The 57,671-nt window shown below is 66.5% G+C and carries 48 protein-coding genes (1 of these 48 running past the window's edge); 23 read left to right on the top strand and 25 right to left on the bottom strand.

Translation table 11 applies throughout. The features are described from left to right. Positions 1-317: 317 nt before the first annotated feature. Entirely contained in the window at positions 318-2,006 is a 1,689-nt protein-coding gene (locus LH400_RS00865; RefSeq protein WP_370638318.1) for an Ig-like domain-containing protein, read from the bottom strand. On the opposite strand from LH400_RS00865, the gene LH400_RS26220 reads away from it, so the two are divergent. Both LH400_RS26220 and pdeM read left to right on the top strand, forming a co-directional pair. Continuing rightward, positions 1,911-2,288: a hypothetical protein gene (locus LH400_RS26220; RefSeq protein WP_229150760.1), complete on the top strand. Its 378-nt coding sequence runs from the start codon at positions 1,911-1,913 to the stop codon at positions 2,286-2,288. The genes LH400_RS00865 and LH400_RS26220 overlap by 96 nt on opposite strands. A 355-nt stretch (positions 2,289-2,643) precedes the next feature. Further along, entirely contained in the window at positions 2,644-3,363 is a 720-nt protein-coding gene (pdeM, locus tag LH400_RS00875; protein WP_229150761.1) for a ligase-associated DNA damage response endonuclease PdeM, read from the top strand. 55 nt (positions 3,364-3,418) lie between these two features. On the opposite strand, the gene LH400_RS00880 is transcribed toward pdeM, so the two are convergent. From LH400_RS00880 to LH400_RS26225, 4 genes are all read right to left on the bottom strand, one after another. Further along, positions 3,419-3,940 (bottom strand): DUF3429 domain-containing protein, encoded by a 522-nt coding sequence (locus tag LH400_RS00880; RefSeq protein WP_229150762.1) that lies wholly within the window; start codon positions 3,938-3,940, stop codon positions 3,419-3,421. Between the two features lie 68 nt (positions 3,941-4,008). Continuing rightward, a complete protein-coding gene (locus LH400_RS00885) occupies positions 4,009-4,851 on the bottom strand; it encodes a TIGR02186 family protein (RefSeq protein ID WP_229150763.1) in 843 nt (280 codons plus the stop codon). Then, positions 4,848-5,777: a sulfite exporter TauE/SafE family protein gene (locus tag LH400_RS00890; RefSeq protein WP_229150764.1), complete on the bottom strand. Its 930-nt coding sequence runs from the start codon at positions 5,775-5,777 to the stop codon at positions 4,848-4,850. The genes LH400_RS00885 and LH400_RS00890 overlap by 4 nt, the downstream gene beginning before the upstream one ends. Positions 5,778-5,875: 98 nt before the next feature. Continuing rightward, the gene (locus LH400_RS26225; protein WP_229150765.1) at positions 5,876-9,538 is read right to left on the bottom strand and encodes a peptidoglycan-binding protein; all 3,663 of its coding nucleotides are present in this window, start codon (positions 9,536-9,538) and stop codon (positions 5,876-5,878) included. A 490-nt stretch (positions 9,539-10,028) separates the two neighbouring features. Here LH400_RS26225 and LH400_RS00900 point away from each other — a divergent pair, with 490 nt between their 5' ends. The 3 genes from LH400_RS00900 (at position 10,029) to LH400_RS00910 (ending at position 12,357) form a co-directional block, all read left to right on the top strand. After that, positions 10,029-10,499 (top strand): MerR family transcriptional regulator, encoded by a 471-nt coding sequence (locus tag LH400_RS00900; protein ID WP_229150766.1) that lies wholly within the window; start codon positions 10,029-10,031, stop codon positions 10,497-10,499. A 317-nt stretch (positions 10,500-10,816) separates the two neighbouring features. After that, the gene (locus LH400_RS00905) at positions 10,817-12,025 is read left to right on the top strand and encodes an acetyl-CoA C-acetyltransferase (protein ID WP_229150767.1); all 1,209 of its coding nucleotides are present in this window, start codon (positions 10,817-10,819) and stop codon (positions 12,023-12,025) included. 2 nt (positions 12,026-12,027) lie between these two features. After that, positions 12,028-12,357 (top strand): hypothetical protein, encoded by a 330-nt coding sequence (locus LH400_RS00910; RefSeq protein ID WP_229150768.1) that lies wholly within the window; start codon positions 12,028-12,030, stop codon positions 12,355-12,357. A 74-nt stretch (positions 12,358-12,431) separates the two neighbouring features. Here the strand turns inward: LH400_RS00910 and LH400_RS00915 are convergent, their stop codons facing one another. Continuing rightward, positions 12,432-13,193, bottom strand: coding sequence for an EAL domain-containing protein (locus LH400_RS00915; protein ID WP_229150769.1), 762 nt, complete (start codon positions 13,191-13,193; stop codon positions 12,432-12,434). A gap of 146 nt (positions 13,194-13,339) precedes the next feature. Here LH400_RS00915 and LH400_RS00920 point away from each other — a divergent pair, with 146 nt between their 5' ends. Both LH400_RS00920 and LH400_RS00925 read left to right on the top strand, forming a co-directional pair. Beyond that, positions 13,340-15,547 (top strand): FAD-dependent oxidoreductase, encoded by a 2,208-nt coding sequence (locus tag LH400_RS00920; RefSeq protein ID WP_229150770.1) that lies wholly within the window; start codon positions 13,340-13,342, stop codon positions 15,545-15,547. 225 nt (positions 15,548-15,772) lie between these two features. Further along, on the top strand, positions 15,773-16,927 hold the full coding sequence (locus tag LH400_RS00925) for an SH3 domain-containing protein (RefSeq protein WP_229150771.1): 1,155 nt from the start codon (positions 15,773-15,775) through the stop codon (positions 16,925-16,927). Between the two features lie 130 nt (positions 16,928-17,057). On the opposite strand, the gene LH400_RS00930 is transcribed toward LH400_RS00925, so the two are convergent. Together LH400_RS00930 and LH400_RS00935 are read right to left on the bottom strand one after the other, a co-directional pair. After that, entirely contained in the window at positions 17,058-18,437 is a 1,380-nt protein-coding gene (locus LH400_RS00930) for an L-serine ammonia-lyase (RefSeq protein WP_229150772.1), read from the bottom strand. A 194-nt stretch (positions 18,438-18,631) separates the two neighbouring features. Next, positions 18,632-19,630, bottom strand: coding sequence for a YihY/virulence factor BrkB family protein (locus LH400_RS00935; RefSeq protein ID WP_229150773.1), 999 nt, complete (start codon positions 19,628-19,630; stop codon positions 18,632-18,634). Positions 19,631-19,872: 242 nt separating this feature from the next. Here LH400_RS00935 and LH400_RS00940 point away from each other — a divergent pair, with 242 nt between their 5' ends. Together LH400_RS00940 and LH400_RS00945 are read left to right on the top strand one after the other, a co-directional pair. Further along, complete coding sequence (locus LH400_RS00940) at positions 19,873-20,526, top strand: helix-turn-helix transcriptional regulator (protein ID WP_229150774.1); 654 nt, start codon at positions 19,873-19,875, stop codon at positions 20,524-20,526. After that, the gene (locus LH400_RS00945) at positions 20,493-21,218 is read left to right on the top strand and encodes a thermonuclease family protein (RefSeq protein ID WP_229150775.1); all 726 of its coding nucleotides are present in this window, start codon (positions 20,493-20,495) and stop codon (positions 21,216-21,218) included. Before LH400_RS00940 ends, LH400_RS00945 begins: the two co-directional genes overlap by 34 nt. 99 nt (positions 21,219-21,317) lie before the next feature. Here LH400_RS00945 and LH400_RS00950 read toward each other — a convergent pair whose 3' ends face one another. The 3 genes from LH400_RS00950 to LH400_RS00960 all read right to left on the bottom strand — a co-directional run bounded on the left by LH400_RS00950 (position 21,318) and on the right by LH400_RS00960 (position 25,422). Next, positions 21,318-22,760 carry an alanine/glycine:cation symporter family protein gene (locus LH400_RS00950; protein ID WP_229150776.1) on the bottom strand — a complete coding sequence of 481 codons (1,443 nt, stop codon included), beginning with the start codon at positions 22,758-22,760 and terminating at the stop codon, positions 21,318-21,320. 107 nt (positions 22,761-22,867) lie between these two features. Continuing rightward, on the bottom strand, positions 22,868-24,679 hold the full coding sequence (locus tag LH400_RS00955; RefSeq protein WP_229150777.1) for a chloride channel protein: 1,812 nt from the start codon (positions 24,677-24,679) through the stop codon (positions 22,868-22,870). A gap of 242 nt (positions 24,680-24,921) precedes the next feature. After that, the gene (locus tag LH400_RS00960; protein WP_229150778.1) at positions 24,922-25,422 is read right to left on the bottom strand and encodes a cupin domain-containing protein; all 501 of its coding nucleotides are present in this window, start codon (positions 25,420-25,422) and stop codon (positions 24,922-24,924) included. Between the two features lie 209 nt (positions 25,423-25,631). On the opposite strand from LH400_RS00960, the gene LH400_RS00965 reads away from it, so the two are divergent. Beyond that, a complete protein-coding gene (locus LH400_RS00965; RefSeq protein WP_229150779.1) occupies positions 25,632-26,699 on the top strand; it encodes a serine/threonine protein kinase in 1,068 nt (355 codons plus the stop codon). Between the two features lie 25 nt (positions 26,700-26,724). Here the strand turns inward: LH400_RS00965 and LH400_RS00970 are convergent, their stop codons facing one another. From LH400_RS00970 to LH400_RS00985, 4 genes are read right to left on the bottom strand one after another with little or no spacing between them, the layout of a single operon-like run. After that, positions 26,725-28,284, bottom strand: coding sequence for a Ppx/GppA family phosphatase (locus tag LH400_RS00970; protein ID WP_229150780.1), 1,560 nt, complete (start codon positions 28,282-28,284; stop codon positions 26,725-26,727). Beyond that, the gene (locus LH400_RS00975) at positions 28,232-30,634 is read right to left on the bottom strand and encodes an RNA degradosome polyphosphate kinase (protein WP_229150781.1); all 2,403 of its coding nucleotides are present in this window, start codon (positions 30,632-30,634) and stop codon (positions 28,232-28,234) included. Before LH400_RS00975 ends, LH400_RS00970 begins: the two co-directional genes overlap by 53 nt. A 2-nt stretch (positions 30,635-30,636) precedes the next feature. Next, entirely contained in the window at positions 30,637-31,362 is a 726-nt protein-coding gene (locus tag LH400_RS00980; protein ID WP_229150782.1) for an HdaA/DnaA family protein, read from the bottom strand. Between the two features lie 9 nt (positions 31,363-31,371). Next, a complete protein-coding gene (locus LH400_RS00985; RefSeq protein ID WP_229150783.1) occupies positions 31,372-32,553 on the bottom strand; it encodes an AI-2E family transporter in 1,182 nt (393 codons plus the stop codon). Between the two features lie 226 nt (positions 32,554-32,779). Between LH400_RS00985 and LH400_RS00990 the strand changes: the two genes are divergently transcribed. Continuing rightward, positions 32,780-34,687, top strand: a complete 1,908-nt coding sequence (locus LH400_RS00990; protein WP_229150784.1) for an ABC-F family ATP-binding cassette domain-containing protein — start codon at positions 32,780-32,782, stop codon at positions 34,685-34,687. Between the two features lie 389 nt (positions 34,688-35,076). Next, the gene (locus LH400_RS00995; RefSeq protein ID WP_229150785.1) at positions 35,077-35,778 is read left to right on the top strand and encodes a hypothetical protein; all 702 of its coding nucleotides are present in this window, start codon (positions 35,077-35,079) and stop codon (positions 35,776-35,778) included. 124 nt (positions 35,779-35,902) lie between these two features. Here LH400_RS00995 and LH400_RS01000 read toward each other — a convergent pair whose 3' ends face one another. Together LH400_RS01000 and LH400_RS01005 are read right to left on the bottom strand one after the other, a co-directional pair. Continuing rightward, the gene (locus tag LH400_RS01000) at positions 35,903-36,355 is read right to left on the bottom strand and encodes a DNA polymerase III subunit chi (protein ID WP_229150786.1); all 453 of its coding nucleotides are present in this window, start codon (positions 36,353-36,355) and stop codon (positions 35,903-35,905) included. Positions 36,356-36,372: 17 nt separating this feature from the next. Further along, a complete protein-coding gene (locus LH400_RS01005) occupies positions 36,373-37,878 on the bottom strand; it encodes a leucyl aminopeptidase (protein WP_229150787.1) in 1,506 nt (501 codons plus the stop codon). 261 nt (positions 37,879-38,139) lie between these two features. Here LH400_RS01005 and LH400_RS01010 point away from each other — a divergent pair, with 261 nt between their 5' ends. The 6 genes from LH400_RS01010 (at position 38,140) to rsmA (ending at position 45,880) form a co-directional block, all read left to right on the top strand. Further along, complete coding sequence (locus tag LH400_RS01010; protein WP_229150788.1) at positions 38,140-39,333, top strand: LptF/LptG family permease; 1,194 nt, start codon at positions 38,140-38,142, stop codon at positions 39,331-39,333. Further along, on the top strand, positions 39,330-40,412 hold the full coding sequence (gene lptG / locus LH400_RS01015) for an LPS export ABC transporter permease LptG (RefSeq protein WP_229150789.1): 1,083 nt from the start codon (positions 39,330-39,332) through the stop codon (positions 40,410-40,412). Before LH400_RS01010 ends, lptG begins: the two co-directional genes overlap by 4 nt. Before the next feature lie 2 nt (positions 40,413-40,414). After that, positions 40,415-42,898 carry an LPS-assembly protein LptD gene (locus LH400_RS01020; RefSeq protein ID WP_229150790.1) on the top strand — a complete coding sequence of 828 codons (2,484 nt, stop codon included), beginning with the start codon at positions 40,415-40,417 and terminating at the stop codon, positions 42,896-42,898. 149 nt (positions 42,899-43,047) lie between these two features. Continuing rightward, a complete protein-coding gene (locus LH400_RS01025; protein WP_229150791.1) occupies positions 43,048-43,998 on the top strand; it encodes a peptidylprolyl isomerase in 951 nt (316 codons plus the stop codon). Beyond that, positions 43,998-45,056: a 4-hydroxythreonine-4-phosphate dehydrogenase PdxA gene (pdxA, locus tag LH400_RS01030; RefSeq protein WP_229150792.1), complete on the top strand. Its 1,059-nt coding sequence runs from the start codon at positions 43,998-44,000 to the stop codon at positions 45,054-45,056. Before LH400_RS01025 ends, pdxA begins: the two co-directional genes overlap by 1 nt. Then, positions 45,053-45,880 (top strand): 16S rRNA (adenine(1518)-N(6)/adenine(1519)-N(6))-dimethyltransferase RsmA, encoded by an 828-nt coding sequence (gene rsmA / locus LH400_RS01035; protein ID WP_229150793.1) that lies wholly within the window; start codon positions 45,053-45,055, stop codon positions 45,878-45,880. Before pdxA ends, rsmA begins: the two co-directional genes overlap by 4 nt. A gap of 35 nt (positions 45,881-45,915) precedes the next feature. Here rsmA and gmk read toward each other — a convergent pair whose 3' ends face one another. The 8 genes from gmk to fabD all read right to left on the bottom strand — a co-directional run bounded on the left by gmk (position 45,916) and on the right by fabD (position 53,133). After that, complete coding sequence (gmk, locus tag LH400_RS01040; RefSeq protein ID WP_229150794.1) at positions 45,916-46,581, bottom strand: guanylate kinase; 666 nt, start codon at positions 46,579-46,581, stop codon at positions 45,916-45,918. Further along, positions 46,578-47,465: a YicC/YloC family endoribonuclease gene (locus tag LH400_RS01045; RefSeq protein WP_229150795.1), complete on the bottom strand. Its 888-nt coding sequence runs from the start codon at positions 47,463-47,465 to the stop codon at positions 46,578-46,580. The genes gmk and LH400_RS01045 overlap by 4 nt, the downstream gene beginning before the upstream one ends. A 130-nt stretch (positions 47,466-47,595) precedes the next feature. Then, entirely contained in the window at positions 47,596-48,723 is a 1,128-nt protein-coding gene (gene mltG, locus LH400_RS01050) for an endolytic transglycosylase MltG (protein WP_229150796.1), read from the bottom strand. Positions 48,724-48,897: 174 nt separating this feature from the next. Beyond that, entirely contained in the window at positions 48,898-49,548 is a 651-nt protein-coding gene (locus tag LH400_RS01055; protein ID WP_229150797.1) for a glutathione S-transferase family protein, read from the bottom strand. 108 nt (positions 49,549-49,656) lie between these two features. Then, positions 49,657-50,922 carry a beta-ketoacyl-ACP synthase II gene (fabF, locus tag LH400_RS01060; protein WP_229150798.1) on the bottom strand — a complete coding sequence of 422 codons (1,266 nt, stop codon included), beginning with the start codon at positions 50,920-50,922 and terminating at the stop codon, positions 49,657-49,659. A 41-nt stretch (positions 50,923-50,963) separates the two neighbouring features. Then, positions 50,964-51,200 carry an acyl carrier protein gene (locus LH400_RS01065; RefSeq protein WP_026358398.1) on the bottom strand — a complete coding sequence of 79 codons (237 nt, stop codon included), beginning with the start codon at positions 51,198-51,200 and terminating at the stop codon, positions 50,964-50,966. 171 nt (positions 51,201-51,371) lie between these two features. Then, entirely contained in the window at positions 51,372-52,109 is a 738-nt protein-coding gene (gene fabG / locus LH400_RS01070) for a 3-oxoacyl-[acyl-carrier-protein] reductase (RefSeq protein WP_229150799.1), read from the bottom strand. 88 nt (positions 52,110-52,197) lie between these two features. Beyond that, positions 52,198-53,133: an ACP S-malonyltransferase gene (gene fabD / locus LH400_RS01075; protein ID WP_229150800.1), complete on the bottom strand. Its 936-nt coding sequence runs from the start codon at positions 53,131-53,133 to the stop codon at positions 52,198-52,200. Positions 53,134-53,329: 196 nt separating this feature from the next. Between fabD and LH400_RS01080 the strand changes: the two genes are divergently transcribed. From LH400_RS01080 to rplI, 5 genes are all read left to right on the top strand, one after another. Then, the gene (locus LH400_RS01080; protein WP_229150801.1) at positions 53,330-55,453 is read left to right on the top strand and encodes a putative bifunctional diguanylate cyclase/phosphodiesterase; all 2,124 of its coding nucleotides are present in this window, start codon (positions 53,330-53,332) and stop codon (positions 55,451-55,453) included. Positions 55,454-55,774: 321 nt separating this feature from the next. Then, entirely contained in the window at positions 55,775-56,245 is a 471-nt protein-coding gene (gene rpsF / locus LH400_RS01085) for a 30S ribosomal protein S6 (RefSeq protein WP_229150802.1), read from the top strand. Between the two features lie 6 nt (positions 56,246-56,251). Further along, the gene (gene rpsR, locus LH400_RS01090) at positions 56,252-56,500 is read left to right on the top strand and encodes a 30S ribosomal protein S18 (protein WP_229150803.1); all 249 of its coding nucleotides are present in this window, start codon (positions 56,252-56,254) and stop codon (positions 56,498-56,500) included. Positions 56,501-56,632: 132 nt separating this feature from the next. Continuing rightward, positions 56,633-57,616, top strand: coding sequence for a hypothetical protein (locus LH400_RS01095; RefSeq protein WP_229151226.1), 984 nt, complete (start codon positions 56,633-56,635; stop codon positions 57,614-57,616). A 51-nt stretch (positions 57,617-57,667) separates the two neighbouring features. Further along, positions 57,668-57,671: the 5' end (the start) of a 50S ribosomal protein L9 gene (gene rplI, locus LH400_RS01100; RefSeq protein WP_229150804.1), read on the top strand. It continues 608 nt past the right edge of the window; 4 of the gene's 612 nt are visible here — the first part of the coding sequence; the start codon lies at positions 57,668-57,670; its stop codon lies beyond the right edge, outside the window.

Raw genomic sequence — 57,671 nt, forward strand, 5'->3', positions numbered from 1 at the left:
CCCCATTCAGGTGCGCTACCAGGCTGCGCTACGCTCCGACGTGAGAAATCCCTAGAGAAGTCGGGCTTTCCATGCAAGCGCTTTGGTTGGGTCAAAGTTCACTATGACGAGCGAAGCTGGAATTGCGGGCCGTGGCGGGCGCAACCGCCCCGCGTGAACGCCCGCAATCCCGGCTTCAATGCGACGATCATGGTTCGCACCGGGGCTCGCACCCACCGCGTCTCATCAGGCGCGGCAGCCCCTCTTCCGGGGCCGCCAGAGGCACTGCCGCGCCGATTGGGCGCGGCAGTGCCTGTCTTGAGTTTCCTGCCTTGGTCTCAGAAAACGAAGTCGCCGCTGTCGACCGCGTTCTCGGAGACCCCGTAGAGGGTCAGGCTGCCGCCCTGCCCGAGCGAGATCACGGCATTGCCGTCGGCGTCTTCCCCGATGGTCAGGTCGGTGAAGCTCGCCACTCCGCTCGCCGAAAGATCGAGCTTGTCCACGCCATGCTCGAAGCCGAAGACAACGTCGCTCCCGTTGCTCGCCGAGGCGTGGTAGACGTCCGCGACGCCGTCAGGGGTACCGAGATAGATGACGTCGTTGCCGGACCCGCCGAAGATCGCGTCGGTGCCGGATCCCGCGAACACGGTGTCATCGCCGCCACCGGTGAAGACGGTGTCATCGCCGGCACCAGCGGCGATCTGGTCGGATCCCCCGCCGCCGCCCATCGCGTCGTCGCCGGAACCGGCGACGACCGTATCGGCGCCCTCGCCGCCCCAGATCTCGTCGTTGTCCTGACCGCCGAATGCGAGATCGTCGTCGTCTCCCGACACGATCGTGTCCGATCCTGCAGCGCCGAAGAGGCTGTCCATTCCCTGGTTGCCGGCGAGCGAATCATCTCCCAGCCCGCCCGCTATCGCATCATTGCCGGCATCGCCGGAAATCGTGTCGTTTCCGCTACCGCCGGCGATGACGTCGTTGTCGTCGCCGCCACCGATCGAATCGTTGCCGGAACCGCCGGTGATGGAGTCGTCGCCCGCGCCGCCGGAAACGCTGTCGTCGCTGTCGCCGGCATCCATCACATTGCCGAGCGAATTGCCGCTCAGGACGTCCTGCCCGCTATTACCGGGAATGCTGACCGGCGGCTGCGGCGTCGGGCTCGGCGGCGAGGCCACGGTAAAGTCGAGTTCGGTGGCGGTCGAGATGCCGGCGAAGTCGTTGCCGGCAAGATCCTCGATCGCGCCGGCGTCGACGGTGACGTGGTAGTGCGCGCCTGCCGTCAGATCGGCGGAGGGATCAATGGTGACGGTCTTTCCGGAGATGGTCACCTGCGCGTCGGTGACGGAAATCACCTTCTGGTCCGTCGGGTTGGCGTCGTTCGTGAGGGTGATGTTGCCCGTACCTGCCTGGACGTCCTTGTCGAAGGTCAGAACGACGTCGGCGTTCTTGGCAACACTCGATGCACCGTCCGTCGGAACCGCGGAAACAAGCACCGGCGGCGGCGAGGCTACGGTGAAGTCAAGTTCGGTGGTGGTCGAGATGCCGGCGAAGTCGTTGCCGGCAAGATCCTCGATCGCGCCGGCGTCGACGGTGACGTGGTAGTGCGCGCCGGCCGTCAGATCGGCGGAGGGATCAATGGTGACGGTCTTTCCGGAGATGGTCACCTGCGCGTCGGTGACGGAAATCACCTTCTGGTCCGTCGGGTTGGCGTCGTTCGTGAGGGTGATGTTGCCCGTGCCTGCCTTCACATCCTCGTCGAAGGTCAGGACGATGTCGGCATTCTTGGCCACGCTCGCCGCACCGTCTGCCGGGACCGCCGAAGTCAACGTCGGCGCGGTCGTATCCGCGCCGCCGACGGAGATGGCGCCAAAAACGTCCGCGTCGAAGTAGAAGGGACCGCCGGAATTGTTCAGATACTGAAGAACAATGCCGTGAACGCCCGTGAAGTTCAGAACGACATCCTGAGATGCAAAGGACTGTTCGACATCGACCTGCGATGTCCAGAATACAACCTGACTGGTCGTGATATTACCGTCTGCATCAAGTCCACACACACCGATCCCGTCCGACGCGCCCCCGGTATCGGCGACATGAAGGCTGGAAATGTCGAATGCAGAATTGTCGCTTGCCTTGATAACGACGTTGTAGCTATCGATGGCACTACGGAAAGCAGAAAAATACGTTCCAGAGAAACCAGACGCGGTATCATTGGTATCCGCCGAGCCACTGGGAAAAACGGTGATCGCTGCGTCGCCCGTGCTCTCGCCTTGGCTGCTCGGCACGACTTCAACGGTCACATTCGTTACTGAGGGTACCATGTCATGATTCCAGTTCGTGCGCGCGGCATGGTCGCCGCGTGCATCGCGTTGAAGAAGTTTTCAGTGAGTTCGAAAGGCCTTTGCTCACTCAGTAGACGGCGAGTCTTGCTGGAGGCTTAACGACCTGAAACGGAAGCGATTTCTGCTGTTGAAAAGCGAAGGTCGCAAGCGATTCAAGCGGGGAAGCGCTCTTCGACCTTGCGAGGTGAGGCCGGCGACCTCATGGGAACAGAATCGTCCCCTCCCAGCCGCAGGACGTTCCGTCGCGCTTCGTCAGGCTTGCATCCGGCCGCAAAGCTGATTCATTGAGAACGAAACGCGAATCAGCATCGGACGAACGGGTCGCATGAACGCTCTGGCGCGGCGGATGGAACGAAACGAGGCGCCGGCGCAGGAGACGGTGCTTGCCGGGATGCACGTCGTCTGTGACCCATCCGGAACCCTCTACGCCCCCTCGGACGATCTCCTGGTCGTCTCGGACCTGCATTTGGAGAAGGGTGCGGCCTTCGCGCGGCGGGGCATGCTGCTGCCGCCCTACGATACGGCGGCGACGCTCGCCCTTCTGGAGGCGGCGCTCGTCCGCTACCGGCCGCGGAGCGTCGTCTGCCTCGGCGATTCCTTCCACGACCGGACCGGCGCGGCGCTTATGCCGGCGATCTTTCGCGAGCCGCTACAGGCGATGATGCGCAGGCGCGACTGGATCTGGATTGCCGGCAACCACGATCCCGAGCCGCCGACAGGCCTCGGCGGCGAGACTCACGCCGAGATCGCCGTGGGAGCGCTGACCCTGCGGCACGAGCCGCGGCCGGGAGCGGTGTCGGGCGAGGTCGCCGGCCATCTCCACCCGGTGGCCAAGGTCTCCGGACGCGGCCGGTCGGTTCGCAGCGCCTGTTTCGCGACGGACGGGCGGCGGATGATTCTGCCGTCCTTCGGCGTGACGACCGGCGGCCTCAACGTGCTCGACAGGGCGTTTCACGGGCTGTTCGAAGTGGCACGCGCCAAGGCTTATGTGATCGGCCGGGCGCGAATCTATCCGATCCCCTTCGCGGGTCTGTGCGCCGGCTGAGGGCCGCTCGAGTCTTTCTCGGGCCGGCGATCCGGGCCAGGCAGAGGGGCAGCGCTCAGGCGTAGATCGCGGCGAAGGCGGCGAGCTGGCAGAGCACGACGACCACCGTCAGCACCAGCCGCAGCCGCCCGAACCAGCCCGGCAGATGGCCGCTTCGCGCGGAGGCGGCGTCCCACGCGCCCTGCAGGGCAAAGGCTGCGGCAAAGCCGGCGAACGCCCATGGGCTCGGCACGAAGAGCAGGATCCAGCCGGCGAGCGACGAGAGGACCGAGACGACCAGCACCCGTCGGCGCTGGTGCTGGGGCGACAGGGCGAAGCCCCAGCGTATTCCGCCGAGAAAGGAGAGGATGGCCGCCGAATAGCCGGAGAGGCCGAGGACGAGCTGGCCGAAGGCGATGAAGTCGCGGCCCGCCCAGGCGAGCACGGCCGCCATCAGCACGAAGGGTGTCAGCCCGGCGAGGCCGAGCGTCCATGCGGTCCGCGTCAGCGCGGCCCCGTGCGAGCTCCTCCGGCCCTGAGCGCTTGGCTCCACTTGCGGACCGGCGGTCTCCGACGATCTGTCTGCATCGATGGTCATGTGATCCGACATAGGTTTCGACGCCCCGATGGGGATGCGGCCGGCGGGGCACCTGCCCCGATCCGCGATCAATCCCGCTTGAAGACCAGCCGGCCGAACCAGCCGGTGAAAATCGCCAAAGCGACGGCGAACAGGCCGTAGAGGACGCCGTTGCGGGCCGCCGCGTCGCTGATGAAGCTCTCGAACCCGGTCTTCACCACGATCAGCGGCTCGGAATCCTCCCGGATGAACACCCCGTTCCGGAACAGGTAGGCGCGTGCCGTATGCCGGCCGACCGGCAGGTCCGCGGGAAGCTGCAGGTCCGCCCGGAAGAGCGTCGGGCTAACGAATTCGACCGTGCCGATCGTCTGGTTGTAGAGCCCGCTGGACTGACGTATGCGGCGGAGCGCGGTCGCGAACTCGTCCTGGTTGGCCCGCTGCGGCGACTGCGGAAGGTCCTTGCCGCCAGGACCCTTGGCGAAAGTGGACAGCTGCAGGTCGTCGATGCCGATCGACAGTCGCATGCGCAGGTCGTCGCGCGTGATGTCGCCGAGCGGCCGCGTCGCGGCGAGCGCATAGGAGGCAGGCGCCGCGTTGAAGCTCTCCGAACTGCGGTTGATCCAGATGCCGAGCGTGCGCTCCTTGCGGCGCACCACCACGGGCCGGCGCGGCCCCATCAGGACAACGACGATATCGTAACGCTGCTGCCTGAGGATCTGCGGATCGGCATTGTCCAGGGCGCCGAAGACGACGAGACGCGTGCCGCTGAAATCGGACGTGATGCCGATGCGATCGGTCGACAGCCCGATCTCGAAGGTCTCCTCCATCGCAGGCTGCGCGAAAGCCGAGAGCGCCGAGAGGACCAGAGCGAGACCTCCGGCGGCAATCCGTGCGGCGCCGGCGCCGCCCGCGCGCTTCCACCCCGCCCTCACCCGATCTCTCCGCTCGGCAGCGTGATCGAATAGGGCTCGTTCGGGGTGAGCACGAGTTCGACCCCCAGCCGGATGCCGACCGCCAGAACCAGGAGGGCGAGAAGCGCCCTCAGCTGGTCGCCGCGCAGCTTGCGCCCCGCCTCGGCCCCGAACTGCGCCCCGACGACGCCGCCGATCATCAGGAGGAAGGCGAGCACGACGTCGATCGTGCCGTTGGTCGCGGCCTGCAGGACCGTGGTCACCGCCGCTGTGAAGATGATCTGAAACAGCGAGGTCCCGATGACGACATTGGTCGGGACCCGCAGGAGATAGATCATCGCCGGGACCATGATGAAGCCGCCGCCGACGCCCATGATCGCGGCGAGGACGCCGATCAGGAGACCGAGGCCGAGGACCGGGATGACCGAAACGTACAGCTTGGAGCGCTGGAAGCGCATCTTCAGCGGAAGCCCGTGGACCCAGTTGTGCTGGCCCGAGCGGCGCACTTCACCGGATCCGCCGTCCGACCGCTTCAGCATCGACTGCAGGCTTTCCACCAGCATCAGTCCGCCGACGCCGCCGAGAAACAGGACGTAGAGCAGCGAGACGACGAGATCGAGCTGGCCCATCCGGCGCAGCGCCGTGAACAGGGCGACGCCGGCGACCGAGCCGACCGCGCCGCCGATCAGGAGGACCGTTCCGAGCTTGAGATCGACTGTGCCGCGCTTGTAGTGCGCGAGCGCTCCCGAGAAGGAGGCCGCGATCACCTGGTTGGCGCCGGTCGCGACCGCGACCGCAGGCGGTATGTTGTAGAAGATCAGGAGCGGCGTGATCAGGAAGCCGCCGCCGACCCCGAACAGGCCCGACAGGAATCCGACCGCGGCGCCCATGCCGATCAGCACGAAGACGTTGACCGAGATTTCCGCAATCGGGAGATAGAGGTTCACGTGCGGCCGGACTGCGGATTGGAGCGAGCGGGAACGAAAACGGGGTTCGAACCGTCTTGGCCCGAACCCCCGCCCCTGTCAAACGCGTTTGTCGCCGCTCAGCCGTCCTTGTGCGCCAGGAGGGCGCGGATCAGCGTCTCGTCGATCTTTCCGTCGGCGGCAAGGCCCTGGTCGGTCTGGAACTTCTTGATCGCCTCGGTGGTGTTCGTCCCGACCACGCCGTCGGGCGCACCGGGGTCGTAGCCGAGCTTGATCAGGATCGCCTGGATGTTGCGGATCGCCCGGGTCATGTCGACCGAGGAGGTCTTCACGGGTTCGGCGGGCGAGCCCTGCCACTCCTTGGGAATGTCGACCGTGTTAACCGCCTCGTCCCGGGCCTTCGGCTGGAAGGCCGCGACGTCGGCCTCGGCGGCCTTGAGCTGATCGGCGGTCAGACCCTTCTTGATCTCGTCGCGCTTGGATGCCGCATCCTTGTCGCCGGCCGCGGCGACGACCGAGAACCATTTGTAGGACTGGCCGAGATCCTGTTCGACGCCGGCTCCGCGCGCATAGAGGATGCCGAGATTGTACTGGCTGTCGGTCATGCCGTACTGGGCGGCCTGCTTGAACCAGTCGGCGGCCTTCTCCGGCTGGGACTTGCCGTCAACGCCCGTGGCATAGAGGACGGCGAGGTTGTGCATCGCGCGGACATTGCCCTGACTTGCAGCCGCGAGATAGTTGTCGCGCGCCTTGCTCGTGTCGCGTGCAACGCCGTTGCCCTTTTCGTAGAGCGTGCCGAGGCTGTATTCGGCGGGCGCGAAATCGCGCTGTGCGGCGAGCGTGAACCACCGCGCGGCCGCCTCGGCGTCCGGGGCGGCGCCATGGCCCTCCATCAGCCTCAGGCCGATCTCGAACAGGGCCTTGGGATCGCCGGCCTCGGCGGCATCGGCGAGCGCCTTCGAGGCGAGCCCCTCCGGCACCGACGGAATGCCGACGGCCGCAAGCGTCGGCGCATCGGACGCCTGGCCCGCGCGTTGGGCAGCCTCGCCCGCTTCCCGCACGCGCTCTGCCTCGCCGGCCGGCGCGGCGGATGCGACGTCGGACTGCATCTCGGTCGGGGCCGCCGGAACCTCGGTCGGGTCCGCCGGCATCGACTGCGGCATGGCAACGCCCGGAACCGCACTCGCGACTTCCGGCATCGGATCTGCCGGAGGCCCGGACTGGAGCGCAGCTGCAGGCATGGACGGCTCGGCGGCAACGCCCGTGGCAGACGGGTCGGCGGCATCCTGCGCGGCGGAGGTTTCGGCTCCCGCGATGCCCACGGGCTCGGTGGCGGCCGGCCCGCCATTCGCGGTCTCGACGCGCGGCGCGGAGGACTTCAGCGAAGCGCTCATCATCTGCGCGGCCGGGAGGGCGGCGAGCGCCAGGAGGACAGCGCCGATCGCCATCAGGATCGGCTTGCGACGCCGGGTAACGATGTCGAGCAGGCTCGCCTTGCCGTCTTCCTTGTCGGCCGCAGGCGCGTTTCGAAGAGAGTCGGCCTCGGCCGCCGCAGCCATCGCCGCGCGGCGGGCGGCGGCGATGAAATCGGCCTTGCCGGCATCCTGTTCGGCCTGGCTGCGTCCGGCCTGCTGGGCGCGCACCCGCTCGAGCAGGGAGGTGATGTCTGGCGCGCCGGAACCGATCGCCAGCGGCCGGTTGGCTTCACGCGTTTCGAGAACTTCGGCAGCGTCGAGGGCCGGGGTCTCGTCCTGGCCGAAGGCGGGATCCTCACCACGGGGGCGCTCCAGCGGCGGCTCGTCCCATCGGCTGGCCACACCCACACCCACACCCACACCCGCGGCGGCGGCGGCGGCCACGGGCTTCTGCTTGCGCGCCATGGTGCGCGAGAGGATGCCGCGCAGGCCCTTGCCGGCCGCGGCATCGGTGTCGTCGTCCGCCTCGACCGCGACGCTCGCCGCCGGACCGGATCTGGGCGCCTGCGGGTTGAAGAGATCGGTTTCGATCCGGCCGATGCGATCGACGAGCTGCAGCAGCGTCTTGTGGACGGTCTCGAAGAACTCCTGGCTCTGCTCGCCCTTTTCCCGCGACAGCGCCTCGAGCGCACGCAGGTCCTGCGACAGTTCCGCGACATGGCCGCCATAGCGCGTGTCGCCGCTCTCCAGCATCTGGCGAACCGCCTCGTCGGCGGCGGCGCGGGCGGAGGCGAGGATGGCGTCGCGCCCCTCGTCGAGACGCTGCTCGATCGATGCGAGGCGCCGTTCGACGTCGGGGTCGGTCGCGGCGGCCTGAAGGCCCCCTTCGCCGATCCGGTCCGACAGCCGCGAGATCTGCGCTTCCAGCGTCCGCACCAGGTCGTGGTCGACACGCGCGCCGGCGGTCTCCTCGATGCGCGCCGCCAGCGCCTGCAGCCGGCCTTCGATGGCCAGCGCCTCCGCGGAGGGCGCTTCGCCGAGGCTCATCAGCGAGTCGAGCTGCGTGGCAAATCCTTCCAGCCGCTCGTTCAGCGCCTGCGCGGCGGGATTGGCTGCCAGCGCTTCGATCCGGTCCGCAAGGTCGGCAATGCGCGCCGACATCGCCTCGCCGTCATCGCCCCGACCGATCTCGTCGACACGGGCGGACAGCGCCTGAAGCCGCGCCTCGACCCGTTCGACCGGGCTGAGATCGACGGCGGAGGCCGGCCGGTGGGCCGCCGCCACGATGGCGCGGGAGATCTCGTCGAGCCGCTCCTCCAGCAGCACGAAATGATCGACGTCATGATTTTCCTGCTGACGCCGGGCGAGTGCCTCGATCCCCACGGCGAGCGCATGGATGCGCTCCTCCAGCGGCTGGATGGCGAGCGTCTCGGGAAGGCGCGACAGGGACTGTTCGAGATTGGCCATGCGCGAGGCCATCGCCTCGATCTTGGTCTCGAGCTCGCGCGATGCGAAGCGTTCGTCGAGCGAGCCCCAGCGCTCCTCGACCGCGCGCACGGACTGCTCCGAGGCGAGCGTCTCGAGCTTTTCGCGCAGGCTGTTCATCTCAGACTTCAGGAGTTCGGAGAGCGGACCTTCCTCACCCTTGGGCGGCACGGCCATGTAGCGCGTCTCGAACTCGTCCCAGCGCCGCTCGACCGCCTTCACCTGCTCCTCGCTGGCAAGCGTTCCGAGGGAGGTCCGCAGGCGCTCGAGTTCGACCTTGATATCGCGCTTGACCTGGACGTCTTCCGCCTTCTGGCCGGAGATCTCGCTCTCGAAGGCGTCCCATCTGCGTCCGACCGCCTGCACGCTTTCCTCGCGCGCCATCTGGCCGACCAGATCGCGCATCGCCTCGAGTTCGTTGCGCAGGGTCTGCACGGTGGCCTGATCGGCGCCGCTGTCGACCATCCGGGCGAGTCCGTCGTCGACGCGCGCGATCTCGGCACCGATGCGCTCGCTGCTCGCCCGCTCGGCGATCATCCTGCGCAGGTCGTCGACCGCGGAGCGCATGTCGTCGAAGCGGGGCTGGATGCTCCGGGCCATGTCGGCGCGCAATTCCTCGCGCAGGCGCTCGAGCTGCCGGGTGATGTCGGGGATGCGCTCGCCGCCCTCCGCCCGTTCATCGGGCCCGACCACGCGGACCGGTGCCGCAGACCGATAGCGCCGCGGCTGCGCCGCGGGCCGCCCGCCGCCGCCTGCCGCCACGCGCATCTCGCCGACTTCCATTTCGGCGACCGATCCTTCGTCATAGTCGTTCAGGGCGCGCTGGCGCATGACGATCTGCGAGACCGCTTCCGAGAGCGACTGCCGGGCCGGCCGCTCCACGGTTTCGGCCTCCAGGGGAGACGCGGCCTTCGCGGCGAAACCCTGCCGGGCTTCGGGCGGTCGGCGCGCGGTCTTTGCTGCCGACGATCGCGCGGAGGTCATGCGAGAGAGCCGGGCTTCGAGCTCCTCCAACGTGCGGCTGAGCGTGTCCAGGGATGACGCTTCCTCGGCCCCATGACGGCTGCCCGGCTGTTTTTCGCTTTGATCGGCCATAGTCGTTTTCCCGGTCGGCTGGAGCCCGGCGAGCCCTGGTTCACTGCCCGTCCCACTCCATCTACCAATCCCGCAGTATGGTGAACGATTGGTTAATCGCGGTAACGGATCATTAGCGATTAGCTGTGCAAGCCGGCCCGAAGCTGGAGACACTCATGCCGTTGCGTCTTGTAAGAGCCGCAATTCGATCGATATTCCTGTGAGATAGCGGCCGGCGACTCGGCACCCGCTCAATCAAGATTTGCCCCTAGGTCGGGCAGATATGGAATCCAAACTGATGGCCAACGTGAAAATTGCAGACCAGACGGATGATGACTCGTCCGTAGACATCGACTTCCTTCTCGGACTGAACGGCGACGGACAGCCCGACAAGCAGACCTTCCGTATCGGAGATCTGGCCCAGGAATTCGGGGTTACGCTACGTACCCTGCGCTTCTACGAGGATCGCGGGCTGCTTTCCCCGGAGCGTCGCGGCACGACGCGTCTCTACAGCCGCCGCGACCGGACCCGGCTCCGGCTGATCCTACTCGCCAAGACCCTCGGCTTCTCGCTGACCGAAGCCAAACAGCTGATCGACGTGTACCATCAGCCGAACGGCAAGCGGAAGCAACTCGAAGTCGCTCTCGAGCGCTTTGAAGAGCAACTGGAAATCCTGCATGAGCAGAAGCGTGAGATCGAGCAGTCGATCCAGGCGATGGACGTGACGATCGACTTCGTACGCGGCCGGCTGAACGAGATGACCGACTGATCTCCTCTTCCCGTTCGCTGTGCCTCCAGCCTCGGGCGGTCGATAGAAGATGCTTCTCGGAACTGCGGGTGCCGAGAGAGGCCCCGATATAACGCTGATCCTTCGGAAGGTCCGTAGCCGGCAACAGAGCCGTCTCGCCGCTCATATGTTGACGTTTACGTCAGTGTCGTTCGCGGGTAGAAACGAGCCTCGCTCTCGCTTGCGAGGCCCGGGCGGCGGGTTGCCGCACAACGGGCTTCGCCATCCGGGCGCGCTTGGAGGGGCCGGATGGATCAATCGGAGAATGCCCGGTCACGGGACCTGCGGGAGGCAAGACGATGGCCGATGCGTTCATCTACGATCACGTCCGCACGCCGCGGGGACGGGGCAAAAAGGACGGCGCGCTGCATGAGGTGCCGGCGGTGCGGCTCGCAGCCCGCACTCTGGAAGCGATCCGCGATCGCAACGGCGTGGATACGGCGGGCGTCGACGACATCATCTTCGGCTGTGTCGATCCGGTGGGCGAAGCCGGCGCGGTGATCCCGCGTTCGGCAGCCTTCGAAGCCGGCTACGACTTCGCAGCCCCCGGCATGCAGATTTCGCGCTTCTGCGCCTCGGGTCTCGACGCGATCAATCTGGCGGCAGCCAAGGTCTCACAGGGCGCCGACGACATCGTGATCGCCGGCGGCGTCGAATCGATGTCTCGCGTCGGCATGGGCGCTGCCGGCGGCGCCTGGATGATGGACCCTTCGGTGGCCATCCCGGCCTTTTTCATGCCGCAGGGCGTCTCGGCCGATCTCATCGCCACCAAATACGGCTTCTCGCGCGACGATGTCGACGCCTATGCCGTGGAGAGCCAGAAGCGCGCGGGGCAGGCCTGGGCGGAGGGCCGTTTCGACCGGTCGGTGATCCCCGTGAAAGACCAGAACGGGCTGACCATCCTCGACCGTGACGAGCACATGCGGCCCTCGACCGACATGCAGTCGCTCGGCGGGCTGAACGCATCCTTCGCCGCCTATGGCGAGGCGGGCGGGTACGATGCCGTCGCCATCCAGGCCCATCCGGAGATCGAGAGGGTCGACCACGTCCATCATGCCGGCAATTCCTCCGGCATCGTCGACGGCGCGGCGGCCGTGCTCATCGGTTCGAAAGCCGGTGGCGAGACGCTCGCGCTGCGACCGCGGGCGCGGATCAAGGCCTTCTCCAATATCGGCTCCGACCCCGCGCTGATGCTGACGGGTCCGGTCGACGTGACCAAGAAGCTCCTGAAGCGCTCCGGCATGAGCCTTGCCGACATCGACCTCTTCGAATTGAACGAGGCCTTCGCCGCGGTCGTGCTGCGCTACATCCAGGCCTTCGACATCGACACCGCCAGGATCAACGTCAATGGCGGGGCGATCGCCATGGGCCATCCGCTGGGCGCGACCGGCGCCATGATCCTCGGCACGGTGCTCGACGAACTCGAGCGCCAGGACAAGCAGACCGCGCTCGTCACGCTCTGCATCGGCGCCGGCATGGGGACTGCGACGATCATCGAAAGGATCTAAGAATGTCTGTCGAAGACGTTATCGTGCGAGGTGGCGGACGCTTCATCCACAGCGTCAGCAGCGTTGAGCAGAACTGGGATACGGGCCACGGCCGTGTAACGTATGAGGTCGCGATCATCCACCCCAATAACGAGGACGGCAAGCCAGAAGATCGCCGCCTCGCCATGCGCTGGCATGGCTCAGGCCCTTCCGGCAGAGGATTTCCTAATACGTTCGGTAAACCCACTTGGTTCGAGGTCGATCCACAGCTTGAGATGGCTATCTTAAATAGCCTTTGCTTATCGGCAAAGCAGTATTCAGAAGCACTTACTCATCTCTCAAGAAAAAATTGAAGGACTCCAGCGAGAATTTTAATTCGGCTTGGCCCCTGAATACAATCGGCAGCGAAATTACGCTTCCCATTAAATCAAGCGGCCGCCAATACGCCAGCGCTCAGTCCAGGCAGACGCTCAAACTCGGGCTTGGCCAGGTAATAGCCCTGGAAGAGCTTGATGCCGGCGGCCTTCAGGTTGACGAACTCCGCCTCGGTCTCGACCCCCTCGGCCAGCACCTGGATGTTCAGCTCGCGCGCGACGTGGATGATCGCCGAGAGGATCGTCTGGCGCGCATGCGAGGTGTCAACGCCGCGCACGAGCTTCATGTCGAGCTTGATCAGGTCCGGCTGGAAATCGGCGAGGAGGCCGAGACCCGCATAGCCGGCGCCGAAGTCGTCGAGGGCCGTGATGAAGCCCTGGCGGCGATATTCCGTGATGATGTTCTGCAGGTGCGAAACGTCCGAGACCTCCTCGTTCTCGGTGAATTCGAACATGATCGCATCCTGCGGGAAATCGGACTTCCGCGCGGCGGCGAGTGTCGCCCTGAGGCAGGCGTAGGGCTCGTAGACGGCGTTCGGCAGGAAGTTGATCGACAGATGCAGGGCCTCGCCGCGCGGGAAGAGCTTCGAGGCGAGGCCGATCGCCTTGACGCGGCAGGCCTGGTCGAAGCGATAGCGCTGTTCGTCGCGGACCTTCGACAGGATGGCGTAGGCCCCCTCTCCCGCCACACCGCGCACGAGCGCCTCGTAGCCCCACACCCGCTCGGTCGTGATGTCGTAGATCGGCTGGAAGGCCATGGAGAAGTCGAAATCGAGGGGGCTTGCGGTTTGGCAGCCCGGGCAGACGGCGGACATTGTCGCTTCCTACTGAAGAACGATTTCAAGACATTACCCAAACATCCGTTTCCCGATTCTGAAGAGATCGATCGCGCCGTTTCAACAAAGACGACGATTCCCGCCATTTTTCTTAGTCGGCAACGCATGAACTCATGGAGATCTGCATGATTTCGGAGAACTTCACGGTCGAGATCGACGGCGACGGCATCGCGACGATCACCTGGGACATGCCGGGCCGCTCGATGAACGTCTTCACCGAAGCGGTGATGGACGAGTTCGATGTGCTTCTCGATGCTCTCGTGGCCGATGCGGCCGTCACCGGCGCCATCGTCTCCTCCGGCAAGCCCGGCTCCTTCACCGGCGGCGCCGACTTGAAGATGCTGTTGCGCCTGTTCGCCGACTTTTCCGAAACGAAGGACGCGGATCGCGAAGCCGCGATCGCCCGGCTCTTCGCCAAGTCAGGACGGATGTCGTGGCTCTGGCGCAAGGTCGAGACCTGCGGCAAGCCGTTCGTCGCGGCGATCAACGGCACCTGCATGGGCGGAGGGTTCGAACTCGCTCTCGCCTGCCATGGGCGTGTCGCGGCACGCGGCGCGGCCATGGGCCTGCCCGAGGTGAAGGTCGGGCTCTTCCCCGGTGCCGGCGGCACCCAGCGCGTGCCGCGGATGACCGACACGCAGTCCGCGCTTCAAATGCTGCTCAAGGGGACGACGCTGACGGCCGAGAAGGCGGAGGCGATGAAGCTCGTCGACCTTGTGGTCGAGCCGGACGCGCTCCTCTTGGAAGCCAAGGCGATGCTGAAGGCCGGCCTCTCCCCGGTCCGCCCCTGGGACGAGAAGGGCTTCAGGCTGCCGTCCGGTCCGGTCTATTCGGCCGGAGGCGCGCAGGTCTGGCCGGCGGTCGCCTCGCTCTACCGCAAGGAGACCAGGGACAATTATCCGGGCGCCCGTGCGATCGTGAAATGCGTCTACGAAGGCCTGCTCCTGCCGATCGATGCGGCGCTGCGGATCGAGCAGCGCTATTTCACGCAGGTGCTGCAGACGACCGAGGCGGCGATGATGGTGCGCTCGCTCTTCGTCTCGGCGCAAGCGCTCGCCAAGGGCGCCCGGCGCCCGGCGGGCGTGCCGGACACGCGGCTGAAGACGGTCGGCATCGTCGGCGCGGGCTTCATGGGCGCCGGGATCGCCTATGCCGCGGCGATGGCCGGGCTCGACGTCGTGCTGATCGACCGCGACCAGACGGCAGCCGACAAGGGCAAGGCGCATTCCAAGACGCTCGCCGCGGACCTCGTCGCCAAGGGCAAGATGAGCGAGGAGAAGGCGGAAGTTCTCCTGTCCCGGATCACGGCGACGCCCGACTACGAGGCGCTGCGCGGCGCCGGCCTCGTCATCGAGGCGGTGTTCGAGGATCGCGACGTCAAGGCGGCGGTGACCGCGAAGGTCGCTTCCGTGCTGCCGGAGACGGCGATCTACGCCTCCAACACCTCGACCATCCCGATCACCAGCCTCGCCGAGACCTTTGCCGACCCCGCCCGCTTCATCGGCATCCACTTCTTCTCGCCGGTCGAGAAGATGCCGCTGACCGAGATCATCCTCGGCGAGAAGACCGGCGAGCAGGCCCCAGCGAGGGCAATGGATTTCGTGCGGGCGATCCGGAAGACGCCGATCGTCGTCAACGACTCCCGCGGCTTTTTCGCGAACCGATGCGTCCTGCGCTACATGAACGAGGCCTTCGACATGGTCGTCGACGGCGTGCCGCCGGCGATGATCGAGAATGCGGCGAAGTTCGCCGGCATGCCGGTCGGTCCGCTCGCCCTGACCGACGAGACGGCCGTCGATCTCGCCCACAGGATCATGAAGGCGACGATGCGCGATCTCGGCGAGGACGCCGTCGATCCCCGTCACTTCCGGCTCGTCGAGACCCTCGTCAACGAAGGCCGCCACGGCCGAAAGGCCGGCAAGGGCTTCTACGACTACCCGGAAAAACCGGCGAAGAAGCATCTCTGGCCGGGGCTGAAGGCGATGTACCCCCAGAAGACACCGGACGAGGTCCCGTTCGAGGAGCTGAAGCAGCGCTTTCTCGTGACCATGGCGCTGGAGGCCGCGCGCACCATGGAAGAAGGCGTCGTCACCGATCCGCGCGAGGCCGATGTCGGCTCGATCTTCGGCTTCGGCTTCGCGCCGTTCACCGGCGGCACGATCAGCTATATCGACGGCATGGGCGCGAAGGCCTTCGTCGACCTGTGCGACCGCCTCGCCGACAGGCATGGCGACCGGTTCCGGCCGACGCCTCTCCTGCGGGAGATGGCCGAGAGGGGCGAGACCTTCTACGGCCGGTTCCTGCCGGTGGACCGAAAGGGCGAGGCCGCCTGAACACGCCGCAGCGCGAACGGGCCGCAGAACCGTTCGTTCGCCTCCCGAACCATGCGTGAGGCTTGCAATTTGTTTCAAAACGGGATGGCGACCTAGCTTCGCCACGATTACACAGTCCAAATCGAATGGAAGGGGTAAAGGCGGCGCGAGCGAGGGGACGGCGCGCCGCCGCAGACGATTCTGGCAGGCGGGTTCGCCCAGCCTCGGGTCGGCTAGGAGACATGCATGACGACGGGGGACTCGTCGCGTCGCCAAACCACGTCCGGCGATCGGGGACTGAGCAATGACGATCTGCGCCGGCGTCTGATCGACCGCCAGGACGCCCATCTGCGCTCGCAGGCCGAGGCAGGCCTCACCGGCCGGCTGACGCGCTGGCAGGAGGAGCGCAAGCGGCCGGTCACGCGGCTCTTCGTCCCACGGGGTGGAAGACCCGGGGGCTTTGCCGCCCTGCGCCAGCGGCCGGTCCTCGCCTATCTCGCTGCGATTATCCTGTCCGGCGTCATCGTCGCCGGCCTTGCGATGCTGCTCGCCGGCCGCGACGGCCATTCCCTCTCCGCCGGCCCCGGCGCCTCGGCAGATTCCGTCCTGACCGCGGCCGGCGGGCTGGATCGCCCTGTCGCCACGGCGTCTTCGGCGGGCGAGGGCGTGGCGCCGGAGGCTCCCCCGCTGCCTGCCAAAGCGCAGCAGCCGAAGCCCGCGGGCTTCGCCGGAGAGCAGCGGGCAACCGACGCAGGTCCCGTAAAGCCCTCAAGCGGGGAGGTCGGCGGAAGGCTGCGGCGAACGGCAACGGATCTGCCGGCAACGTCGGCGAGCGAAGCGCCAATCGATCCGGTGGCCGCCGCCCTCGCCCTCCGCCTGCCGGTCGACCTGACCGCGACCGGCTCGGTGCCCGGCGGAGCGTCTCCATCGGCGACGAGGACGGGCCTGCCGATACCGGTCGAGGGCGGCGGGGTCATCACCATTCCGCCCTCGGTCCTTCCGGCGGTCGGCCAGGTCGCCGAGCGGCCTGCCGAGCCGGAGGCCCCGGCCGTCGACGGCCTTCAGCCGGCCCTGCCGACCGCGGCACTGGGCGCCGGACTTTCGGCGGCGGACGAGGAGTCCGAAGCGCCGGAGGTCGCTGCGACCACTCCAGCGGCTCCCGCGGCCTCGCCGGGCGATGAGACGGAGCTTGCCGCTTCGACCGGGGGCTCGCAGAACGGCCGAATCAACACCGCGGTCAATCTGCGGGAATCACCTGAAGTCGCATCAAAGGTTCTGGCGATCCTGCCGAAGGGCGGCACTGTCGGCATCCTCTCCTGCAACGATTGGTGCGAGGTCGAGGCGTCGGGCAAGCGCGGCTTCGTCTTCAACAAATATGTCGACCGGGCGGAGGGCGGCTGAGCCGGCGCCTTGGACGGCTCCTGACCAGCACTCCACGTTGGCGTGGCCGCCTCCAAGCTTTGGGGGGCGCCTGACAGCACGACCGCCTGCGCCCTCGGCGCAGGCGACACTGCAACGTTATGCCGCCGCCTCAGCAGAGCGTGACGTTGACCGCCAAGCCGCCGAGCGCGGTCTCCTTGTATTTCTCGCTCATATCCTCGCCGGTCTGGCGCATGGTCTCGATGACGTTGTCGAGCGAGACGAAATGCGTGCCGTCTCCCCTCAGCGCTAGGCGCGCGGCGTTAATCGCTTTTACCGCCCCCATCGTGTTCCTCTCGATGCACGGGATCTGCACGAGGCCGCCGATCGGATCGCAGGTGAGGCCGAGATTGTGCTCCATGGCGATCTCGGCGGCGTTCTCGACCTGGCGCGGCGTGCCGCCGAGAACCGCGGCAAGACCGGCCGCCGCCATCGAACAGGCGACGCCCACCTCCCCCTGGCAGCCCATTTCGGCGGCCGAGATCGAGGCGTTCTGCTTGTAGAGCGCGCCGATCGCCGCCGTCGTCGCGAGGAAGGTCACCACCCCCTCGTCCGAGGCGCCGTGGACGAAGCGCTCGTAATAGGCAAGGACCGCCGGAATGACGCCAGCCGCGCCATTGGTCGGCGCGGTGACGACGCGGCCGCCGGCGGCGTTCTCCTCGTTGACGGCGAGCGCGTAGAGGTTGACCCAGTCGAGCGTCGTCAGGGGATCGCGCAGCGCGCTCTCCGGCCGCTTCAGGAGTTCGCCGCGCAACTGCTTCGCCCGCCTGCGGACCTTCAGGCCGCCGGGCAGGATCCCGTCCATCCGGCAGCCGCGCTCGATGGAATCCAGCATCGCGTCCCGGATCGCCAGAATGGAGCCGCGAACCTCCGCGGGCGAGCGCCAGGTCTCCTCATTGGCAAGCACGAGATCTGCGATCGAGAGCTTCTCGCGCTCGCAGATCTCCAGAAGCGCGTCGGCCGAGGCGAACTCATAGGGTGCGCGGGCATTCTTCAGGACCGGCGTCCTATCGGCCGCCTCCTCCGCCGAGACGACGAAACCGCCGCCGACCGAGTAATAGTCTGCCGTATCGAGTTCCGCGCCTTCAGCGTCGAAGGCTGTGAAGCGGATGCCGTTCGGGTGATGCGGCAGGCGCTCGCGCTTCAGCATGAAGAGTTCTTCGTCCATGCGGAAGGGAATGCGGCGGCCACGGTCGAGCTGCAATTCGCCCTTGTCGCGGATGTAGCCGTAGAGATCCTCGGCATCGTCGGGATCGAGCGTGTCGGGCTTCAGGCCGGCGAGCCCCAGCATGATGGCCTTGTCGGTGCCATGGCCCATCCCCGTCAGCGCCAGCGACGCGTAGAGATGGACGACCACCCGTGCGACGTCGGACTTGATGCCCTTGCCGTCGAGCCGGTCGAGATAGCGCCTCGCCGCCCACATCGGCCCGACGGTGTGGGACGAGGATGGCCCGATCCCGATCTTGAACAATTCGAATAGACTGACCGACATGCCTCGACCCTCGGCGCTTCGCCACCGGCGGTCAATAGCCGCAGACGGGCCGCCGCGTCAGTCTCTTTGCGACACGATCGCACTGGCAGCGGCATCGTCCTGGTGGGGAAGACGAAATTCGAAGCCGGCAGGGGCGTCGGCATCCCCTCGTCGCGGGGCCGACGCGGTCGGACGGCCACGACAGGCGACAACTGTCAGATGCGCTTTCCCAGCGTGTCGGCGACGCGCGCGCCGCGATGGCCGATCGGCTTGTCGGGCGCATCGGTCGTGTCCCGGGCGGTCTGGTGCTCCATCTCGGCGTTGATCTCGGCGCCGACGATGAAGATCAGCGAAGACACCCACACCCACATCATGAAGCCGACCACTGCGCCGAGCGATCCGTAGGTGGCGTTGTAGTTGGCGAAGTTCTGGAGATACCAGGAGAAGGTGATCGAGGCGATCAGCCAGACAATCGCGGTAAGGACGGCGCCGCCGACCACCCATTTCCACTGCGCCCGGTTCCGGCTGGGGCCAAAGCGATAGATCATCGCGATCGCCCCGACGATCAGCGCGAAGACCAGCGGCCAGCGGCCGACGCTGATCAGCGTCTCGGTCATCCCGCCGAGGCCGACGATCGACATGACCACCGGAATGACGCCGATGGCGGCGATCAGGACGATGCCAAGGAAGATCGCGCCGAGGGTGAAGCACAGCGCGACGAGGTTGAGCTTCACGAAGCTGCGCTGCTCGTTCTCGCCATAGGCGACGTTCATCGCCTCGAACAGCGTCTTGATGCCGTTATTGGCGCTCCACAACGCGAAGAGCAGAGAGGTGAGGAAGCCGATCGACAGCGAGGCCGGGTTCTGCTTGGTCAGGTTGTCGAGCTGGGCCTGCAGGAGTTCCGTGCCGGCCGCCGGCAGGAACTGGCCGACGAAGACGATGTGCTGGCTGATCGTCGCCGGATCGTTGACGATGCCGTAGAGCGAGACGAAGACCGCGAAGGCGGGAAATAGCGCGAGCAGAAGATAGAAGGTGGCGCCTGCCGCGATCAGCATCACCCGATCTTCGAAGAACGAATTGTAGATGCGGAGGAATATGTCCTTCCACCCGTTCCAGGGAATCTCGGTCGGCTCGCCCGCATCGCGGCCGCGACCAGGCTCGCTCGCCCGTCGCCGCGTCTCTTCGCTGGTATTGGCGGCGAACCGTCCTCCCATGAACTTTCCCGATCATCATCCCCGGATCGACCTGCGGTAAATCAAGTATGGCCGATCATGCAACGCAATACGCACCGCAATGCCGGGATGCGGCCTTGGTTCCCCCAAACTCTGGGGAAACCGCGCGCTGCGGCCCGTCCTCCGCCGGCCTCCTTTGCTTCGCTCTGGACAAGCCGTCTCGGCCGGATTAAGGAGGATTAAGGTATTTTTTCCTTCCCCGAGGATCAGAGGCGAATCCCGGCATGTTCTCGCACGATCGGATCTGGGCGGCGATCGACGCGCTGGCGGCGAAGAACCGCCTGTCCGCCTCGGGACTTGCCCGCCGAGCCGGCCTCGATCCGACGACATTCAACAAGTCGAAGCGCAGCGCCGGCGACGGACGCCCGCGCTGGCCGTCGACGGAATCGATCGCCAAGGTCATCCAGGCGACGGGGACGACCATCGAGGACTTCACCCGGCTGATGCGCGGCGATAAGCCGGAGGCCGTCGCGGCCGCTCCGCGCAGCCCGGGCGTCACCGTCCCGCTGCTCGGCTTCGCCGAGGCCGGCGGCGGCGGCTTCTTCGACGATGCCGGCTATCCCGTCGGCCAGGGCTGGGACGAGATCGTGCTGCCGGCGAATGTCGACGAGCCGATCTACGCGCTCGAAGTCTCCGGGCAGTCGATGATGCCGCTCTATCGCGACGGCGACGTGGTCATCGTCTCGCCCGGCTCGGCCGTCCGGCGCGGCGACCGCGTGGTGGTGCGCACCCGCGAGGGCGAGGTCATGGTCAAGATCCTGCAGCGCCGCACCGCCCGCACGATCGAGCTCGCCTCGGTCAATCCGGAGTTTCCGGACCGGCAGTTCGCCATCGACGAGATCGAATGGATGGCGCGGATCCTCTGGGCGAGCCAGTGAGGCTCGGGGGACCGGGCGGACAGGCGGCGATCCTCGCCGGCGTCGTCCTCCTGGCCGCGATCCTGCTCGCTCTCGCACCGGACCCGAATTCTCTCTCCGAAACCGAAACTGCGGCCCCGACCGGCGGGCCGGCCGGCGCGTCGACGTCTCGTCCAGGCACGAATGCGAGCGGCAACGAAAAATCGGATGCGGGCGTCCGCGACGTGACGCCAGACGACGTAACCCATCGCGGCGGAGCCGGAGCGGGCGACGAAGCGATGGTCCGGCTGCCCCCGCGCGAGCCCCTGTCGAAGCCGAAAGAGCTGAAGCCGGCGCCGCCGAAGGACCAGCTTTTGGCGCGGCCGATCGCGATCGACGCCGGCCGCATCGCCTACCGCCAGGGCGTGATCACCCTGCCCGGCGTCGAATCGCTGCCGCTGAAGGCCGAATGCGGTACGGGCGCCGCCGCCTGGCCCTGCGGCGTGCGCTCACGCACCGAATTGCGGCGCTTCCTGCACGGCCGCTCGATCCGCTGCGAGGTGCCGGCGGATTTTGGCGAAAGGCGGGGAACGGCGACGTCCGCCTGCACGGTCGGGTCGGACGATGTCGGCGGCTGGGTGGTGGCGAATGGCTGGGCGAAGGCCGCACCGGGCGGTCCCTATGCCCAGGCCGAGGAGGAGGCCAAGCGCGCCCGCCTCGGCATCTGGCGGTAGTGCCCGATCCTGTCGCGTCTCATGCAAGATCCGGGATGACTTCGATCCCGGATCTCGAGGATCCCGTGACGCGATCCGCCGGAGTGACCGGACCATGTGTCACTCCGCCGGGGTCTGCATCGGCCCGTGCTTGGTCCAGATCGTGCCGTCGATCTTGCCCTTGAGCTCCGGATATTCGTCATTGTCGAAGATCGGATTGCGACCGGCGGCGCGCTGGCGAAAGTAATCGCGGGTCAGCTTCACCACCGTGCCCGACAGGAGCAGGATCGCGATCAGGTTGACCGTCGCCATCAGCCCCATCGAGGCGTCGGCGAAATCGAACACCGTCTGCACCTTCACCGTCGCGCCCCAGATCACCATCGCCAGCACCGCGAGGCGCATCACGATGAGGCCGGGCTTGTTGGCGAGCTTCAGGAAGGTGAGCGCGTTTTCCGAATAGCTGTAATTGCCGATGATCGAGGTGAAGGCGAAGAAGAAGATCGCGATCGCAATGAAATAGGTGCCGGCGCCGCCGATATGGTTGGAGAGGGCGTTCTGCGTCAGCTCCGTCCCGGTGACGGTGCCGCCGACCGTTAGGGCACCCGACAGAAGGATCATGATCGCCGTCGCGGTACAGATCAGCAGCGTGTCGATGAAGACGCCGAGCGCCTGCACCATGCCCTGCGAGGAGGGGTGATGCGGATCGGGAGTCGCGACCGCCGCGATGTTCGGCGCCGAGCCCATGCCTGCCTCGTTCGAGAACAGGCCGCGCTTGACCCCGTTGAGCATCGCCGCGGCAACGCCTCCCGCGACCCCGCCGGCCGCCTCCTCCAATCCGAAGGCGCTCTTGACGATCAGCGCGAGGACGCCCGGCACCTCGGTGATGTGGACGGCCACCACATAGAGGGCGACGAGGAGATAGATGACCGCCATGAACGGCACCACGATTTCGGCGACGCGCGCGATCGAGCGGATGCCGCCGAAGATCACGATCGCGGTGATGGCGGCGACGCCGATTCCCACCCAGAGCTTGGAGATGCCGAAGGCGGCCTCCGTGGCATCGGCGATGGAATTCGCCTGGACCGCGTTGAAGATCAGGCCGAAGGACAGGATCAGGCAGACCGAGAAGACGCCGCCCATCCAGGGCGCCCTGAGGCCCCGCGCCATGTAGAAGGCCGGGCCGCCACGATAGTCCCCGTCCTCATTGCGGATCTTGTAGAGCTGGGCGAGCGTCGATTCGGCATAGGCGGTCGCCATGCCGAACAGCGCCACCATCCACATCCAGAAGATCGCGCCCGGACCGCCGAGCGTCAGCGCCACGGCAACGCCGGCAAGATTACCGGTCCCGACCCGTGAGGCCAGGCTGACGGTCAGCGCCTGCAGGGGCGTGATGCCGGCCTTGTCGCTCTCGCCGCTTCCGATCACGACGCGGAAGAACTCGGGAAAGTGCCGGATCTGAAGGAAGCCGAGACGCAGCGTGAAGAACACGCCGACCGCCAGCAGGCCATAGATCAGGACGTAGCCCCAGAAGATGTTGTTCAGGAAATCGATGATCGGCGCCATTGGCACCCCTCCCTGCCTGACCCGACGCTCGAGCGAGCGACATTACCGAAACGTAAGTTAGTCAGACACGGTTGTCTGTCGAACGATTTCCCGAACTCCTTGTGCGATCAGCCGTAGTGGTTCTGGACGACGGCGTTGGCGATCTCCTCGCGGCCGATAACGCCGACGATGTCCTCGGGCCGCGGCACGCCGCGCGGATTGTCGACGACGATCGCGGTGGAGCGGGAGCGCCGGCTCATCCGCGTCACCACGGTGTTGAGATTGTTCCCGGCGCTGGCGATGATGAATTCCGTCGACCCGATGTCTCTCAGCGTCTGCCGGGTGAAGCGATCGGCCTGGTAGGGAATCGTGCCGAAGCGGACATAGCCAGTAATGCGGTTGCCGTCGGTGATGATCACCCGCGTCGTGTCGATGTCAATGCGCTTCAGGGCCTCCGAGACGGTCATGTCTTCGGGCAGGACCGTGAAGTTCTTGACCATCACCTCCGTCACCGGCTGCACGAGATACATGTTGGTGGTGCGGTCGGTGGGGATCGGGCGGCCGCGGTCCCTGAGCTTGATCGTGTAGATGTCGGCGGTGACCAGGGCGCGCCGCACGCCGATGGCGATCGCGACCGCCAGCACCAGCGGCAGGATGATCTCGTAATCGCGGGTCATCTCGAAGATCATCACGATCGCCGTCATCGCGGCGCTCGTCGCGCCGCCGACCATGGCCCCCATGCCGATGATCGAGAAGGTCTCCACCGTCAGGTTGGAGTCTGGCAGCAGCTGGTTGCCGATGACGCCGACCGCACCGCCGAGCGCCGCGCCCATGAACAGGCTGGGCGAGAAGATGCCGCCCGAGGCGCCGGAGCCGAGGCTGAGGCAGGTCGCGACGAGCTTGCCGAAGAAGAGCAGGAGAAGCAGGATGGCGCTCGAATTGCCGCCGTCGATGATGTCCTGGATCGTCGAATAGCCGACGCTGTAGATGTGGTAGTGCCCCGTCCACGTCAGGAACAAATAGCCCATGACGCCGACGGCGGTCATGCCGATGACGTTCTGGACATAGGGGTTGAGACCGGAATCGTCGAAGACGTCCTCCGACCAGGCGAGCATCTTGACGAACAGCCAGGCGGCGACGCCCATCACTACGCCGAGGATCGCGGCGAGGATCAGTTCGGCGCCGTTGACGGCGCTCTGCGTCGGCAGTCCCCCAAGCGGCACGATGAAGGCCGACTCGATGCCCATGGCAAGCCGGTAGACATAGGTCGAAGTCGCCGTCGCCACGACCACCGGCAGGAAGGTCCGGGTCGAGATTTCCGGTAGCAGCACTTCGGACGCGAACAGCACGCCGCCGAGCGGCGTGTTGAAGGTCGCCGCAATGCCGGCGCCTGCGCCTGCCGACAGGAGCGTGATCTTCTGGTGGCGCACGAGGCGCAGCGCGCGGGCGAAGGTGGAGCCGAAGGAAGAGCCGATCTGGATGATTGGGCCCTCGCGGCCGACGGAGGCACCCGTGCCGATCGAGATCGCCGAGGCGAGCGACTTCACCACCGCGACGATGCCGCGCACGTTCCCGTTCTGGTGATAGATCGCATACATCACCTCCGGCACGCCGTGCCCCTTCGCCTCTGGCGCGAAGCTGCGAACCAGCCAGACGACGAAGAGACCGCCGATGACCGGGACGAGGATGATGCCGGCGCCCCAGGGGCTGGGCGGACCGTACTGGTTCGGATCGAGATGCGGCTGGAAGACGCCATAGAAGGCGAGATTGTAGATGATCGCGATCAGAAACTTGAAGACGATCGCCCCGAGCCCGGCGACGATCCCGACGATCAGCGCCAGGGCCAGCATCACCGGCAGCTTCATCTCCCGGTCCGGCGGCGCCTCCGCCTCCGTCGCGGATTTCGCAGCGGACGGGACGGACACGGATTCGACGGACATGGGACGCGACAGACGGTCTGGAGTTGCGGGGGCGGTGAAGTGGCTCTCCTATTTCATTGTCGGGAGACGATAGAAAGGGTAGCGATCGAAAAACCCGCCGCCGAAGGAACTTTTCACCGGTTTCGAGGGCTTCGCGCGCCTTTCGCACGAAATCCGGCAGATTTCGCCGACAGCCGGGCTCCGGGTTCGTCGCCTGCCGCGCCGGCTTCGCTACGGGTTTGATCAGGCCGATCGACCTCGTCTCAGTCCAGCCATTTGGCGACGGCCCCCGGCCTCTCGCCGGTCACCGGATCCGTCTCGGGCAGGGACAGCGCCGCGATCGCGCGGCGCGCGGCCTCAAGATCCATCTCGCCCGCGCGCGTGATCGCGCCGTTCTGGCCGGGGGGATAGGCGCCGACGACCTGGAATCCGGCGTCCGCGTCGAGACGCTTGTGGCCGACGCCGGCGGGAATGATCACGACGTCGCCCGGCTGCATCGCGATGCGGATGCCGCCCTCTCCGCCGAGGCCGACGGTCGCCGTGCCGGAGACGCAGCCGAGCACCTCGTGCCCCTCGATGTGGTAATGCCAGTAGTCGAAGACGGTATAAGTCCAGGTGCCCTGCCAGCCATTCCTCTCGAAGCGCGCGGTCATCGCCTGCGAAGTCGCCTCGCCGGACGGCACCGCCTCCGAGATCACGATCAGCGGCAGGTCGCTGTTCGGCATGTCGTGGTCGGGCTTCAGGAGTTCTGCTTCGATCTGCATGGGAAATGCCTTCCAGTCGGCCTGTCCTTATGGTCTCGACGATAGACGTTCACTTCCCCGCCGAGTTCCGCTAGAGCACGGATCGAGCAATGCGATGGCCGCAGGGCACACGCGGGGCCGCCTTGTCGGGGGGCTTCCGGTCAAGCCTCTTGCGGCAGGACCGCCGCGCCGGGTCCGGCTCGAGCGTCGCGCCCGGACAAATTGGCGACATGACAACAGACCAGCCGACCCTGCCCTCCCCCTTCGTCGCGAATACCGTCCTGAAGCGGGACATCTTCGGCGAGATCGCCTCCGGCCATCTCGAAGGCGCGCCCCAAGCCGTGGTAATCCGGCGGCGCGTGGCCGCTTCGGCGGGCTGGGTGCGTAGCTTTGCCTGGCATCTGGCCAATCGCGAGATCCGCGCGCTCGGCCGGCTGGAGGAAGTGGAGGGCGTGCCCCGGCTTCTCGGCGTCGACAATGAGGCGCTCTACCGTTCCTTCATCGAGGGCACGCCGCTGCATGTCGCCAAGCCGCATGGCAACGCCGCCTATTTCCGCGACGCCAAGCGGCTGCTCCACGCGCTGCATCGGGCCGGCGTCACTCATAACGACCTCGCCAAGCCGCAGAACTGGCTGATCACGCCGGACGGACGCGCTGCGCTGATCGACATGCAGCTCGCCACCGTCTTTCGCCGGCGCGGGCCGATGTTCCGGCTGATGGCGCGCGAGGACATCCGCCATCTGCTCAAGCAGAAGCGCAGTTTCTGCAAGGCCGATTTGACGCACACCGAGAGGAAAATCCTGGCGACCAAGAGCCTGCCGGCCCGCGTCTGGCTGAGAACCGGCAAGCCGGTCTACAACCTCGTCACGCGCGGCGTCTTCGGCTGGTCGGACGGTGAAGGTACAGGGGACCGCCTCGACACCGAGGGCAAGACGATCGCCGCACGGATCGAGGCCGACCCGGCCGTCAGCGCGCTCGCCCTGTCGCTGTTCCCCTATCCGAAGGCCAAGGGCGTCGGCATCTACGCCTTCGTGGAGATGCTGCCCGGCGCCAACGGACCCGATCTCGAGAAGCGGCTCGTCAGCGGCGGCGGACCGCGGCCGGACGTGATCCAGGCGGTCGACGAACTGCCGCGCGGCGAGGACGGGCGGGTGCGCGACGACCTCTTGCGCCTGATCGCGATCAACCAGATCGACCGGATCGACTCCATGCCCGGCGACAAGACTACGCTGGCGGTCGCGCACCGGATCGCCACCGATCGCCGCAATTTCACCGATCGGCGGCTGAAGGGCCGCTAGAGTTCCGCTCGCAGGCGCTCCGGCGCTAGCGCGCCTCGAGCCGCAAGGTCTTCTCGACGACCCGGGCGAATTGCTGCAGCCGTCCATCCGGCCGTTCGCCGACCAGCGCGCCCAGCGCGCCCGGAACGACGAGGGTGAAGCCGCCGCGGGGGTCCTGCGCCCACTTCAACTGGTCGAGCACGCCGGGCATCGACGCGGTCAGGAGATAGGTCATGCGGAACAGCGAGGCGAGGCTGCGTGCTCTCGTGAGCAGCCGTTCGTCGACGAGACGTTCCAGCTCCGGCATGTGGGTCTGCTCGAAACTGCCCTCGTGGCGGTAGAAATTGGTGAGGCCGAGAAAGGCCCGGCCGCGATGGTCGACCGCCGGAAAGGCGGCATGAGCGATGATCGACAGCGCCTGCTTGCCGCGATAGTCGGGATGGGCCCGCCAGCCGATGTCGGCAAGAAGGCAGGCGGCCTCGCGCAGGCGCTCCTCCTCCGGGGTCTCCTCGATCTGCAGCGCCTCGAAGGTCCGTCGGCTCCATTCCACCAGCTCCACCGCATGCGCCGGGCAGCGCGATCTCAGCACCGCCAGTTCCCCGGCGGCCGCGATCAGCGGATCCTTGGCCTTCTCCTCCTCCGGCAGGAGCGAATGCAGATAGCCCTCGCGCACGCCGAGCGCCGAAAGCACGATCTTCGAGGGCTTCAGATATTTGACGACGCTGCACATCGTCACAGCGCCATAGGCGAGCAGCGCGCGCCGCGACTTCGACACCGCCGCGATTCCCGGCAGCTTGTCCGGGTCGCTCTTGATCACGGCGTCGAGGAACGGCTCCAACCGGTCGGTCGCGATCTCGTAGCCATGCATGACGTGCAGCGGATAGTTTGCCTGCTCCATATGAAGCTTGGCGAGGTTCCGCCAGGTGCCGCCGACCGCATAGAAGGTCCGGCCGGCTGCCTGCGTGGTCAGCGTGGAGGCGGAGAGGTGGCTGTCGGCGATCGCCTGCGCCCGGGCGAGATCGCCGTCCGAGAGATCGCGCAGCCTCAGCCCGCCGAGCGGCATGGTCATGCCGCCCTCGGAGATCCCGTCATGGATATCCACGAGTTCCAGGCTGCCGCCGCCCAGATCGCCGGCAACGCCGTTCGCGGCGTGAAAGCCTGCGAGGACGCCCTCGGCCGCGTAGCGCGCCTCGTCACCGCCCGAAAGGATGCGGATCGGCTGGCCGATCGCCTCTTCTGCCGCTCTGATGAAGTCCGGCCCGTTCTGGGCCTCGCGCGCCGCCGCGGTCGCCAGCGGATAGAGGTTCTCGCATTCCGCCTGCTCGGCGAGCTTGCGGAAACGCCGGAGAGCGCCGAGAGCGCTGTCCATCGCCGCCGGATCGAGCCGGTTGGTCTGGGCGAGGCCATTGCCGAGACCGCTCAGGACCTTCTCGTTGAAGAGCTGCGTGAGGGCGCGGACATTGCCCTCGTAGATCACCAGCCGGATCGAGTTCGAGCCGATGTCGACGACCCCGACGGGGCGGCGATCCTGGAGCCGCCCCTGCGCCATGGCGTCAATCGAAGCGGGAATGATCTGCCCGTTGGCGGGCGATGAGTCTTGGCGCATCCGTCTTCAGTGCCTTCCCGCGTCCCGAAAGGCTCGGGTTCGTCATGAAGTAGCGTTGGGCGTTGAACGGCTGTTCGCCCGGCGAAGGCACGATATGGCGCGACGTGCCGTCCGCCGCCACCGACCAGCTCTGCTGATTGTCGAGAATGTTCCCGAGCATGATCTGGGACAGGACCTGGCTGTGGACCGTCGGGTTGGTGATCGGCACCAGTGTCTCGACCCTGCGGTCCAGGTTTCGCGGCATCATATCGGCCGAGCCGAGATAGACGATCGCGCTCTCGGATGGCAAGCCGTGACCATTGCCGAAGCAGAAGATGCGGCTGTGTTCGAGGAAGCGGCCGACGATCGACTTCACGCGGATGTTGTCGGAAAGCCCCGGCACGCGAGGCCTCAGGCAGCAGATGCCGCGCACCACGAGGTCGATCTCGACGCCGGCCTGGCTCGCCCGGTAGAGCGCGTCGATCACCGCGGCATCGACCAGTGAGTTCATCTTCATCCAGATCTGGCCAGGCCGCCCGGCCTTCACATGCGCGATCTCGTCCTGGATATGGCCGACGATTCGGCTGCGCATGGTCAGCGGCGAAACCGCGAGCTTCTTCACCTCCGCCGGCTCCGCATAGCCGGTGATGTAGTTGAAGACGAGGCTGACGTCGTGGGCGATCTCGGGGTCGGCCGTGAAGTAGGAGAGGTCCGTGTAGATCTTCGCGGTGATCGGATGGTAGTTGCCCGTGCCGATATGGACGAAGCTCATCAGCCGGCCCTCCTCGCGCCGGACGACCAGCGAGAGCTTGGCGTGGGTCTTCTTCTCGATGAAGCCGAACACGACCTGGACGCCGGCGCGCTCCATGTCGCGGGCCCAGCGGATATTGGCTTCCTCGTCGAAGCGCGCCTTCAGCTCGATCAGCGCCGTCACCGACTTGCCGGCCTCCGCCGCATCGACCAACGCCCGCACGATCGGCGAATCGTTGGAGGTGCGGTAGAGCGTCTGCTTGATGGCGATGACGTTCGGATCGGACGCCGCCTGCCGCACGAACTGCACGACGACGTCGAAGGATTCGTACGGGTGATGGACGATGATGTCCTTCTCCCGGATCGCTGCGAAGCAATCGCCATTGTGCTCGCGGATGCGCTCCGGAAAGCGCGGGATGTAAGGCTTGAACTTCAGATCGTCGCGCGGAAGCCGGCAGATCTGCGAGACCGAATCGAGCGCCAGCATCCCGTTCATGACGGAGATGCGGGAATCCGGTACGCCGAGTTCTCCGGCGACGAAGTTCCGGAGATCCTCCGGCATGACGGAATCGAACTCGATGCGGATCACCTGGCCGCGGCGCCGCCGCTTCAGGGCCGATTCGAACAGCCGCACGAGGTCTTCCGCCTCTTCCTCGACCTCGATGTCGGAATCGCGGATGATGCGGAACGTGCCGGACCCCCTCACCCGGTAGCCCGGGAAAAGCCGGCCGATGAACAGCGCCACGACGCTCTCCAGCGGCACGAAACGGGTGATGCCGTTGGCGCCGACCGGCAGTTCGATGAACCGCTGCAGGGCGACGGGCAGGCGCAACAGCGCGCTCATCTTCTCGGAGTCGCGTTCGCGCACCAAAGCGAGCGCGATCGAGAATCCGAGGTTGGGGATGAAGGGAAAGGGATGCGCCGGATCGATCGAGAGCGGCGTCAGCACCGGAAAGATCGTGTCGTCAAAATGGGTCTGCAGCCAGGCGCGATCCTGGCCCTTCAGGTCTCCCGCCCCGACGATCTGGATATTCTCGCTGCGAAGCGCCTTGACGAGTTCCGCGAGCGAGGCCTGCTGCTCGCCCTGAAGATGGCCGACCTCCTCGAGGATCTTGGTGAGCTGTTCCTGCGGCGTCAGGCCGTCGACGCTGCGCACCTCGATCTTCTCGCGCACTTGCCCGGCAAGCCCGGCGACGCGGACCATGAAGAACTCGTCGAGATTGTCGGCCGAGATCGACAGGAAGCGGACCCGCTCCAGGAGCGGGTGCTCGCTGTTCTGGGATTCCTCGAGGACGCGGCGGTTGAACTGCAGCCAGGAGAGCTCGCGGTTGATGAACCGGTCAGGCGGCAATTCGCCGTCGCCGATCGCCGGCGCCACGTCGGCATGCAATTTGTCGGGCAGGTGTTCCAGGATCAGCGCCGCCTCGGAAACCGCCGAGCCCGAAGCCTCGGCCTGGCCTTCGGACGTTGCGGTGCCCTCAGCAGTGGCGGCCGTCGCCTCCGGCTGCGCGGGCGCGGCAACCGACGACGGCTTGCTGGCCGATCCCGGCGTTTCGGCCGAGGCCCGCCGCGTTCGCGTGGCGGGGCTGCGGCGCGTGCGCTTCGGTGTGACGTCGTCCATGCTCAGTCGTCCTCCATCGTCCCGGTCGCATAGCGGTCCGGCGCAACCGCTTCATGACGCGGCTCGGCCGGCTCGGCCTGCGCCAAAAGCACCCGCTTCATCAGCGGCCGCGTGACCCGGCCCTTCGTCGCGAGCGCCTCCCGGTCGACCGCCGCCACCAACTGCCGGGCTCGGTCCAGAGACCGCTCCATCCGCTCCGCAAGATAGCGCACCGCCCCGGGCTCGACATCGAGCTGCCGGTCGGAGAACAGCTTGACCAGAACGCTCGTCAGAAGATCGTCGTCGGGTGCGCCGAGCTGCACCAGGGTCGCGGCGGAAAGACGGGAACGCAAGTCCTTCAGCGAGAAATCGAGCGCCGTCGGCAGGACGCGGGAGGTCGCGAGCACGCTGCCGCCGCCGAGCCTTGCGGCATTGAGAAGCGCGAAGAGTTCCTTCTCCGCAAAGCCCCCCCGGTCGAGATCGTCGAGAACGACGGCGAAGGGCGGGTGCGGAAGGATCGCATCGATCATTCCGGGACGCGCGACGACGGCTCCGGTCCGCTCGGCCCAGACATTCGCGAGATGGGTCTTGCCCGAGCCCGGCGGCCCGCAGACAACCAGCACCGGATGCGACCAGTCGGGCCATCGGTCGACGGCCTCGACCGGCAAGCGGTTCGAGGCCGAGACGACCAGGTCCTCCCGGGTCAGCGACGGTCGGTGCGGCAGATCGAGCGGAAGCTGCAGCGGCATTCTCTCGCCCTATCGAATGACTTCGTGGGTGCGGTCTTCGGCGACCGGCCGGACGCCCGGACCCGCCTCGACCGCTGGCCGCCGTTCGGCGGTCTCGATCGGCGCGGCTTGCACCTCGCGCCCGAAATACATCTCGCTCTGCAGATATTGCGACAGCGCGAAGCGGACGAGGACGCCGACCGCCGCCGCCGCGGGGACGGCGATCAACAGGCCGACGAAGCCGAACAGCGCGCCGAAGGCAAACAGCGCGAACATCAGCCAGACCGGATGAAGCCCGACCGAGGCGCCGACGAGCTTGGGCTGCAGGATGTTGCCTTCGATGAACTGACCGACGAGGAAGATCGCGAGGACGACGAGGACCCAGGGCCACTCCGGCCAGAACTGGAAGAAGGCGACGCCGACCGACAGGATCAGGCCGGTCGCCGACCCGATATAGGGGATGAAGGCGATGAGGCCGGTGAACAGGCCGATCAGAAGCCCGAAGTTCAGGCCGACCAGCGTCAGCCCGACGCCGTAGAAGGTGCCGAGGATCAGGCAGACGCTGCCCTGCCCGCGCACGAAGCCGGCGACCGAGCGGTCGATGTCGCGGGCGATGCGCCGGACGGTGTCGACGTGCTGGCGCGGAATCCAGCCGTCGATTTCCGCGATCATCCGGTCCCAGTCGATCAGCAGATAGAAGGCGACCACAGGCGTCACCACGAACAGCGACACGAAGTTGACGACGGCCAGCGACGACGACCAGAGCGAGGCAAGGAAGGAGGACACGATCCCGGTTCCCTCGCTGACGATCTGGGCGAAATCCTGCTTCAGATTGGTCTGGCCGTCGGGCAGTATCCAGCCGAACCGGCTGCTCTTGAAGTGCTCGGCCATCGACTGCGCCTTGTCGACATATTGCGGCACGCGCTCGGCGAGCCCCGCAACCTGACCGCCGACGACCGGCACGATGATGCCGATGATGGCGGCGAAGACGACGACGAACAGCACCAGGATGACGACGGTCGCGACGATGCGGGACAGGCCACGCCGCTCGAACCAGTCGGCCACGGGATCGAGGAGGTAGGCGATGGTCGCGCCCAGGACGAAGGGCAGGAGGATGCTCGCGAAGATCCACAGGAGCAGCACGAAGACGAGGGTCGCGCCGCTCCAGAAGAGGACCTGACGCTTGATCAGCGCGCTACGGTCGGTCGTCATGTGGTCTCGCCCCTGTCTTGCCCTTGCCTCCCGCTGCACGCCACGCGGGGCCATCGGGTCGCCGATATCTTCGCCCCTTCATCGAGTTAGTCAGGGGCGACCCGGACGGTCAAGGCCGCGGCGAGACGCCGGCCGGCCCGCCCCCGCAATCCACGGTCTTGTCCTTGCCGACCGGTTTTGCCGCGCCGCCTCTTTCGCGCTGCGGCATGTTCTGGCAAAAGCGGCCATGCTTCAGATCACCGACCTTTCCGCGCGCGTCGCCGGGCGACTGCTCATCGACCACGCCAGCCTCACCATCCCGAGCGGCACCAAGGCCGGCCTGGTCGGGCGCAACGGCGCCGGCAAGTCGACGCTGTTCCGCGTGATCACCGGCGACCTCGCGGCCGAGACCGGGTCCGTGTCCTTTCCGAAGAACACGCGGCTCGGCCAGGTGGCGCAGGAGGCGCCGGGCACCGAGGACGCGCTCATCGAGATCGTCCTGCGGGCCGACACCGAGCGCCTCGCCCTCCTCCAGGAGGCCGAGACCGCCACCGACCCGACCCGGATCTCCGACATCCACATCCGCCTCGCCGACATCGACGCCCATTCGGCCGAAGCGCGGGCCTCGGCGATCCTGTCCGGCCTCGGCTTCGACATGGCCGCGCAGGCGCGCCCCGCCTCGTCCTTCTCCGGCGGCTGGCGCATGCGCGTCGCGCTGGCGGCGGTGCTCTTCTCGCGGCCGGACCTTCTGCTCCTCGACGAGCCGACCAACTATCTCGATCTCGAGGGCACGCTGTGGCTGGAGAATTTCGTCCAGCGCTATCCCTACACCGTCCTCGTCATCTCCCACGACCGCGACGTCCTCAACAACGCCGTCAACGCGATCGTCCATCTCGACCAGCAGAAGCTCGTCTTCTATCGCGGCGACTATGACCAGTTCGAGCGCCAGCGCGCCGAGAAGCTCGAACTGCTGCAGAAGTCGATCGTCAAGCAGGAAGCCGCCAAGAAGCACATGGAGGCCTTCGTCGAGCGCTTCCGCGCCAAGGCCTCCAAGGCGCGCCAGGCCCAGTCGCGGCTGAAGGCGCTGGAGAAGATGTCGCCGATCCAGGGGATCGTCGAGGAGCATGTGACGCCCTTCGTCTTCGATGCGCCGGAGAAGCAGCCGGCCTCGCCGATCATCGCCATGGAGAAGGTTTCGGTCGGCTACACGCCCGGCCGGCCGATCCTGAAAAACCTCGACATCCGCATCGACACCGACGACCGCATCGCCCTCCTCGGCCAGAACGGCAACGGCAAGTCGACCTTCGCCAAGCTCCTCGCCGACCGGCTGAAGGCGGAGGCCGGCTCGATGACCCGCGCGCCGGGGCTGAAGATCGCCTTCTTCGCCCAGCACCAGATCGACGACCTGAGGCCGGCCGAGAGCGCCGTCCAGCACGTGCGCCGGATGATGCCGGACGCGCCGGAAGCCAAGGTGCGCGCCAAGGTCGCGCAGATGGGCCTGCCGACGGTGAAGATGGACACGGCGGCGGAGAAGCTTTCGGGCGGCGAGAAGGCGCGGCTCCTGATGGGGCTTGCCACGCTCGACGCGCCGAACCTTCTGATCCTCGACGAACCGACCAACCATCTCGACATCGAGGCGCGCGAGAGCCTGGTCAGGGCGCTGAACGACTATCCCGGCGCCGTCATCCTGATCAGCCACGACCGCCACATGGTCGAGGCGACGATGGACCGGCTCTGGGTCGTCGGCGACGGCACGGTGTCGCGCTATGACGGCGACCTCGACGACTACAAGAAGCTGATCCTGTCGGGCGCCCGCTCCGGCGGAGCGGCTCCCGGTTCGAGCGAGGCGGCCGAGGCCGAGCCGCAGCCCCAGATCTCCAAGGTCGACCAGCGCCGGCAGGCGGCGGAGCGGCGCGAAACGCTGAAGCCGCTCAAGAAGAAGATCAGCCAGCTCGAGATCCAGATCTCGCGGCTGCAGAAGACCATCGAAGGGCTGGACGAAAAGCTTGCCGACCCTGCGCTCTACACGCGAGACCCGGCCAAGGCCGCCGATCTCAACAAGCAGCGGACGGACGCGGCGAAGACGCTCGCCTCCTGCGAGGAGGACTGGCTCGCGCTGACCGAAGAGCACGACGCGGCGATGGCGGCGGAGTAATCGCCGCCGCCATTCACAACGCAAATCTGCTCATCCTGCCGCGTGTCGCCCGTCGCGTTCGGACCGAGGACCAGACGGTTATGTCGGCGCCATCCCTGCCTTCATCGGCGAGATGGACGCGCCCGCGGCAGCCGCGGCGCAGCGGCCTCCGCGTCACTGACGCTCCGGGCGCCGAAAGTGGCGCTCCGACGCCGCCGCAGGCTCAACCGTGCGCCCCCCCCCAGCCTGTTGCTGACCCGACACCACATTGGGAAGAACGCTTCGTTCACACCTGCCATGCGCTGGGTGCTGTTGCACTTTCGACACCCGGATGTCATCCCGCCGTCACGCGGGGCAGATGGTAAGTTTGGCTGACGTCTCGCATCCACTTGAGATCGTGCGTAAAATTCATGCCGAAAGCTGTCACTCTTCCCTTCGGCGTTCTTGTCGAGATCATCCGTGTCGGGCTTCTGCGGCGAACGCTCAAGGAACTCCTCGCCTGCCTCGCCCTGGTCCTCTTCTGCCTTGCCCTTGCCGCCGGATTCGACCTTCTGGCTGAGACCTTCGACACCGGGGCGGAAATTTTTCGAGAGAACGGGCCGATCGAGCTGGTCCAGGCCTTCATCGTGGGCATTGCCGGCCTGTTGTTCTACCTCGTGGCGATCCGGTTCGGCTTCGAACTCTTCTACGGCTCGCTGCTATTGTCCCTGGGCTGCGGCCTTGCCGTGCTGCGGGAGATCCCGGGATGCGCAAGCCGCTTCTACGATGGCGGCGTCTGCCTCACCGCCCCCGGAAAAGACGGGCTGACGGTGCTTCTCGTCGCCGCGGTCGCGATCCTTGCTGCGATCCGTCATGTCCCCTTCGCCCGCCATATCCGGGAATTGAACTTCTTCTGGGTGCTTCCCTCCGGCTTCGCCTTCGCGATCCTGATTCTCGCCGAAATCATGGAACGGCTTCACAGCATGGGCGCCGAAGAGACGCTGGAACTCGCCGGCTATCTCGTCCTGCTCATCTTCGCCCTCACCTTGAACCTGAAGAGCGAGTGGTACGACGCACGCAAGAAACCGGAACTCCCGGAGACCGGCTTCCGCTTGCCCGCTGCCCGGAGATAGCGGTCGGCCGCGAGGCCTGTCCGCTGGCGGGCTGTTCCGCCGACTGCGTGATAAACCGGGGTCAAGCGAGATCCGGTCGCGCGTGGCTGCGGCGTGCCACGGGCCCGGATCCTCAGGCTCGGCGTCAGGCCTTCTTCACCCATTTGCGGTCTTCGGTCTGCTGCCAATAGGTCACCTGATGGCCCCCGGCCCTCTCCGCCTTCCAGCGCAGGCGGGCCGCGGTAAGCTGCTCCTCGTCATGGCCGTCGAAGAGGTAGACGCCGCGGACGTAGCGATCGAGCGATTCCGGGACGGCCCCGTCGACCATGAAGCGGACATGCGGATCGTTGGCGACCTGGCCGCGCTCGGCCGTCAGGAGGATCGGCTGCAGCGCGCCGGAGGAATCGGCGTCGGTGCCGTGCGGCAGGAAACTGTCGTCCTTGTAGACCCACAGGTGATGGTCCAGCGCGTCGCGCCTTTCGACGCTCGCGCACTGGACGACCACGCGCCAGCCGCGGGCGATGCTCTTCTCCAACAGATCCGGCAGCGCCTGTTCGAGCCGGCTTTCGGTCAGGTGGTAGAAGAGCACCTCCGCCATATCGCGCCCGCTCCCGCTCAGGCGGCCTGGTAGTGGTCGACGACGAGCTGGTTCAGGAGACGGACGCCGAACCCGGAAGCCCAGGACTGATTGTACTCGTTGGAAGGCGATCCCATCGCCGTTCCCGCGATGTCGAGATGCGCCCAGGGCACGTCGTTGACGAAGCGCTGCAGGAACTGCGCCGCCGTGATCGAGCCGGCGGCGCGGCCGCCGCCGATGTTCTTGATGTCGGCGAACTTGCCCTCGATCATCTTGTCGTATTCCGGTCCGAGCGGCATCCGCCACACCTTTTCGCCGCTGGTCTTGCCGGCCGAAAGCAGCCGCTCGGCAAGCTCGTCATTGTTGGAGAAGAGGCCGGCATGGTGATTGCCGAGCGCGACGATGATCGCACCGGTGAGCGTCGCAAGGTTCACCATGAACTTCGGCTTGAACCGCTCCTGGCAGTACCAGAGCGCGTCGGCGAGGACGAGCCGGCCCTCGGCGTCGGTGTTGAGCACCTCGATCGTGGTGCCGGACATGGCGGTGACGATGTCGCCCGGCCGCTGGGCATTGCCGTCGACGGCGTTCTCAACGAGCCCGACGATGCCGATCGCGTTGACCTTGGCCTTGCGGCCGGCGAGTGCCCGCATCAGCCCGACGACGGCCGCCGAGCCGCCCATGTCGCCCTTCATCTCGTCCATGGAGCCGGCCGGCTTGATCGAGATGCCGCCCGTGTCGAAGACGACGCCCTTGCCGACGAAGGCGACCGGCGCTTCGTCATCCGCACCGCCGTTCCAGCGCATGATGACGAGGCGCGGCGGGCGCGGCGAGCCCTGCGAAACGCCGAGCAGCGCATTCATCTTCAAAGCGCGCAGTTCGCTCTCGCCGAGCACCTCAACGTCGATCCCTTCGGCCGAGAGCTCCTGGATTCGCTCGGCATATTCGACCGGCCCGAGTGTGTTGGCCGGTTCGTTGACGAGGTCGCGCGCCAGCATCGTGCCTTTGGCCACGGCCTCCTCGATGGCGAAGGCCCTGCGCGCCGCCTCGACGTCGCCGACGAGAAGCGTGATCGACCCCGGCGATTCCGGCTTGGTCTCCTCGTCGTCCTTCTTTGCGCCCTGGGTCTTGTAGCGGTCGAAATCATAGGACCGCAGCAGCGCGCCGGTCGCCAGCAGCGCGGCGATCTCCGGCGACAGCGCTTCGCCTTCGGGGCTCTGGCAGCGGACGCTCGCGCCTTCGCCGCCCTTCGTCTTGGAGGCGATGAGGCCGCCGAGCTTCAGCCAGTCCTCACCTGTCGCCGGTTCCTTGGCGTGGGTTCCGACGACGATCAGACGGTCGGCCGCGACATCGGCAGGAGCCACGAGGTCCAGCGTCGACAGCGACTTGCCCTTGAACTTCGCGATCTTCGCCGCCTTCTCGACCAGCTTGCGGATCGGCTCGGCGAGCGTCTCGGCAACCTTGCCGTCCTCGCCTGCGAAGATGACGACGACCTCAGCGGCGGCCGCGTCGAGAGGGGCGAATTCGATCGAGGGAAGCGAACTCATGAAATCTCCTGATGCGATGGATGCGTCGGCTTTCTGTCGCTCAAAGGCGACACGCGCCGGCTGGCCGCTATCATGGTCGGTGTTGTCGTCTTTGCAAGGGCGTCACGGTTGGTTACACCCGGTTAACGATGATCGTTCGCCACTCTTTAGCCAAGCTGCTGCAGTCTTCCATGCGACCGCGCCCGTGAGTCCGGCGAAGACGCTGCTCCTCGGCAAAGGGCCGTCGGACGAGCCAATGATTCACCGAACGATCCAGGCCTCATGACGCTTCTCGAACGATACATCTTCAAGCGGGCCCTGGCCTTATCGGCCGGGTCGCTGGTGTCGTTGGTGCTGATCGTGTGGATCGTGCAGGCGCTCGCGCGGATCGACATCGTCAAGACCAGCGTGTCGGCCGCCGGCAACATCTTCTGGATCGCGTTGATGCTGCTGCCCGATCTCGCGGCGGGGGTGATCCCATTCGCCATCCTGGTCGGCTCGGTGCAGGCGCTGAACTCGTTCAACGCCGATTCCGAGCGCGCCGTGATGTCGGCCGCGGGAGCCGCGCCCGGCACGATCGCCAGGCCGATCGTGGCGGTCGGTCTCGTCGGTGCCTTCCTGGTCCTCCTGATCTCCCATGTGATCGGGCCCCTCGCCTCGAGCGCGTTCCAGAACGGCATTCGAGCGATCAACGCCGATACGATCACCCTCTTCCTTCAGCCGGGCCGCTTCGAGCGGATCCAGTCCGGTCTCGTCCTGTCGATCGGCGAATCCCACGGCAACACGATCGAAAGCCTGTTCATCGCCGATACCCGCGACCCGAAGACGGAGATCACCTATTTCGCCCGCGAGGCCAACATCGTCAGCGACAACGGGCGGCAGCTCCTGCTCCTGTCGGATGGCCAGCTTCACCGCCGCAACACGGGCGACAATTCGGTCTCGGTGATCGAGTTCCAGAGCTACGCCTTCGATCTCGCCGACCTCAAGCCCGCATCCAAGGGCGACTGGATCCGGACGTCGGAACGCAGCACGTTAGAACTCCTGTCGCCCGATCCGGACGACGACTATTACCGCACCCATCCGTCGAACTTCGTCGAGGAGCTGACGGACCGGTTCTCGGGCTTCCTCTACTGCATCGCCTTTGCGCTATGGGCCGTGGTCGTGGCGGCCCATCCGCGCACGAACCGCCAGGGCAGCGGCGCCTCGATGGGGCTCGGCCTTGCCGGCGGACTCAGCCTCAAGGCAGCCGGCTTCGTTACGCTGTCGCTGATCGATGAGAACTATGTGTGGGTCCTCTTCACCTTCGCGCTGCCGCTGGGAGCGATCGCCTTGGATGCCACACTCGTCTGGAGAAACGTCAATCTCGGCGATCTCGCAATCTCGCGCTGGCTGTCTGACGCCACCTATGCGACCACGTCCTTCGTTCACCGGCTGACCGCCGGCAAGCTCAGCGCCGGAGGCTCGCTCGGACGATGAGGCAGTGGACCTTCAACCGGTACCTGTTCCGGCTCTATCTCGGCAATTTCCTCTCGACGCTCGTCGCCGTCTTCGCGCTGATCTACGTAATCGACATGATCGAGGTCAGTCGCCGGGGAATCATGAACGATCTCGGCTTCGGCGCGATCGCCCTGTTCTCGGCGCTCAGAGTACCGGCCTTCATCGAACAGGCCTTTCCCTTCATCGTCCTGTTCACCTCGATCTTCACGCTTCTGTCGCTCAACCGGAAGCTCGAACTCGTGGTGGCGCGGGCGGCGGGGATGTCGATCTGGCAGATCCTGGCGCCGATCGTGGTGGCCTCCATGATGATCGGCCTGTTCGCGAGCTTCGCCTACAACCCGGTCTCGGCCTGGGCCAAGGAGCGGGCCCTCGAATTCGAGGCGCAGAAGTCCGGGGACCGGTCGGGCGGCGATCCCGACCAGACCACCTGGGTGCGCCAGAGTACGCGTGGCATCGACTCGATCATCGGCGGCAATGTCATTGCCGAGGACGGCGCCCTGATGCGCAACGTCTCGGCCTTCGTCATCGGCGACAACGGCAAGGTGGAGGAGCGCATCGACGCGCCGCAAGCCCGCCTCGGCGATGGCGAATGGACCCTCGACAAGCCGCGGGTGACGCGGATCGGCTATCCGCCGAGCTATCCCAAGCAATATCGCCTGCCGACCAGCCTCAAGCCGGAATACGTCCAGCAGCGGATCGCCGATCCCGAGACCATTCCGGTCTGGGACCTGCAGTCGAAGATCGACGCGGCCAAGAGCCTCGGCCTTAACGCAATGGCATTCTCGATGCAGTACCAGACGCTGCTCGCCCGGCCGGCCCTGTTCATCGCCATGACGCTGCTCGCCGCGACAGTGGCGACACGGTTTTCGCGGACAGGTCAGTCTGGTAGGACGATCGCAAGCGGGGTATTGGCAGGGTTCATGCTCTACGTGGTAACCTTCCTGGCAAAGGCGCTGGGGAGTAATTCGATCGTGCCGCCGGTGGCGGCGGCATGGTTTCCGGTTCTGGGAGCTGGGCTGTTTGGGGTGACAGTCCTGCTCCATCAGGAGGATGGTTAGGCATGAATCTGAGGGGGACCAAGGGCGCGAGAGGGATCGCCGCCCGGCCGCGATCGCGGGCGATTCTCCTAGCCGGGACCGCCATCGCTCTGATTTCGTCCGGCTACGCGGCCTTCGCGCAGTCGGCTTTGCCGATTGCCGTCGCCGAGACGTCCGCCCAGAAGGACGCCAAGCTCTATCTCGAGTCCGACACGGTCACCTACGATACCGACACCAGTATCGTGACCGCTTCCGGCGGCGTGAAGATCGACTACGGCTCCTATAAACTGGTTGCGCGGCGGATCGTATACAACCAGCAAACCCGTCGTCTCATGGCCAGCGGCGATGTCGAGCTGCAACAGCCCGACGGAAATCGCATCTACGCCGACACGATGGACATCACCGACGATTTCCGCGACGGCTTCGTGAAGGCGCTCCGGATCGAGACGCCGGACAACACGCGTTTCGCCGCCGCCGGCGCGGTGCGCCAGAACGGCGACACCACGACGTTCGAGCAGGGCGTCTACACCGCCTGCGAGCCGTGCCGTGAGCATCCCGAGCGCGCTCCGCTCTGGCAGGTCAAGGCCCGCAAGATCGTCTGGGACCAGAAGGAAAAGGAAGTGCGCTACTACGGCGCGCGCTTCGAGATCTATGGCGCGCCGATCGCCTACCTGCCCTATTTCGAGGCGCCGGACCCGACGGTGAAGCGCAAGACGGGCTTCCTCACACCGGAGTTCCGCTCGAGCAGCAAGCTCGGCTACGGCGTGCGCGTCCCCTATTACATCGTTCTTTCGGACGACAAGGACGTCACCCTCACCGGGACCTACTACACCAAGCAGGGGTTCCTCGCCGAGGCCGAGTATCGCCAGGCCTTCGAGAACGGCATCTTCACGCTGAAGACGGCGGGAATCCATCAGCAGGAGCCGGAGGAATTCGCCTCCGACAACGTCTATTACAACGGCGTCCTCGCCCGGCGCTCGCCCGACTACCGCGACAATCGCGGCATGATCGGCTCGACGGGCCGCTTCGCCCTGTCGGATCAGTGGACCTTCGGCTGGGACATCCTCGCCCAGACCGACCGGGACTTTGCCAACACCTACGACATTCCCGGCTTCTCGGACCGGCTGCACACGTCCGAGGTCTACCTGACCGGGCTCGGCGACCAGAGCTTCTTCGACCTCAGGGCACAGAAGTTCGACTACCAGACGATCGATCCGTCCAACGAGCGCCAGCAGCCGCTGGTCCTCCCCTCGCTCGACTACCAGCGGATCGAGCAGGAACCGACCTTCGGCGGCGAAGTCGAGTTCAACGCCAACATCACCTCGATCACCCGCTCGGAAGATTCGGTCTCGCAGATCTGCGACACCTCACTGATCATCACCACGAGCAAGACCTGCGCGGCGCCCGACAACGGGTATCAGTACGACCTGAACCATCTGCGCTATGCCGGCCTCGAGGGGAACTACACGCGCGGCACCGCCGAGATGGAATGGCGCGACAGCTACATCCTGCCGTCGGGCCTCGTCTTGAATCCCTCGGCCTCGCTGCGCGGCGACGTCTACAGCGCCGACATGTCGAGCGATGGGGCGAGCGATCCCTTCTATCTGAACGGGGTCTATCAGGGCTCGACCGGCTACGGCGCGGTGGACATCGACAATTCCGGCTTCCGCGGCATGGCGACCGCGGCGCTGGAGGCGCGCTATCCCTACCTGATCGAGACCGCCTACGGCTCGCATATCATCGAGCCAATCGGCCAGATCATCCTGCGGCCAAACGAGACAGACATCGGCCTGCTTCCGAATGAGGACGCGCAGACGCTCGTCTTCAACACCGGCAATCTCTTCCAGATCGACAAGTTTTCCGGCTACGACCGCATCGAAGGCGGCACCCGGGCCAATCTCGGGGTCCGCTATGCCGGCGTGTTCGAGAACGGCTACACGATCGATGCGGTGGTCGGCCAGTCCTACCACCTTGCCGGCATAAACTCTTACGCGCAGCGCGATCTCGCGCTTGTGGGGTATGATTCCGGCCTGGAGACGGACCGGTCCGACTATGTCGCCTCGCTTGCCTTCGGTTCGCCGATCGGCCTGACGATCGGCGCGCAGGAGCGCTTCGACCAGTCGAGCTTCGCGCTGAAGCGCTCGGACATCTACGGCGGCTATGCCGACGAGATCGGCAGCGCCACCCTCGGCTACACCTACATCGCGGCCCAGCCGACCTACGGCTCGATCGAGGACCGCAGCCAGGTGAGCGCATCGGCCTCGCTGAAATTCGCGACGAACTGGACGGCGGCCGGCTCGATTGGCTACGACATCCAGAACGACGCCTTCGTAAGCAAATCCGTCTCGGTCGGCTATACTGGCGACTGCTACAGCCTGCTGCTGTCCTACACTGATACGACGGACCGCTATTCGCTGGAGTCGAGTTCGAGCAAGCTGATGTTCACGCTGGGCCTGCGGACGATTTCGAACTTCAGCCAGTCCTACGACCTGAAGAGCGGCAGCTGACCTTTCGGCAGGAAGCCAGGGACCAGGCCTTCAGGGCATCGCCGGACGCTCGAGCGACTCGCGGATTCGGCGGGCCGCATCTTGGTTTCGCCAAAGCTGGCTGTTAGCGATACCGATTGTTGGAGAATGAAGTCGGAGCAGATGACGGGATGAACGTTCGTAGCCTGACGATGCGCATGGTGCTGACAGCCGTTGTGGCGGGCTCGCTTGCCTTTGGCGCGGGCGTGTCTGCGGGTCCCGCCCGTGCCGCCTCCGAAATCGCGGTTGTCGTGAACAAGCAGCCGATCACGTCCTACCAGATCCGCCAGCGCGCGGCGTTTCTGCGGCTTCGCCACGAGGGTGGAAACGTCACCCAGAAGGCGACCGACGAACTGATCGACGAGGCGCTGAAGAAGCAGCAGATCCGCGCGCGCGGCATCAACATTCCGGACTCTGCGGTCGATGCGGCCTATGCCAACTTCGCCAAGCAGAACCGCCTGACCCTCGACCAACTCGGCCAGGTGCTCAGCCAGGCCGGCTTCTCTCCCTCCTCCTTCAAGGACTATATCCGCGTCCAGATGGGGTGGGGCCAGGCCGTCCAGGCGCATATCCGCAATAAGGACAAGCTGAGCGAGCAGGATGTCGTCCAGCGCATGCTGGCACAGGGCGGCAAGAAGCCGTCGACGACCGAGTACACCCTCCAGCAGGTGATCTTCGTCGTGCCCGAAAAGGAGCGCAGCAGCGGGTTCATGGATCGCCGCAAGCGCGAGGCGAACGCCATGCGGACCCGCTTCAAGTCCTGCGCCTCGACCTACGACATCGCGAAGGGGCTGACCGACGTGACCGTCCGCGACCTCGGCCGGGTCGCCCAGCCGGAACTGCCGCCGCGCTGGAAGGACGACATCATGAAGACGGAAGACGGGCGGACCACTCCGGCGCAGGTGACCGAGCGCGGGGTCGAGTTCATTGCCGTTTGCGACAGCCGCAACGTGTCGGACGACGTCGCCGCGGCGATGGTCTTCCAGTCGCGCGACCTCAAGGAACTCGGCGAGAAGGGCAATGGCCCAGACGAGGCCTGGCTGAAGGAACTGCGCAAGAAGGCCCAGATCGTCCGAAAGTGATGTCCAGGACACCGGACCGCGATCTCGAGCCGATCCGCCCGCTCGCCGTCACGCTCGGCGAACCTTCCGGCGTCGGCCCCGACATCGTTCTCGATATCCATGCCCGCAATGGCGGCTCGCTGCCGCCGCTCTTCGTCATCGCCGATCCTGACATGCTGTCGGAGCGCGCAAGGCGGCTCGGGCTGGCGCCGGAGATCCGCGTCATCGGCTCGCCTGGCGAGGCCGGGACCGGCGCGGGCGGGCTTGCCGTCCTTCCGCTCGTCAACCGCCATTGCGAGACGCCCCGCAAGATCGATTTGGCCAACGGCGCCGGCACGGTGGAAGCGATCGACCGGGCGACGGCGCTTGCGCTTGCCGGTGAAGCCAGCGCCATCGTCACCGGGCCGATCGACAAGAAGGCCCTCTACGACATCGGCTTCAAACACCCCGGCCATACCGAATATCTCGCCGATCTCTGCGCGACGGGTTCGGGCCGGCCGATGACGCCTGTGATGCTGCTTACGGGCCCCGATCTCTCCTGCGTCCCCGTCACCATCCACATCCCGTTAGCCGATGTTCCCGTGCGGCTGACGGAAGAGCTGATCGTGACGACCTGCCGGATCGTCGCCTCCGACTATCGCCAGAGGCTGGGCGTGTCGGCTCCGCGCCTCGCGGTCTCCGGCCTCAACCCCCATGCCGGCGAAAAAGGCGCGATCGGCCAGGAGGACGAGGCGATCATCCGGCCGGCGATCGAACGGCTCTGCGGCGAGGGCATCGACGCGGTCGGGCCGCTCCCGGCGGACACGATGTTCCACAAGGAGGCGCGGGCCCGCTACGACGTCGCCATCTGCATGTATCACGACCAGGCCCTGATCCCGGCGAAGACGCTCGCCTTCGACCAGACGGTCAACGTGACGCTCGGTCTGCCGATCATCCGCACCTCGCCCGATCACGGCACGGCGGCCGACATCGCGGGAACCGGCAAGGCGCGCCCCGACAGCTTCCTCGCCGCGATCCGGCTCGCGGCGAAGATGGCGGCCGTTTCCAACGCGCCTTCCGCGGCGGCGCCGACGGCGTGAGCGCGATCGACGACCTGCCGCCGCTGCGCGATGTGATCGCGGCGCATGACCTGTCGCCGAAGAAGAGCCTCGGCCAGAACTTCCTCCTCGACCTCAACCTCACCGCCCGCATCGCCCGCCAGGCGCTGCCGCTCGCCGAAGCGACCGTGGTCGAGGTCGGGCCGGGCCCCGGGGGTCTGACGCGCGCGCTGCTTTCCGAAGGCGCCGGCCGGGTGATTGCGATCGAGAAGGATCCGCGCTGCACGGCCGCGCTCGAAGAGATTGCCGCCCACTATCCCGGACGACTGTCGATCGTTGCGGCCGACGCACTCGCCGTCGACCTTGCCGCGCTCACGCCGGACCGTCCGCTGAAGATCGTCGCCAACCTGCCCTACAATGTCGGCACGCAGCTGCTCGTGAACTGGATAACCCCGCCGAACTGGCCGCCGGTCTGGGAGAGCCTGACCCTGATGTTCCAGCGCGAGGTGGCCGAGCGGATCGTCGCCGCGCCGGGCACGCCCCATTACGGCCGGCTCGGCGTCCTCGCAGGCTGGCGCACGCAGGCCCGCATCCTCTTCGACGTCTCGCGCGAAGCGTTCACGCCGCCGCCGAAGGTTACCTCCTCGATCATCCAGCTCATGCCACGGAAAGACCCGCTGCCGGCGGCGCTGGGCGCGCTGGAACGCGTCACCGCGGCCGCCTTCGGACAGCGCCGCAAGATGCTGCGCCAGAGCCTGAAGGGGCTTGGCGGCGAGGCACTGCTCGAACGCTCCGGCATCGAGCCGACGCGACGCGCCGAGACGCTGAGCGTGGAAGAATTCGTCGAACTCGCCAACAGGCTCTGAGGACGCCGGCGCCCGAGCCGGCCCAGGAGCAGCCCTCAGGCCACCTCTTCGCCCAGCAGCTGTTCGGTAAAGTCGAAGAGGCCGGGCTGCCGGTCACGGCGCAGACGCTCGGCCGTGATGATCGCCTGGACGGCGGAATAGGCGTGGTTGAGGTCGTCATTGACGACGACATAGTCATAGTCGCGCCAGCGCTCGATCTCGACCTTCGCGTTCTTCAGACGCACCGCGATCGTTTCGCCGGAATCCTCGGCCCGGCGCAAGAGACGCGTCTTCAATTCCGCCATGGATGGCGGCAGGATGAAGATCGAGACGATGTCGGCCTTCGCCTGCTTCTGAAGCTGCAGCGCGCCCTGATAGTCGATGTCGAAGAGCATGTCGCGACCGTCGCGCATCGCCTTTTCGGCGGCCGCGCGGGGCGTGCCGTAGAAATTGCCGTGGACCTCAGCCCATTCAAGAAGCGCGCCGGCCGAGCGCAGATGCTCGAACTCGCTGCGATCGATGAAGCGGTAGTGGACGCCGTCGATCTCGCTGGCGCGGCGCTTGCGCGTCGTCACGCTGACCGACAGGGAGAAGCGCGGATCGGATTCCAGAAGCGTGCGGGCGATCGTCGACTTGCCGGCACCGGATGGCGACGACAGGACAAGCATGATGCCGCGGCGGGCGATGGCGTAGTTCTGGCCGGAGGCGGAGACCGAAGTCATTCGAGATTTTGCACCTGTTCACGGAACTGGTCGACGACGACCTTCAGTTCGAGCCCGATCGCGGTCAGCGATGCAGCATTGGACTTGGAGCAGATCGTATTCGATTCGCGATGGAATTCCTGCGACAAAAACTCCAGCCTGCGCCCGATCGGTCCGCCCTCGCGAAGAAGGCTCGTCGCGGCCTCGACATGGGCACGCAGCCGGTCGAGTTCCTCGCGGATGTCGGCGCGGGTCGCGAGCAGCGCCGCCTCCTGATGGAGCCGCCCCTCGTCCAGCCGGTCGTCGGCTCCAATAAGTGCCGCGACCTGATCCCTCAGCCGCGTGCGGATTGTTTCGGTCGAGCGTGCCGGATCGCGCTCGGCGCGATCGACAAGGCCGGAAATCTCGCGCAGCCGGGCCGCCAGGATTTCTGCCAGCGCCTGCCCCTCGGTCCGGCGGGCCTCGGCAAGCCTCTCGATCGCCTCGCGAAAGCCAGCCAGCACGGCAGCGCTCCGCGCCGCCAGCATCTCGGGATCGTCGGTATCCTCGCCGGTCTCGATGATGCCCTTGATGGCGAGGATTCCATCGGCTGCCGGCGGTCCGGCATGGCCGTCCGCGACGAGCTGGTTCGACAGGGCCAGGACCTTCTGCAGCATGTTCTCGTTGACCACGAGCGACGACACGCGGTCGGCCCGGCGGAACTGCAGGCTCGCCTGGATGTTGCCGCGGCCGAGCGCGCCTGCCGCAAGCCGTCGCAGATCCGGCTCCAGCGCCTCAAGCCCCTGCGGCAGGCGCAGACGGAGGTCGAGCCCCTTGCCGTTGACCGAGCGCAGCTCCCAGAGGAAGCCGCCCTCTTGCGAGCTGCCTTCGTGTCTGGCGAAGCCGGTCATGCTCTGGACGGCCATCGGCACTCCTTCCGGTGGGATTCGTCGGGTCTCGGCGCGCAACGCCCGGGTGTCGGAAGAGGAAAGCTTGCAGCCACCGCCCGCATTCCGACGGACGGGAGGCGGGAGGGGGGCACCGTCCTCCCGCATCCTATTCCGCGGCGTTCGCTTCGGCCCGCTGCTGTTTCTGCAATTCCCGATATTTGCGGACATTGCGGTTGTGTTCGTCGAGGCTCGACGAAAAGACGTGGCCACCGGTGCCGTCGGCGACGAAATAGACGTCGTCGCTTTCGGAGGGATGCGCGACCGCCTGAAGCGCAGCCTTGCCGGGATTGGCGATCGGGCCGGGCGGCAGGCCCTTGATCTTGTAGGTGTTGTAGGGCGTGTCGGAATCGATGTCCGACTGCGTGACCGGCTGGTCGCTCGGCTTTCCCTTGCCGCCATAGACCCCGTAGAGGAAGGTCGGGTCCGACTGAAGCCGCATACCCTTCTTCAGCCGGTTGACGAACACCGAGGCGACATGCGGGCGCTCTTCGGCAACGCCGGTCTCCCTCTCGACGATCGAGGCGAGGGTGATGAACTGGCCGATATCCTTGACCGGCAGGTCGGGATCGCGCCCCTCCCAGATCTCGGCGACAAGCTTCTCCTGCGCGGTCCGCATGCGCTTGACGATCTCCTTGCGGGTTTCGCCGCGCTGGAAGAGATAGGTGTCCGGCCGCAGCGAGCCCTCGGGCACGGGATCAGGCATGGCTCCGGTGAGAGCATCTTCCGCGGCGATCCGCTCATAGGCTTTCTCGACGGTCCAGCCCTCGGGGATCGTCACCGAATGCATGATCGATTCGCCGCTCTTCAGCTTCTCCATCACGCCGCGCATCGAAACGCCCGGAGCAAAAGCGTATTCGCCGGCCTTCAGCGCGCTGCCTGCCCCCTCGATGCGGACCGCATATTCGAAGACCGAGGCGTTGGAGATGACGCCCTGGCGCTCCAGCCCGTCGGCAATGGCCGACACGCCGGTGTTGCGCGGAACGACGTAAGTCGCCTCCGTCTTGAGCGGTCCCGGCCGCTCGAACTCGTTCGCTCCCCAGTAGAGCACAGCTCCCGCGACGAGCATCACGAACAGCGCCCCGGAGAGACACAGGTTCAAGAAGACGACGAGCTGGTTCTTGGCGTGGCGCGAGCGCCGCGGCGGCTTGGGCGCAGGCGACGGCTTGAAGTCGCGGCCCCGCCGGTTGCGCGTCTGGCGTGCTCCGCCACCTTCATCACCCATGTTGTCGCTCACCGCTATTCCCCTCGAACCCGCATTCTTCCGCGTTGAAGCACCATGGCAATGTGGCGAAAGGTCGGATAGCGCGCCACCAATCGCCGGATGATCCCCTCCGGCGCACGACCCGGCGCCCGAGGCGAGGAATCGCGCGGCCCGGCTCTGGCTCGGCCTCTCTTGCTCGGCCTCTGCCTATGCCGGCAGGGAAAGGCCTTCCCGTTCCAAGACGGCGCGGACGGCCGGCAGTTCGGTCAGGCGGCGGGCAAGCGCCGTCCATGCCGGGAAATCGCCGGGCATGTCGTAGCCGAGCACGCTCCCGCGTCCCCAGTTCCAGAAGACCAGAAGATAGAAATCGGCGACCGAGAGCGCCGCGCCCGCCGCATGCAGATCGCCGGCGCCGGCGAGTTTCGCCTCGGCCATTTCCCAGAGCGCGCGGGCAGCCGCCTTGCCGGTCTCCACCACGTCCCGCCTCGCCTCCTCGCCGCTCGCATAGCGTTCCGGGCGACGGATATGGGCATAGGCGGGATGCAGGCCCGAGGACAGGAAGGCGAGCCATTCGGCGCAGCGCGCCTCGGCCAGCGGCTCGCTCGGCCAGAGTTCGCGCTCCGGAGCAAGCCGCGTGATGTAGCGCAGGATCGCCGGGTTCTCGGTGATCACGGCATCGCCGTCGCAAAGGACCGGCACCCGCCCCTTCGGATTGAGCTTCAGATAGTCTTCGGAGCGCTGCTCGCCGGCGGCAAAGTCAACTCGGACCAGCTCGTAGTCGAGGCCGGCCTGTTCGAGTACCAGATGCGGCGCGAGCGAACAGGCGCCCGGCGAGTAGTAGAGCCTCAGCTTCGGCATCCGGTCATCCCCCGATGTGCACGTCGCGCCGATCGCGACGGCGAAGTGCCGCACCCCGGCCATGCGCACCCCGGCCGCCTGCAGCCGCGGACGCCATCGGCCGGGTCCTCAGTCGACCACCCGCCTGAGGACCAGCGACGCGTTGGTGCCGCCGAAGCCGAAGGAGTTCGACAGAGCGACATCGATCCGCTTTTCGCGCTTCACATGCGGCACGAGGTCGATCTTGGTCTCGACGGAGGGATTGTCGAGGTTGAGCGTCGGCGGCGCGACATTGTCGCGGATCGCCAGGGCCGAGAAGATAGCCTCCACCGATCCGGCCGCGCCGAGAAGATGACCTGTCGCGGACTTGGTCGACGACATGGAGATTCCCTCCGCGGCCTCGCCGAGAAGACGCTCGATCGCCCGAAGCTCGATCTCGTCCCCGAGCGGGGTCGAGGTCCCGTGAGCGTTGACATAGTCGATGTCGGAGGCCGAAATCCCGGCCCGCTTCATCGCCGCAGCCATGCAGCGATAGGCGCCGTCGCCATCCTCGGCCGGAGCCGTGATGTGATAGGCGTCGCCGGACAGGCCATAGCCGATCACCTCGGCGTAGATCCGGGCACCGCGCGCCCTGGCGTGCTCGTATTCCTCGAGCACGACGATGCCGGCACCCTCGCCCATGACGAACCCGTCCCGGTCGCGGTCATAGGGCCGCGAGCCGCGCTTGGCGTCGTCATTGAAATGCGTCGACAGCGCCTTGCAGGCCGCAAATCCTGCCAGCGACAGCCGGCAGACAGGCGATTCCGCCCCGCCCGCAACCATCACTTCGGCGTCGCCGAGCGCGATCAGGCGCGAAGCGTCGCCGATCGCATGCGCGCCGGTCGAACAAGCCGTCACGACCGAATGGTTCGGTCCCTTCAACCCGTTGCGGATCGACACATGGCCGGATGCGAGGTTGATCAGGCTGCCGGGAATGAAGAACGGGCTGACGCGACGCGGCCCCTTCTCCGCCAGGATCAGCGCAGTCTTTTCGATGCCCTGCAGGCCGCCGATCCCCGAACCGATCAGGACGCCGGTCGAGATCTGGTCCTCGCGGCTCTCGGGATGCCAGTTGGCATCGTCAAGCGCCTCGGAGGCCGCAGCGACGGCGTAGACGATGAAATCGTCCACCTTTCGCTGCTCCTTCGGCTCCATCCACTGGTCGGGATTGAAGGTGCCGTCTTGCCCGTCGCCGCGTGGGATCTGGCAGGCGATCTGGCAGGCCAGGTCCGAGACCTCGAAGCTCTCGACCCGATTGGCCCCGCTCTCGCCGTTCAGAATGCGTTTCCAGGTCACACCGGCGCCTGCGCCGAGTGGCGTGACCATTCCGATGCCGGTGATGACTACTCGTCTCATCAGTCACTCTATCGCCGGGTGGCAACCGCCACCCTGACGCGTCAGGCCTGGTTCTTTTCGATGAACTTCACGGCGTCGCCGACCGTCAGGATCGTCTCGGCCGCGTCGTCCGGGATCTCGACGCCGAACTCTTCTTCGAACGCCATGACGAGTTCGACGGTATCGAGGCTGTCGGCACCAAGATCATCGATGAAGCTGGCGTTCTCGGTGACCTTCTCCTGCTCGACGCCCAGATGCTCGACGACGATCTTCTTCACTCGCTCGGCGGTATCGCTCATTGTAAGTCCTCTACTGAGATGGCTTTCGCCGCTTTCGTTAGACGTGAGGCGGCTGTTTATCAAGCGGCGCGGTCTTTGCGGTCGCGGCCGCGCACTTCGAACTGGGAAACAATTCGCCGGCGCGCTTATCATGCTCGCCGGCCGGGGCCAAGCAAAAGCAGCCGGCCGTCGTCAGATCATCGCCATACCGCCGTTGACGTGAATGGTCTGGCCGGTGACATAAGCCGCCTCCTGCGAGGCCAGGAACACCGCCGCAGCGGCGATCTCGGCCGCCTCCCCCATGCGCTTCATGGGAATCGCCCCCATGATCGCATCCTTCTGTTTGTCGTTCAGCTTATCCGTCATGGCGCTGGAAATGAAGCCCGGCGCGATGCAGTTCACGGTAACACCGCGCGAGGCGATTTCCTGTGCCAGCGACTTGGAAAAGCCGATCATCCCCGCCTTGGCCGCGCAATAATTGGCCTGGCCGGGATTGCCGGTCACGCCGACGATCGAGGTAATGTTGATGATTCGGCCGTGGCGGCGCCGCATCATCGGGTGCGTGAGGCCGCGGGTCAGGCGGAAGGCGGCCGTCAGGTCGACTTCGAGAACGGCATCCCAATCGTCGTCCGACATGCGCACGAACAGCCCGTCCTTGGTGATTCCGGCGTTGTTGACCAGGATGTCGACGCCTTCCATCTCCGCCTCGGCTCGCTCCGCGAGACCCTTCTGAGCGTCGCGGTCGGACAGGTCGGCCGGCAGGACGACCACGCGCTCGCCGAGCGAGGCCGCGATCTCCTCAAGCTTCTCACGCCGCGTGCCATGCAGGCCGACGACCGCCCCGCAGCCGTGGAACGCGCGGGCGATCGCCTCGCCGATGCCGCCGCTGGCGCCAGTCACGAGGGCTTTGCGCCCGGTCAGATCGAACATCGCCTTTTCCTTTTCTTCTTTCGCGTCTCGAGGCTCTTCAGCCCGGCTGGCGGGAACGATCGCGTCGATCGCCGCCCGCGCCTGTCCGTCAGCCGGCGGCAAATCCGCGGACCGCCTCGTCTGTACCGACCGATACCGCCTCGAGCCGCTTGTCGATCCGGCGGGCAAGACCGCTGAGCACCTTGCCGCTGCCGATCTCGACGAGGCGGGTCACACCGTTCTCCGCCAGCCATTCCATGCTTTCGCGCCAGCGAACTCGACCGGTGACCTGACGCACCAGGCGCTCGCGAATCTCGTCCGGATCGCTGGTGGGGCTCGCCGTGACGTTGGAGACAAGCGGCACGACGGGCGCCGAAAGCCGCGCCTCACGAAGTGCCTCCGCCATCCGCTCGGCTGCCGGCTGCATCAGAGAGCAATGGAACGGCGCCGAGACCGGCAGCGGGATCGCGCGCTTTGCACCGGCTTCGGGCGCCGAGGCCACGGCCCGCGCCACCGCTGCGGCCGAGCCGGAAATGACGATCTGACCCCCGCCATTGTCGTTCGCCGGTTCGCAGACGCCGCCCTCCGCCGCCGCGCGTTCGCACAAGGCAGCCACAGCCTCGGCATCGAGACCGAGGATCGCTGCCATCGCGCCTTCGCCGGCCGGCACCGCCTCCTGCATGGCGCGGCCGCGCAGCCGCAGAAGCCGCGCCGCATCCGACACCGAGATCGTCCCGGCGGCTGCGAGCGCCGAATATTCCCCAAGCGAGTGTCCGGCCACGTAGGACGCGGCGGAAGCCCGGAAGCCTTGTGATTCCAACGCGCGCATCGCGGCGAGCGACACGGCCATCAATGCGGGCTGAGCGTTCTGGGTCAGGGTCAGCCGATCCTCGGGCCCCTCGAAGATCAGCGACGACAGCCTTTCGCCCAGCGCATCGTCGACCTCTTCGAAGACCGCACGGCTCTCTTGGAAGGCGTCGAACAGCGACCGCCCCATGCCGACGGCCTGACTGCCCTGTCCCGGAAACACCAGCGCGATGCTCATTTTTCAGCCTGACTCCTCACAATGCCCCTGAAGTGTCGGAGCGGATTGGTTTGGCAAGACCCGCCTGTCAAGCCGGCTCGCCCAAGCCGCAACTGAAAAGCGAGTATTTCGGCAGCGACACAAATGCGAAAGAGAAAATTAAGTCGATCTAAACCGAAGCAACCCACTCTCGCTGGAGAGAGAGGCTCAATAAAAAATGGACAAGCCGATGGTGCTGCCTGTGCCGGGCGAGACTGCGATTCCTGCGATCGCCAGCCTGTGCGGCCGCTCGCTTGAGGAAGAGCATGCGGTCATCCGCGAAATGCTCGACCATATGGAGCAAGGCGTCGTCCTCTACGAGCGAATCGCATCCGGCGACGAAGTCGTCGCCTTCTTTAACGCCAACGCGGAGAGCCATATCGAACTGCCGGCCGGGATGCTGCGGGCCGGGCTCGCGCGGCGCGAGATCGTCGACCTGTGCGAGGCCCGCGGCGACCATGGCAGCCACTTCGAGGTCCAGGCTCACATCGCGCGTGTGCTGCGCGGCGAGAGCGCAGAAGTTCTTTGCCGGAAGCCCTCCGGCAAGTGGGTACTGGCTCGCTCGATCCCGCGGACCGCGGCGCCCGGATCGCTGACGCTCTATATGGACGTTACCGAACAGGTGCTGGCGGAGGAGCGGCTGCGCAAGAGCCGGGCGCAGTACCAGGTGATCACCGAGATGGCGCCGCTCGGCTTCGTCCAGCTCGATTCGCTCGGCCAGGTTATCTTCGCCAATCCCGCAGCGCGCGAAACCTTTGCCCTCCCCGAGGGCGAGATCGACCTTCTGGGCGGGCTTCACCCGTGCAGCGGCCGCTCGCTCGCCGAGGAACTTGCCTCCTCCAGCCAGTTCGAAGCGGAGCTGCGGCTCGCCGGCGAGACTCGTCACCTGATGGTGGCCGCTTCGCCTGCCGCTGCCGATGCCGCCGACCGGATCGTTGCCTTCACCGACATCACGCCGCTAAAGACAGCGAGCCGGCAGGTCGAAAAAATGGCCCGCAGCGACCCGTTGACCGGGCTCGGCAACCGGACGCTTCTGCGCGAATGCTGGACCGAGCTTCAGCCCGAGAACAGGGAGGCGAAGCCGGTCGTCTTCGTCGCCCTAGACCTCGACCACTTCAAGCTCGTCAACGACGACTATGGCCACGAGACCGGCGACAGCCTTCTGCAGATGGCGGGGCAGCGGATGCGGGAGGTCTGCGGATCGGCCGGCCGGGCATTCCGTCTCGGCGGCGACGAATTCGCCGTGGTCCTGAACGGCACCTCCCGCGAGCGGGGAATCCGGATCGCTGAGGATCTCGTGGCGGCGCTTTCAACGCCCTACCGGATCGGCGAGAGAACGCTCACGGTCGGCTGTTCGGCCGGCCTCGCCTCGCTTCCCGACGACGGAAAGACACCGGAAGCTCTCCAGCGCGCTGCCGATATCGCCCTCTACCAGGTCAAGCGAAACGGCCGCAACGCGGTCGCCTGCTACGACGCCCGGCAGGAAGAAGAGGTCAACGAGCGGCGCCGGCTGGAGGCCGACCTTACGCTTGCCCTGTCGCGCCAGGACTTCAGCCTCGTCTATCAGCCGCAAATCGATCTGAGCACCGGCCGCCTCAGCGGCATCGAGACCCTGATCCGCTGGAACAATCGCCGCCTCGGCCGCATGGTCCCGCCGGCGGAGTTCATCCCGATCGCCGAGCGGACGGGGCTCATCGCGCTCGTCGACAACTGGGTGATCCGCAACGCGATCGCCCAGCTTCGCGCCTTCGTCGATGCCGATCCGCAATGTCCGGGTCTGTCGATCAACCTGTCGCCTGTCTCGCTCGGGGCGCCGCACATCCTGGAGGTCCTGCTGGAGACGCTCGATACACATCGGCTGTCGCCCGGACTGATCGAGATCGAGGTGACGGAAGGCCTTCCGATCGACCGCTGCTCGCAGCTGGTGGATACGCTGACTGCCTTCCAGAAGGCCGGGATCCGGATCGCCCTCGACGATTTCGGCGCCGGCCAGTCCAGCCTCACTTATATCCGGTCGCTGCCGGTCAGCCGGGTCAAGATCGACCGCTCCATCATCAGCGGCGTCGGCGACGACCGCGCGGCCGACGCGATCGTCGCCTCGATCCACGACCTGTGCCGCCGCCTCGGCCTTCGCCTGACGGCCGAGGGAATCGAGACCGAGCGCCAATGGGAGCAACTGCGCGAACTCGGCTCCGTCGACGGCCAAGGGTTCTTTCTCTGCCCCCCCGAACCCGCCGAGGCGATCATCCGCAGGTTTGCCGGCTGGCGGCGCGGCCGCCTTCCCGCCGCCGCATCGTCCTGAGAGCAAGCCCCGCCGCTTCGGGCGCGCCTTTCCCCCGAAGACTGCAGCGGGCGGTGCAAGCCCCTCGCGGTTCTTGCAAAACCTGCCGGAAGCGGCTACATCCCGCCTCGTTCATGCCCGGTTTCCAGCTGGGGGCTGTACGGAAGGCTGCCGGTCCGCCGGTATCTCGATGCCGAAAGCGCATCAGCTTCCCGTGTCTCCGCTCTCGACCGATCTCATAGCGCCTTTCCCAATCTCCCGCAGCGCGGGTGTCGCAGGAAGTCGCAGAGGCTTAGCCGCTGGTGCGGGCAGACGTAGACGAAAACGGAAAGGCGAATCGATATGGCTCTTTACGAGCACGTATTCCTCGCGCGCCAGGATATTTCGAACCAGCAGGTCGACCAGCTGGTGGAAACCTATCGCGGCGTTCTCGAGGCGAATGGCGGCAAGGTCGGCAAGGTCGAAAATTGGGGTCTGAAGACCCTCACCTACCGCATCAAGAAGAACCGCAAGGCCTATTACACGCTCATCAACATCGACGCGCCGGCTTCTGCCGTCCAGGAGATGGAGCGGCAGATGCGGTTCAACGAAGACATTCTGCGCTACATGACGATCCGCGTCGAAGAGCACGAGGACGGCCCTTCTGCGATGATGCAGAAGCGCGACGACCGTCCGCGTCGCGGCGATCGCGACCGTGGTGATCGCGGCGATCGTGGTGACCGCGGCGATCGTGGTGACCGCGGCGACCGTGGTCCCCGCCGCGATCGTGACGACGATCGTCCGCGCCGCCCCCGCGACAGTGATTCGGAGTAAGCCCTGATGGTCGATATCGCCCAGCTTCCCACCCGCCGGCCGTTCCACCGCCGCCGCAAGTCCGATCCGTTCTCCGGCGGCGAGTCGCCGAAGATCGACTACAAGGACGTGCGCCTGCTGCAGCGCTACATCTCCGAGCGCGGCAAGATCGTGCCGTCGCGCATTACGGCGGTCTCCCAGAAGAACCAGCGTGCGCTGGCCCGCGCGATCAAGCGCGCCCGCTTCCTGGGTCTTCTGCCCTACGTGATCAAGTAAGGCTTTCCGCCTTCAGGCGGCGCGACCATCGCGCCGCCCGTCCCTTCCGCATCAGGCGGCGGCCGGGACGTCTCTTTCGCCGAGTTGGGGCATGCCGCCCCTAACTGCTCCAGGCAGGACAGCGCACCCGTGATGACCCTCCCGGCCCTTTTCATTGCAGCCGTATCCGGCCTTGCGAGCGCGCTGCTCTTTGCGGGCCTCGTGCTGCAGTCGGGAACCGCTTTCGGGCTGGCGCTCGCCGCGCCGATTCCCGTGGCCATTGCGAGCCTCGGCTGGGGATCGCTCGCCGGTCTCGTCGCCGCCCTGACCTCCGGCCTCGCCATCTACCTCCTCTCCGGCTCGGTCTCGAGCGGGCTGCTCCTCGTCATTGCGATGACCGGGCCGATCGCGCTCGCTGGCCATCTCGCAGGCCTCGCCCGTCCGGCGGCCAATGCCGACGCGGCCGCCTCGGCACCGCTCGGCCGTTCGCCCGCCCCGGCGCCGCTCGACTGGTATCCGCTCGACCGGGTGTTCCTGGCGATCGTCCTGTCGGTCGTCGCCGCCTGCATCTTTCTCGGCTGGTATCTCGGCTACGATCCCACAGAACTCCAGCCGCTGATCGTCGCCGGCCTCGGCCAGGGCGGCAGCGACCTTGGCGGCGCAAGCCAGGACCAGATCCAGGAGATCGCGCGGCTGGTCATCGCCATGGTGCCCTTCGTCCAGCCGGCGGTGCTGGTCGTGACGCTGGTTGCCGGCCTCTATCTCGGCGCCCTCGTGGTGCGCATTTCCGGGCGGCTGCCGCGGCCGCGGGACGACGTTCCGACCGCCGGGCGGCTGCCACAGGTCGCGCTCTTCATCTTCGCCGCCGGCCTTGCCGGGTCGTTTGTAGGGGGCACGATCGGACTGATCGCCGACGTCGTCGCCGGCGGCTTCGGAGCGGCCCTTTCCCTCGTCGGCCTCGCCTCGGTCCACAAGCGCACGCGGGGACGACCCGGCCGCGGTCTGGTGCTCTTCACGAGCTACGCCGCGATCCTGCTCCTGTCCTTCCCGATCGCGCTCTTCCTGCTGATCGGGATCTACGAGACATGGAAGCGGCGCCCGCGCGCTGCGGGTCCCCCGCCGATCCCGCGCGCCTGACTTCCCAGCATCATCCACTTAACCTGCAACGCTTCTAAAAGGACTGAAAACATGG

It is taken from the genome of Jiella soli, from assembly GCF_020615385.1.
GTDB lineage: Bacteria > Pseudomonadota > Alphaproteobacteria > Rhizobiales > Rhizobiaceae > VKMB-3413.

Coding starts and splice junctions, on each gene's coding strand:
- pdeM (WP_229150761.1), top strand. CDS start 2,644: ATGAACGCTCTGGCGCGGCGGATGGAACGAAACGAGGCGCCGGCGCAG.
- LH400_RS00880 (WP_229150762.1), bottom strand. CDS start 3,940: ATGACCATCGATGCAGACAGATCGTCGGAGACCGCCGGTCCGCAAGTG.
- LH400_RS00900 (WP_229150766.1), top strand. CDS start 10,029: ATGGCCAACGTGAAAATTGCAGACCAGACGGATGATGACTCGTCCGTA.
- LH400_RS00905 (WP_229150767.1), top strand. CDS start 10,817: ATGGCCGATGCGTTCATCTACGATCACGTCCGCACGCCGCGGGGACGG.
- LH400_RS00910 (WP_229150768.1), top strand. CDS start 12,028: ATGTCTGTCGAAGACGTTATCGTGCGAGGTGGCGGACGCTTCATCCAC.
- LH400_RS00915 (WP_229150769.1), bottom strand. CDS start 13,193: ATGTCCGCCGTCTGCCCGGGCTGCCAAACCGCAAGCCCCCTCGATTTC.
- LH400_RS00920 (WP_229150770.1), top strand. CDS start 13,340: ATGATTTCGGAGAACTTCACGGTCGAGATCGACGGCGACGGCATCGCG.
- LH400_RS00925 (WP_229150771.1), top strand. CDS start 15,773: ATGACGACGGGGGACTCGTCGCGTCGCCAAACCACGTCCGGCGATCGG.
- LH400_RS00930 (WP_229150772.1), bottom strand. CDS start 18,437: ATGTCGGTCAGTCTATTCGAATTGTTCAAGATCGGGATCGGGCCATCC.
- LH400_RS00935 (WP_229150773.1), bottom strand. CDS start 19,630: ATGGGAGGACGGTTCGCCGCCAATACCAGCGAAGAGACGCGGCGACGG.
- LH400_RS00940 (WP_229150774.1), top strand. CDS start 19,873: ATGTTCTCGCACGATCGGATCTGGGCGGCGATCGACGCGCTGGCGGCG.
- LH400_RS00945 (WP_229150775.1), top strand. CDS start 20,493: ATGGATGGCGCGGATCCTCTGGGCGAGCCAGTGAGGCTCGGGGGACCG.
- LH400_RS00950 (WP_229150776.1), bottom strand. CDS start 22,760: ATGGCGCCGATCATCGATTTCCTGAACAACATCTTCTGGGGCTACGTC.
- LH400_RS00955 (WP_229150777.1), bottom strand. CDS start 24,679: ATGTCCGTCGAATCCGTGTCCGTCCCGTCCGCTGCGAAATCCGCGACG.
- LH400_RS00960 (WP_229150778.1), bottom strand. CDS start 25,422: ATGCAGATCGAAGCAGAACTCCTGAAGCCCGACCACGACATGCCGAAC.
- LH400_RS00965 (WP_229150779.1), top strand. CDS start 25,632: ATGACAACAGACCAGCCGACCCTGCCCTCCCCCTTCGTCGCGAATACC.
- LH400_RS00970 (WP_229150780.1), bottom strand. CDS start 28,284: ATGCGCCAAGACTCATCGCCCGCCAACGGGCAGATCATTCCCGCTTCG.
- LH400_RS00975 (WP_229150781.1), bottom strand. CDS start 30,634: ATGGACGACGTCACACCGAAGCGCACGCGCCGCAGCCCCGCCACGCGA.
- LH400_RS00980 (WP_229150782.1), bottom strand. CDS start 31,362: ATGCCGCTGCAGCTTCCGCTCGATCTGCCGCACCGACCGTCGCTGACC.
- LH400_RS00985 (WP_229150783.1), bottom strand. CDS start 32,553: ATGACGACCGACCGTAGCGCGCTGATCAAGCGTCAGGTCCTCTTCTGG.
- LH400_RS00990 (WP_229150784.1), top strand. CDS start 32,780: ATGCTTCAGATCACCGACCTTTCCGCGCGCGTCGCCGGGCGACTGCTC.
- LH400_RS00995 (WP_229150785.1), top strand. CDS start 35,077: ATGCCGAAAGCTGTCACTCTTCCCTTCGGCGTTCTTGTCGAGATCATC.
- LH400_RS01000 (WP_229150786.1), bottom strand. CDS start 36,355: ATGGCGGAGGTGCTCTTCTACCACCTGACCGAAAGCCGGCTCGAACAG.
- LH400_RS01005 (WP_229150787.1), bottom strand. CDS start 37,878: ATGAGTTCGCTTCCCTCGATCGAATTCGCCCCTCTCGACGCGGCCGCC.
- LH400_RS01010 (WP_229150788.1), top strand. CDS start 38,140: ATGACGCTTCTCGAACGATACATCTTCAAGCGGGCCCTGGCCTTATCG.
- lptG (WP_229150789.1), top strand. CDS start 39,330: ATGAGGCAGTGGACCTTCAACCGGTACCTGTTCCGGCTCTATCTCGGC.
- LH400_RS01020 (WP_229150790.1), top strand. CDS start 40,415: ATGAATCTGAGGGGGACCAAGGGCGCGAGAGGGATCGCCGCCCGGCCG.
- LH400_RS01025 (WP_229150791.1), top strand. CDS start 43,048: ATGAACGTTCGTAGCCTGACGATGCGCATGGTGCTGACAGCCGTTGTG.
- pdxA (WP_229150792.1), top strand. CDS start 43,998: ATGTCCAGGACACCGGACCGCGATCTCGAGCCGATCCGCCCGCTCGCC.
- gmk (WP_229150794.1), bottom strand. CDS start 46,581: ATGACTTCGGTCTCCGCCTCCGGCCAGAACTACGCCATCGCCCGCCGC.
- LH400_RS01045 (WP_229150795.1), bottom strand. CDS start 47,465: ATGGCCGTCCAGAGCATGACCGGCTTCGCCAGACACGAAGGCAGCTCG.
- LH400_RS01055 (WP_229150797.1), bottom strand. CDS start 49,548: ATGCCGAAGCTGAGGCTCTACTACTCGCCGGGCGCCTGTTCGCTCGCG.
- fabF (WP_229150798.1), bottom strand. CDS start 50,922: ATGAGACGAGTAGTCATCACCGGCATCGGAATGGTCACGCCACTCGGC.
- LH400_RS01065 (WP_026358398.1), bottom strand. CDS start 51,200: ATGAGCGATACCGCCGAGCGAGTGAAGAAGATCGTCGTCGAGCATCTG.
- fabG (WP_229150799.1), bottom strand. CDS start 52,109: ATGTTCGATCTGACCGGGCGCAAAGCCCTCGTGACTGGCGCCAGCGGC.
- fabD (WP_229150800.1), bottom strand. CDS start 53,133: ATGAGCATCGCGCTGGTGTTTCCGGGACAGGGCAGTCAGGCCGTCGGC.
- LH400_RS01080 (WP_229150801.1), top strand. CDS start 53,330: ATGGACAAGCCGATGGTGCTGCCTGTGCCGGGCGAGACTGCGATTCCT.
- rpsF (WP_229150802.1), top strand. CDS start 55,775: ATGGCTCTTTACGAGCACGTATTCCTCGCGCGCCAGGATATTTCGAAC.
- rpsR (WP_229150803.1), top strand. CDS start 56,252: ATGGTCGATATCGCCCAGCTTCCCACCCGCCGGCCGTTCCACCGCCGC.
- LH400_RS01095 (WP_229151226.1), top strand. CDS start 56,633: ATGACCCTCCCGGCCCTTTTCATTGCAGCCGTATCCGGCCTTGCGAGC.